General features: G+C 70.4%; 52 protein-coding genes and 2 tRNA genes (1 of these 54 cut by a window edge). 30 read left to right on the plus strand and 24 right to left on the minus strand.

What is annotated here, in order from left to right:
* Positions 1–46: 46 nt before the first annotated feature.
* A complete protein-coding gene (murA, locus tag ACWDR4_RS37365) occupies positions 47–1,393 on the minus strand; it encodes a UDP-N-acetylglucosamine 1-carboxyvinyltransferase (protein WP_450415118.1) in 1,347 nt (448 codons plus the stop codon).
* Between the two features lie 302 nt (positions 1,394–1,695).
* On the opposite strand from murA, the gene ACWDR4_RS37370 reads away from it, so the two are divergent.
* The 11 genes from ACWDR4_RS37370 to ACWDR4_RS37420 all read left to right on the plus strand — a co-directional run bounded on the left by ACWDR4_RS37370 (position 1,696) and on the right by ACWDR4_RS37420 (position 13,964).
* On the plus strand, positions 1,696–2,271 hold the full coding sequence (locus ACWDR4_RS37370) for a YqgE/AlgH family protein (RefSeq protein WP_450415120.1): 576 nt from the start codon (positions 1,696–1,698) through the stop codon (positions 2,269–2,271).
* Between the two features lie 29 nt (positions 2,272–2,300).
* Positions 2,301–2,597, plus strand: a complete 297-nt coding sequence (locus ACWDR4_RS37375) for a DUF3039 domain-containing protein (protein ID WP_053741615.1) — start codon at positions 2,301–2,303, stop codon at positions 2,595–2,597.
* A 236-nt stretch (positions 2,598–2,833) separates the two neighbouring features.
* Positions 2,834–4,159, plus strand: coding sequence for an extracellular solute-binding protein (locus ACWDR4_RS37380; protein ID WP_450415122.1), 1,326 nt, complete (start codon positions 2,834–2,836; stop codon positions 4,157–4,159).
* Positions 4,160–4,197: 38 nt separating this feature from the next.
* Entirely contained in the window at positions 4,198–5,115 is a 918-nt protein-coding gene (locus tag ACWDR4_RS37385; RefSeq protein ID WP_450415202.1) for a carbohydrate ABC transporter permease, read from the plus strand.
* Positions 5,115–5,984, plus strand: a complete 870-nt coding sequence (locus tag ACWDR4_RS37390) for a carbohydrate ABC transporter permease (RefSeq protein ID WP_450415124.1) — start codon at positions 5,115–5,117, stop codon at positions 5,982–5,984. The genes ACWDR4_RS37385 and ACWDR4_RS37390 overlap by 1 nt, the downstream gene beginning before the upstream one ends.
* A gap of 35 nt (positions 5,985–6,019) precedes the next feature.
* Entirely contained in the window at positions 6,020–7,651 is a 1,632-nt protein-coding gene (locus ACWDR4_RS37395) for a beta-N-acetylhexosaminidase (protein WP_450415204.1), read from the plus strand.
* A gap of 281 nt (positions 7,652–7,932) precedes the next feature.
* Positions 7,933–8,826 carry an FAD binding domain-containing protein gene (locus tag ACWDR4_RS37400; protein ID WP_450415125.1) on the plus strand — a complete coding sequence of 298 codons (894 nt, stop codon included), beginning with the start codon at positions 7,933–7,935 and terminating at the stop codon, positions 8,824–8,826.
* Entirely contained in the window at positions 8,823–10,511 is a 1,689-nt protein-coding gene (locus tag ACWDR4_RS37405; protein WP_450415127.1) for a 2Fe-2S iron-sulfur cluster-binding protein, read from the plus strand. The genes ACWDR4_RS37400 and ACWDR4_RS37405 overlap by 4 nt, the downstream gene beginning before the upstream one ends.
* The gene (locus tag ACWDR4_RS37410; protein ID WP_450415129.1) at positions 10,508–12,817 is read left to right on the plus strand and encodes a xanthine dehydrogenase family protein molybdopterin-binding subunit; all 2,310 of its coding nucleotides are present in this window, start codon (positions 10,508–10,510) and stop codon (positions 12,815–12,817) included. Before ACWDR4_RS37405 ends, ACWDR4_RS37410 begins: the two co-directional genes overlap by 4 nt.
* Positions 12,814–12,945 carry a hypothetical protein gene (locus ACWDR4_RS37415; protein ID WP_450415131.1) on the plus strand — a complete coding sequence of 44 codons (132 nt, stop codon included), beginning with the start codon at positions 12,814–12,816 and terminating at the stop codon, positions 12,943–12,945. Before ACWDR4_RS37410 ends, ACWDR4_RS37415 begins: the two co-directional genes overlap by 4 nt.
* 146 nt (positions 12,946–13,091) lie before the next feature.
* Entirely contained in the window at positions 13,092–13,964 is an 873-nt protein-coding gene (locus ACWDR4_RS37420; RefSeq protein ID WP_450415133.1) for an SUKH-4 family immunity protein, read from the plus strand.
* An 85-nt stretch (positions 13,965–14,049) separates the two neighbouring features.
* Here the strand turns inward: ACWDR4_RS37420 and ACWDR4_RS37425 are convergent, their stop codons facing one another.
* Positions 14,050–14,583, minus strand: a complete 534-nt coding sequence (locus ACWDR4_RS37425; RefSeq protein ID WP_450415134.1) for a VOC family protein — start codon at positions 14,581–14,583, stop codon at positions 14,050–14,052.
* 154 nt (positions 14,584–14,737) lie between these two features.
* A tRNA-Cys gene (locus ACWDR4_RS37430) sits at positions 14,738–14,809 on the minus strand.
* A gap of 237 nt (positions 14,810–15,046) precedes the next feature.
* Here ACWDR4_RS37430 and ACWDR4_RS37435 point away from each other — a divergent pair.
* The 6 genes from ACWDR4_RS37435 (at position 15,047) to ACWDR4_RS37460 (ending at position 20,963) form a co-directional block, all read left to right on the plus strand.
* Complete coding sequence (locus ACWDR4_RS37435; protein ID WP_450415136.1) at positions 15,047–16,513, plus strand: MFS transporter; 1,467 nt, start codon at positions 15,047–15,049, stop codon at positions 16,511–16,513.
* 46 nt (positions 16,514–16,559) lie between these two features.
* Complete coding sequence (locus ACWDR4_RS37440) at positions 16,560–16,757, plus strand: Arc family DNA-binding protein (RefSeq protein WP_006375907.1); 198 nt, start codon at positions 16,560–16,562, stop codon at positions 16,755–16,757.
* A 3-nt stretch (positions 16,758–16,760) separates the two neighbouring features.
* Positions 16,761–17,147: a type II toxin-antitoxin system death-on-curing family toxin gene (locus ACWDR4_RS37445; protein ID WP_450415137.1), complete on the plus strand. Its 387-nt coding sequence runs from the start codon at positions 16,761–16,763 to the stop codon at positions 17,145–17,147.
* A 150-nt stretch (positions 17,148–17,297) separates the two neighbouring features.
* Positions 17,298–19,109, plus strand: coding sequence for a DEAD/DEAH box helicase (locus ACWDR4_RS37450; protein ID WP_450415139.1), 1,812 nt, complete (start codon positions 17,298–17,300; stop codon positions 19,107–19,109).
* A 326-nt stretch (positions 19,110–19,435) separates the two neighbouring features.
* Positions 19,436–20,077 carry an IclR family transcriptional regulator gene (locus tag ACWDR4_RS37455; RefSeq protein ID WP_105974336.1) on the plus strand — a complete coding sequence of 214 codons (642 nt, stop codon included), beginning with the start codon at positions 19,436–19,438 and terminating at the stop codon, positions 20,075–20,077.
* A gap of 94 nt (positions 20,078–20,171) precedes the next feature.
* Positions 20,172–20,963: a S16 family serine protease gene (locus ACWDR4_RS37460; RefSeq protein ID WP_450415141.1), complete on the plus strand. Its 792-nt coding sequence runs from the start codon at positions 20,172–20,174 to the stop codon at positions 20,961–20,963.
* Positions 20,964–21,049: 86 nt separating this feature from the next.
* Here the strand turns inward: ACWDR4_RS37460 and ACWDR4_RS37465 are convergent, their stop codons facing one another.
* The gene (locus tag ACWDR4_RS37465; protein WP_450415143.1) at positions 21,050–22,879 is read right to left on the minus strand and encodes an RICIN domain-containing protein; all 1,830 of its coding nucleotides are present in this window, start codon (positions 22,877–22,879) and stop codon (positions 21,050–21,052) included.
* Positions 22,880–23,101: 222 nt separating this feature from the next.
* On the opposite strand from ACWDR4_RS37465, the gene ACWDR4_RS37470 reads away from it, so the two are divergent.
* Entirely contained in the window at positions 23,102–24,163 is a 1,062-nt protein-coding gene (locus ACWDR4_RS37470; protein ID WP_450415145.1) for a LacI family DNA-binding transcriptional regulator, read from the plus strand.
* Between the two features lie 113 nt (positions 24,164–24,276).
* On the opposite strand, the gene ACWDR4_RS37475 is transcribed toward ACWDR4_RS37470, so the two are convergent.
* The 7 genes from ACWDR4_RS37475 to ACWDR4_RS37505 form a co-directional block, all read right to left on the minus strand.
* Positions 24,277–24,465 carry a hypothetical protein gene (locus tag ACWDR4_RS37475; protein WP_450415147.1) on the minus strand — a complete coding sequence of 63 codons (189 nt, stop codon included), beginning with the start codon at positions 24,463–24,465 and terminating at the stop codon, positions 24,277–24,279.
* 13 nt (positions 24,466–24,478) lie between these two features.
* Positions 24,479–25,081: an ArsR/SmtB family transcription factor gene (locus tag ACWDR4_RS37480; RefSeq protein WP_450415148.1), complete on the minus strand. Its 603-nt coding sequence runs from the start codon at positions 25,079–25,081 to the stop codon at positions 24,479–24,481.
* Positions 25,082–25,148: 67 nt separating this feature from the next.
* Positions 25,149–26,123, minus strand: a complete 975-nt coding sequence (locus ACWDR4_RS37485; RefSeq protein WP_450415149.1) for a glycine betaine ABC transporter substrate-binding protein — start codon at positions 26,121–26,123, stop codon at positions 25,149–25,151.
* The gene (locus ACWDR4_RS37490; protein ID WP_450415206.1) at positions 26,120–26,947 is read right to left on the minus strand and encodes an ABC transporter permease; all 828 of its coding nucleotides are present in this window, start codon (positions 26,945–26,947) and stop codon (positions 26,120–26,122) included. The genes ACWDR4_RS37485 and ACWDR4_RS37490 overlap by 4 nt, the downstream gene beginning before the upstream one ends.
* A 23-nt stretch (positions 26,948–26,970) precedes the next feature.
* Positions 26,971–28,209, minus strand: coding sequence for a betaine/proline/choline family ABC transporter ATP-binding protein (locus ACWDR4_RS37495; RefSeq protein WP_450415151.1), 1,239 nt, complete (start codon positions 28,207–28,209; stop codon positions 26,971–26,973).
* Positions 28,202–28,849, minus strand: coding sequence for an ABC transporter permease (locus ACWDR4_RS37500; RefSeq protein ID WP_450415153.1), 648 nt, complete (start codon positions 28,847–28,849; stop codon positions 28,202–28,204). Before ACWDR4_RS37500 ends, ACWDR4_RS37495 begins: the two co-directional genes overlap by 8 nt.
* A gap of 27 nt (positions 28,850–28,876) precedes the next feature.
* A complete protein-coding gene (locus ACWDR4_RS37505; protein ID WP_389358097.1) occupies positions 28,877–29,353 on the minus strand; it encodes an Lrp/AsnC family transcriptional regulator in 477 nt (158 codons plus the stop codon).
* 128 nt (positions 29,354–29,481) lie between these two features.
* Here ACWDR4_RS37505 and hppD point away from each other — a divergent pair, with 128 nt between their 5' ends.
* Complete coding sequence (hppD, locus tag ACWDR4_RS37510) at positions 29,482–30,627, plus strand: 4-hydroxyphenylpyruvate dioxygenase (protein ID WP_450415155.1); 1,146 nt, start codon at positions 29,482–29,484, stop codon at positions 30,625–30,627.
* 35 nt (positions 30,628–30,662) lie between these two features.
* Here the strand turns inward: hppD and ACWDR4_RS37515 are convergent, their stop codons facing one another.
* Entirely contained in the window at positions 30,663–32,060 is a 1,398-nt protein-coding gene (locus ACWDR4_RS37515) for a tetratricopeptide repeat protein (RefSeq protein WP_450415156.1), read from the minus strand.
* 92 nt (positions 32,061–32,152) lie between these two features.
* On the opposite strand from ACWDR4_RS37515, the gene ACWDR4_RS37520 reads away from it, so the two are divergent.
* A complete protein-coding gene (locus ACWDR4_RS37520; RefSeq protein WP_450415158.1) occupies positions 32,153–33,559 on the plus strand; it encodes an FAD-binding oxidoreductase in 1,407 nt (468 codons plus the stop codon).
* Between the two features lie 17 nt (positions 33,560–33,576).
* Here the strand turns inward: ACWDR4_RS37520 and ACWDR4_RS37525 are convergent, their stop codons facing one another.
* Positions 33,577–34,056, minus strand: a complete 480-nt coding sequence (locus ACWDR4_RS37525; protein ID WP_450415208.1) for an SsgA family sporulation/cell division regulator — start codon at positions 34,054–34,056, stop codon at positions 33,577–33,579.
* Positions 34,057–34,334: 278 nt separating this feature from the next.
* Here ACWDR4_RS37525 and ACWDR4_RS37530 point away from each other — a divergent pair, with 278 nt between their 5' ends.
* Both ACWDR4_RS37530 and ACWDR4_RS37535 read left to right on the plus strand, forming a co-directional pair.
* On the plus strand, positions 34,335–35,798 hold the full coding sequence (locus tag ACWDR4_RS37530) for an RDD family protein (RefSeq protein ID WP_450415160.1): 1,464 nt from the start codon (positions 34,335–34,337) through the stop codon (positions 35,796–35,798).
* Positions 35,799–35,930: 132 nt separating this feature from the next.
* Complete coding sequence (locus ACWDR4_RS37535) at positions 35,931–36,599, plus strand: RDD family protein (RefSeq protein ID WP_450415161.1); 669 nt, start codon at positions 35,931–35,933, stop codon at positions 36,597–36,599.
* An 80-nt stretch (positions 36,600–36,679) separates the two neighbouring features.
* Here the strand turns inward: ACWDR4_RS37535 and ACWDR4_RS37540 are convergent, their stop codons facing one another.
* Positions 36,680–36,973 carry a hypothetical protein gene (locus tag ACWDR4_RS37540; RefSeq protein ID WP_450415162.1) on the minus strand — a complete coding sequence of 98 codons (294 nt, stop codon included), beginning with the start codon at positions 36,971–36,973 and terminating at the stop codon, positions 36,680–36,682.
* A 423-nt stretch (positions 36,974–37,396) separates the two neighbouring features.
* Between ACWDR4_RS37540 and ACWDR4_RS37545 the strand changes: the two genes are divergently transcribed.
* The 4 genes from ACWDR4_RS37545 to ACWDR4_RS37560 all read left to right on the plus strand — a co-directional run bounded on the left by ACWDR4_RS37545 (position 37,397) and on the right by ACWDR4_RS37560 (position 42,268).
* Positions 37,397–39,739: an immune inhibitor A domain-containing protein gene (locus ACWDR4_RS37545; RefSeq protein WP_450415163.1), complete on the plus strand. Its 2,343-nt coding sequence runs from the start codon at positions 37,397–37,399 to the stop codon at positions 39,737–39,739.
* Positions 39,740–39,861: 122 nt separating this feature from the next.
* Entirely contained in the window at positions 39,862–40,221 is a 360-nt protein-coding gene (locus ACWDR4_RS37550; protein ID WP_450415165.1) for a hypothetical protein, read from the plus strand.
* A 121-nt stretch (positions 40,222–40,342) separates the two neighbouring features.
* The gene (locus ACWDR4_RS37555) at positions 40,343–40,825 is read left to right on the plus strand and encodes a pyridoxamine 5'-phosphate oxidase family protein (RefSeq protein WP_450415167.1); all 483 of its coding nucleotides are present in this window, start codon (positions 40,343–40,345) and stop codon (positions 40,823–40,825) included.
* Between the two features lie 318 nt (positions 40,826–41,143).
* Entirely contained in the window at positions 41,144–42,268 is a 1,125-nt protein-coding gene (locus ACWDR4_RS37560; protein ID WP_450415169.1) for an LLM class flavin-dependent oxidoreductase, read from the plus strand.
* Between the two features lie 54 nt (positions 42,269–42,322).
* Here the strand turns inward: ACWDR4_RS37560 and ACWDR4_RS37565 are convergent, their stop codons facing one another.
* On the minus strand, positions 42,323–44,206 hold the full coding sequence (locus tag ACWDR4_RS37565) for a putative bifunctional diguanylate cyclase/phosphodiesterase (RefSeq protein WP_450415171.1): 1,884 nt from the start codon (positions 44,204–44,206) through the stop codon (positions 42,323–42,325).
* Positions 44,207–44,633: 427 nt separating this feature from the next.
* On the opposite strand from ACWDR4_RS37565, the gene ACWDR4_RS37570 reads away from it, so the two are divergent.
* Positions 44,634–45,992: a M6 family metalloprotease domain-containing protein gene (locus ACWDR4_RS37570; RefSeq protein ID WP_450415172.1), complete on the plus strand. Its 1,359-nt coding sequence runs from the start codon at positions 44,634–44,636 to the stop codon at positions 45,990–45,992.
* A gap of 232 nt (positions 45,993–46,224) precedes the next feature.
* Here the strand turns inward: ACWDR4_RS37570 and ACWDR4_RS37575 are convergent.
* From ACWDR4_RS37575 to ACWDR4_RS37605, 7 genes are all read right to left on the minus strand, one after another.
* Positions 46,225–46,298: transfer RNA gene (locus tag ACWDR4_RS37575), tRNA-Lys, on the minus strand.
* Positions 46,289–46,942, minus strand: coding sequence for a bifunctional DNA primase/polymerase (locus ACWDR4_RS37580; RefSeq protein ID WP_450415173.1), 654 nt, complete (start codon positions 46,940–46,942; stop codon positions 46,289–46,291). The genes ACWDR4_RS37575 and ACWDR4_RS37580 overlap by 10 nt, the downstream gene beginning before the upstream one ends.
* 130 nt (positions 46,943–47,072) lie before the next feature.
* Positions 47,073–47,477 carry a hypothetical protein gene (locus tag ACWDR4_RS37585; protein ID WP_450415175.1) on the minus strand — a complete coding sequence of 135 codons (405 nt, stop codon included), beginning with the start codon at positions 47,475–47,477 and terminating at the stop codon, positions 47,073–47,075.
* Positions 47,478–47,679: 202 nt separating this feature from the next.
* Entirely contained in the window at positions 47,680–49,032 is a 1,353-nt protein-coding gene (locus ACWDR4_RS37590) for an AAA domain-containing protein (protein WP_450415176.1), read from the minus strand.
* Positions 49,029–50,660 carry a hypothetical protein gene (locus tag ACWDR4_RS37595; RefSeq protein ID WP_450415177.1) on the minus strand — a complete coding sequence of 544 codons (1,632 nt, stop codon included), beginning with the start codon at positions 50,658–50,660 and terminating at the stop codon, positions 49,029–49,031. The genes ACWDR4_RS37590 and ACWDR4_RS37595 overlap by 4 nt, the downstream gene beginning before the upstream one ends.
* Complete coding sequence (locus ACWDR4_RS37600) at positions 50,651–51,850, minus strand: hypothetical protein (protein WP_450415179.1); 1,200 nt, start codon at positions 51,848–51,850, stop codon at positions 50,651–50,653. The genes ACWDR4_RS37595 and ACWDR4_RS37600 overlap by 10 nt, the downstream gene beginning before the upstream one ends.
* Positions 51,801–52,784, minus strand: coding sequence for a phosphatase PAP2 family protein (locus tag ACWDR4_RS37605; RefSeq protein WP_450415181.1), 984 nt, complete (start codon positions 52,782–52,784; stop codon positions 51,801–51,803). Before ACWDR4_RS37605 ends, ACWDR4_RS37600 begins: the two co-directional genes overlap by 50 nt.
* Before the next feature lie 285 nt (positions 52,785–53,069).
* Between ACWDR4_RS37605 and ACWDR4_RS37610 the strand changes: the two genes are divergently transcribed.
* Entirely contained in the window at positions 53,070–53,663 is a 594-nt protein-coding gene (locus ACWDR4_RS37610) for a histidine phosphatase family protein (RefSeq protein ID WP_450415182.1), read from the plus strand.
* 242 nt (positions 53,664–53,905) lie between these two features.
* On the opposite strand, the gene ACWDR4_RS37615 is transcribed toward ACWDR4_RS37610, so the two are convergent.
* A complete protein-coding gene (locus ACWDR4_RS37615; RefSeq protein ID WP_450415184.1) occupies positions 53,906–55,381 on the minus strand; it encodes a hypothetical protein in 1,476 nt (491 codons plus the stop codon).
* A gap of 280 nt (positions 55,382–55,661) precedes the next feature.
* Between ACWDR4_RS37615 and ACWDR4_RS37620 the strand changes: the two genes are divergently transcribed.
* Positions 55,662–56,093, plus strand: a complete 432-nt coding sequence (locus ACWDR4_RS37620; protein WP_450415185.1) for a hypothetical protein — start codon at positions 55,662–55,664, stop codon at positions 56,091–56,093.
* Positions 56,094–56,129: 36 nt separating this feature from the next.
* Positions 56,130–56,999 (plus strand): spermidine synthase, encoded by an 870-nt coding sequence (locus ACWDR4_RS37625; RefSeq protein WP_450415187.1) that lies wholly within the window; start codon positions 56,130–56,132, stop codon positions 56,997–56,999.
* Positions 57,000–57,020: 21 nt separating this feature from the next.
* Here ACWDR4_RS37625 and ACWDR4_RS37630 read toward each other — a convergent pair whose 3' ends face one another.
* Positions 57,021–57,193: the final stretch of a hypothetical protein gene (locus ACWDR4_RS37630; RefSeq protein WP_450415188.1), read on the minus strand. Its footprint extends 361 nt past the window's final position; 173 of the gene's 534 nt are visible here — the last part of the coding sequence; its start codon lies beyond the right edge, outside the window — the gene reads right to left on this strand; the stop codon is at positions 57,021–57,023.

Here is a 57,193-nt window from a genome sequence, read left to right on the forward strand (position 1 = left end):
CGACACCCGAATTCGGGTGACCGCCCCATCGGCGTTCGTACTACTACTAGCCGAGCGCCTTGCCCGGCAGCTCGACCTTTGCGCCCAGCTCCACGAGCTTCTCCATGAAGTTCTCGTAGCCCCGGTTGATCAGGTCGATGCCGTGCACCCTGGAGGTGCCCTGGGCGGCCAAGGCGGCGATCAGGTACGAGAAGCCGCCCCGGAGGTCCGGGATGACCAGGTCGGCGCCCTGGAGGCGCGTGGGGCCCGACACGACCGCCGAGTGGAGGAAGTTGCGCTGCCCGAAGCGGCAGTGGGAGCCGCCGAGGCACTCGCGGTAGAGCTGGATGTGCGCGCCCATCTGGTTCAGCGCAGAGGTGAAGCCGAGCCGGGACTCGTACACCGTCTCGTGGACGATGGACAGGCCCGTGGCCTGCGTCAGGGCGACGACCAGCGGCTGCTGCCAGTCCGTCTGGAAGCCCGGGTGCACGTCCGTTTCGAGGGCGATGGACTTCAACTGGCCGCCCGGGTGCCAGAAGCGGATGCCCTCGTCGTCGATCTCGAAGGCCCCGCCCACCTTCCGGTAGGTGTTGAGGAACGTCATCATCGAGCGCTGCTGGGCGCCGCGGACGTAGATGTTGCCCTCGGTCGCCAGCGCCGCCGACGCCCACGACGCGGCCTCCAGACGGTCCGGGAGGGCCGCGTGGTTGTAGCCGTCGAGCTTGTCGACACCGGTGACACGGATCGTGCGGTCGGTGTCCATGGCGATGATCGCGCCCATCTTCTGCAGTACGCAGATGAGGTCCTCGATCTCGGGCTCCACGGCCGCGTTGGACAACTCCGTGACGCCCTCCGCCAGCACCGCCGTCAGCAGGACCTGTTCGGTCGCGCCCACGGACGGATACGGCAGTGCGATCTTCGTACCGCGCAGCCGCTGCGGAGCCTCCAGGTACTGCCCGTCCGCCCGCTTCTCGATCGTCGCGCCGAACTTCCGCAGCACCTCGAAGTGGAAGTCGATCGGCCGGCCGCCGATGTCACAGCCGCCGAGGCCCGGGATGAACGCGTGCCCGAGGCGGTGCAGGAGGGGGCCGCAGAAGAGGATCGGGATACGGCTCGAACCCGCGTGCGCGTCGATGTCGGCGACGTTGGCGCTCTCCACGTGCGACGGGTCCATGATCAGCTCGCCGGGCTCCTCGCCCGGCCGGACCGTCACCCCGTGCAGTTGGAGCAGCCCGCGCACGACGCGGACGTCACGGATGTCGGGGACATTGCGCAGTCGACTTGGCGCACTGCCCAGCAGGGCGGCCACCATGGCCTTCGGTACGAGGTTCTTCGCACCGCGGACCCGGATCTCGCCCTCCAGCGGGGTGCCGCCGTGGACAATCAGTACGTCGTCTGTGCCGTTGACCGTCATGTATCTCGCGTTCCGATGAGTTGGGCGGGGGTGTTGGGCGGGCCCGTCGTGCAGGACGCGGTCGTACAGGCACGCGCAGGAGCCGAAGAGCAAGGGTAATCGCCGTACACCCCCCTTCTGTAAGCCCAAGCGCCGCCCAGCCGTGTCATAGCTTTGCCACAACACGAACGGTTCGCCGCCGGGCACGTGCGGTCACCGGCGCCTGCGTGCGCCCGCCCCGCTTCCCTGAGCCCTGAGCTGCGTTCACTCGGGTACCCCGATTGGCTCCCCGCACCGGGGGAAGATGCGGGATCATGTCTGGCATGACCGAGGTGTCCTCGCTCACAGGGCGGCTGCTCGTGGCCACGCCCGCCCTGGCGGACCCGAACTTCGACCGCGCGGTGGTGCTCCTTCTCGACCACGACGAGAAGGGCTCCCTCGGTGTCGTCCTCAACCGGCCGACCCCGGTGGACGTGGGCGACATCCTGGAGGGCTGGGCGGACCTCGCGGGCGCCCCCGGGGTCGTGTTCCAGGGCGGCCCGGTCTCCCTCGACTCCGCGCTCGGCATCGCGGTCATCCCCGGCGGCGGGGTGTCGGGGGAGCGCACACCGCTCGGCTGGCGGCGGGTGCACGGCGCGATCGGCCTCGTCGACCTGGAGGCCCCGCCCGAACTGCTCGCCAAGGCGCTCGGATCGCTGCGGATCTTCGCCGGGTACTCGGGCTGGGGACCGGGACAGCTGCAGGACGAGCTGACGGACGGGGCCTGGTACGTCGTGGAGTCGGAACCGGGGGACGTCTCCTCGCCGGCCCCGGAACGCCTGTGGCGCGAGGTGCTCAGACGTCAGCGCAGCGAACTCGCCATGGTCGCCACGTACCCCGATGACCCTTCGCTCAACTGACGGCTGTGACCTTCAGTACCCTTGCCGTTATGAGCACTCTTGAACCTGAGACCCAGCCCCAGCGCGGGACTGGTACGGGGACCCTCGTCGAACCGGCGCCGCAGACCTCGCACGGCGACGGCGACCACGAGCGCTTCGCCCACTACGTCCAGAAGGACAAGATCATGGCGAGCGCCCTCGACGGGACTCCCGTCGTGGCGCTGTGCGGCAAGGTGTGGGTACCGGGCCGCGACCCGAAGAAGTACCCGGTGTGTCCCATGTGCAAGGAGATCTACGAGTCCATGGGCTCCGGCGGCGACGAGGGCAAGGGCGACGGCAAGAAGTAGGGCCGAGCGCTGGTTGGCTGTTCAGTAGAGCGAGGTCCCTAGGGTGCGTTTTGTGTGCCCTGGGGACCTTTGCGCTGTCTGTCGTTGCATGGAGTGCTTCGGCCGGTCACAGAGTGGTGGAGACGTGGTCAAGACCTCTTGTGGCCATGTCCATGTAGTCCATAACCTCCGTGGTGTTGTGCAGAGCGAAACATCCATTGCGCATGTTGCAACGCTTTTACCGGAGGAAACGCCAGATGAAGCTCTCTGTCCGATCTGTTCGATCTGCTCGGCTGGTCGCCTCCGTGGCCGCCCTGGCCCTCGCCGGGCTCACTGCCACCGCCTGTGCCCCCGAAACCTCGGACAACTCCTCCTCCGGCAAGGACGAGCAGACCGGCACCCTGCGCGTGTGGCTCTTCCAGGAGGTCGGCAACGCCCCGAAGGAGAAGGTCGTCACCTCGGTCGTCGACGCCTTCGAGAAGGCTCACAAGGGCGCCGAGGTCAAGGTCGAGTACATCCCCGTCGAGACCCGCGCCCAGCGCATCAAGGCCGCCTTCAACGACCCGAAGAGCGCCCCCGACGTCATCGAGTACGGCAACACGGACACCGCCGGTTACGTCGCCGACGGCGGACTCCTCGACATCAGCAAGGAGTTCGCGGCCTGGGACGAGTCGTCGGACACCGACCCGACCGCCCGCCAGTCCGTCACCGTCGACAGCAAGGTCTACGGCGCCCCCTTCTTCGTGGGCGTCCGCGCCCTCTACTACCGCACCGACGTCTTCGAGGAACTCGGCCTCGAAGTCCCGAAGACCATGGCCGAGTTGACCGAGACCGCCCACGCGATCCGCGCGGCCAAGCCCGACCTGTACGGGCTCGTGGTCGGCGGCGCCTTCACCTACGGCGCGATGCCGTTCGTCTGGGCCAACGGCGGTGAACTCGCCACCGGCCGGGGCGGTTCGTACGCCTCCGCCATCGACAGCACCGCTTCCCAGAAGGGCATCAAGGCCTACACCTCCCTCTTCGGCGACGACAACTGTCCCGCCGCCAAGTGCGCGGGCATGGGCGGCAACGACACCATCACCGCCTTCGCCGCGGGCAAGGCCGGCATGGCGATCGGCGGCGACTTCAACCACGCGGCCGTCGAGGCCGGCAAGGTGAAGGGCGAGTACGCGGTCGTACCGCTGCCGGGTGTCACGGCCGGCTCGGTGGCACCGGCGTTCGCGGGCGGGAACAACCTCGGTGTGCTGAACAGCACTTCGCACCGGACGCTCGCGGTCGACCTCATGGAGGCGCTCGCCTCGAAGCAGACGCAGACCGAACTCTTCGACGCGATGGGCTTCCTGCCGACGTTCGCGGACACGCGGGCGGTGGTCGCCAAGAAGGAGCCGTACGTCGCGCCGTTCGTGAAGACGCTCGCCGCGGGCACGAAGTTCGTGCCGGCGTCGCCCGCGTGGTCGCAGATCGACTCTTCGCTGGTGCTGCCGACGATGTTCCAGGAGATCGTCAGCGGCAAGAAGGATGTTGCGGCTGCCTCTGCTGACGCGGCGAAGAAGATGGATGACGCGTTTGGGTCTGTGGGGTGACGGCGCCTACTCGGGTGGGGGGTGCGGAGGGTTTGCGCGTGCCGGTCCGTCGTGGCTTGTCGCGCAGTTCCCCGCGCCCCTCTGGTAGGTCCAGTGCCCCCTGGCTTTATCTCGCGCCTGCTCTTGTCGTCCTTGGTGGGCTTCTCCTTTACCCCATTTATCAGCTTGGGTTGATCTCGTTCTTTGACTACACCCAGGCGCAGGTGAGTGGTGGCAAACCGACCACCTTTGAAGGGCTTGCCAACTACCGGGAGATATTTTCTGACTCCCAGTTCTGGCGGGTGCTGCTGGCCACCGTCCTCTTTGCCGCTGCCTGTGTGGTGTCCACGCTCTCCGTCGGGTGTGCGCTCGCCGTGCTGCTGACTCGTGTCCGTGCGCTGCCCCGGCTCGCGTTGATGCTGGCGGCGCTCGGGGCGTGGGCGACGCCCGCGGTCACCGGGTCCACCGTCTGGCTGTTGCTGTTCGATCCCGACTTCGGGCCCGTCAACCGGGTGCTGGGTCTCGGCGACCACTCATGGACGTACGGACGACTGAGCGCCTTCTTCCTGGTGCTGCTCGAAGTGGTGTGGTGCTCCTTCCCGTTCGTGATGGTCACGGTGTACGCGGGTATCCGCGCCGTACCGGCCGAGGTGCTGGAGGCGGCGTCCCTGGACGGCGCGTCCCAACTGCGCATCTGGCGCTCGGTGCTGGCGCCGATGCTCCGCCCGATCCTGGTGGTCGTCACCATCCAGTCGGTCATCTGGGACTTCAAGGTCTTCACGCAGATCTATGTGATGACGAACGGCGGCGGTATCGCCGGCCAGAACCTCACCCTCAACGTCTACGCCTACCAACAGGCCTTCGCCTCCTCCCAGTACAGCCTCGGCTCGGCGATCGGGATCGTGATGCTGGTGATCCTGCTCGCCGTGACGCTCGTGTACCTGCGGCTGCTGCGCAGGCAGGGGGAGGAACTGTGATGTCCGGCAACGTTGTCCAAGGTGTGCGCGGTGTGCAGCGGTTCGTACGGCGGCCCTGGCGGCTGGCCGCCGAGGTGTCGGCGTTGCTGATCGCGGCCGTCGTCGCCTTCCCCCTCTACTGGATGGTGCTCAGCGCCTTCAAACCGGCCGGCGAGATCGAGTCGACCGAGCCGAGGCCCTGGACGCTGGACCCGTCCCTGGACTCCTTCCGGCGGGTCTTCGGGCAGCAGGAATTCGGCCGGTACTTTCTCAACAGCCTTGTGGTCGCCTGCTCGGTGGTCGTCGTCTCGGCGCTGATCGCGTTTCTCGCGGCGACCGCGGTGACCCGATTCCGGTTCCGCTTCCGGACCACCCTGCTGATCATGTTCCTGGTGGCCCAGATGGTGCCCGTGGAGGCGCTGACCATCCCGCTGTTCTTCCTCATGCGGGACTTCGGGCAGCTGAACACGCTGGGTGCCCTGATCCTGCCGCACATCGCCTTCTCGCTGCCCTTCGCGATCTGGATGCTGCGGGGCTTTGTGAAGGCCGTTCCCGAGGCGCTGGAGGAGGCCGCGTACATCGACGGGGCCAGCCGGTCACGATTCCTGTGGCAGATCCTTTTCCCGCTGGTCTTCCCGGGGTTGGTGGCCACGAGCGTGTTCTCCTTCATCTCGGCCTGGAACGACTTCCTGTTCGCCAAGTCGTTCATCATCAGTGACACCTCCCAGTCGACGCTGCCGATGGCCCTGCTGGTCTTCTACAAGCCCGACGACCCGGACTGGGGCGGCGTGATGGCCGCCTCCACGGTGATGACGATTCCGGTGCTGGTGTTCTTCGTACTCGTGCAGCGCCGACTGGTGTCGGGGCTCGGTGGAGCGGTAAAGGACTGAGGACTGACGTGAGTTCACTGAGTTCACTGAGTTCACTGACGGATGTGATTCCGGCGCCGCGCGGTGTCGTCGCCGGTTCCGGCGAGGTACGGCTGACGGTGCACTCCCAGCTGTACGCCGGCCACGGGGTGGAGGGCGTCGGCCAGTGGCTGCGCACCGTCCTCTGGCAGGCCACCGGTCTGCCGCTGCGCGAGGGGCGGGAACCCGGCGACACGGACACCGACGGCGACGGCATCGGGCTCCAACTCGACCCCGAACTGGGCCCCGAGGAGTACCGCCTCGTCAGCGACGAGACCGGCGTCCGCATCGAGGGCGGCAGCGCGGCCGGTGTCTTCTGGGGTGCCCAGACACTGCGGCAACTCCTCGGCCCCGACGCGTACCGAAAGGCCCCGCTGGGCCGCGACCGCACCTGGGCCGTGCCGCACGTGACCATCGAGGACAGCCCCCGCTTCCGCTGGCGCGGCCTCATGCTCGACGTGGCCCGGCACTTCATGCCCAAGGAAGGCGTCCTGCGCTACCTGGACCTGATGGCGGCGCACAAACTCAACGTCTTCCACTTCCACCTGACGGACGACCAGGGCTGGCGCGTCGAGATCAAGCGGTACCCGAAGCTGACCGAGGTCGGCTCCTGGCGGGCCCGGACGAAATTCGGCCACCGCGCCTCACCGCTGTGGGAGGAGAAGCCGCACGGGGGCTTCTACACCCAGGACGACATCCGCGAGATCGTCGCGTACGCCGCCGAGCGGCATATCACCGTCGTCCCCGAAATCGACGTACCGGGGCACTCGCAGGCCGCCATCGCCGCGTATCCGGAACTCGGCAACACCGATGTCATCGACACGACCTCCCTCTCCGTCTGGGACACCTGGGGCATCAACAGAAACGTACTCGCCCCCACTGACAACACCCTGCGCTTCTACGAGGGCGTCTTCGAGGAACTCCTCGACCTGTTCCCCGGGGAGTTCGTCCACATCGGCGGCGACGAGTGCGCGAAGGACCAGTGGCAGCAGTCGCCCACCGCGCAGGCCCGCATCAAGGAACTCGGGCTCGGCGACGAGGACGGGCTCCAGTCGTGGTTCATCCGGCACTTCGACACCTGGCTGACCGCGCGCGGACGCCGGCTCATCGGCTGGGACGAGATCCTCGAGGGCGGCCTCGCACCGGGGGCGGCCGTCTCCTCCTGGCGCGGTTACGCGGGCGGCATCACGGCCGCGCGCGCGGGCCACGACGTCGTCATGTGCCCCGAGCAGCAGGTGTACTTGGACCACCGTCAGCACGACGGCGCCGACGAACCCGTCCCCATCGGGTACGTCCGCACCCTTGAGGATGTCTTTCGCTTCGAGCCGGTTCCACCGGAGTTGGGCCCCAAGGAGGCGCGGCACGTCCTCGGCGCGCAGGCCAACCTGTGGACCGAGGTGATGGAGGACGCCGGGCGCGTGGACTACCAGGCCTTCCCGCGCCTGGTCGCCTTCGCCGAGGTCGCCTGGAGTGCCCTGCCCGCGCCCGCCGAACGGGACTTCGCCGACTTCGAACGCCGGATGACCGCCCATTACGGGCGACTTGACGCCCTCGGCGTCGGCTATCGGCCACCCGCGGGGCCGCATCCGTGGCAGCAGCGGCCCGGGGTCCTCGGACGCCCGATCGAGGGGACGCCCCCGAACGTGTGAGGCCCCACGGGCCCGATGCCCCAAGGCCCCACGGCTCCAAGGCCCCACGACTCCACAGGGGAAAAGCCCCCAATGGTCGCCGATCAGTTCCAATCGGAACTGGTCGGCGATGTCGTGTGAAAACGGACCATCTCGCTGGTGAGAGGGGCGAATGCCTCCTAGCGGACCCCTGCGTTCGGGTCTCGCGAGAATGTGCCAGAGTTGCCACGTCCGCCCTGTCAGCACGTACCGTACGGCAACACAGGTGGGACCAGGTGGGGCAGCGGGAAGGGGCAGCCGGTTTGACCACGCACGCACCGCAGGCGGCGCAGGCCGTGACGCTGCCCGCCTCGCTGGACGAGGCCGTCGCGGCGCTCGCCGCCATGCCGGCCGCCGTCCCCGTGGCGGGCGGCACCGACCTCATGGCCACCGTCAACTCCGGGCAGCTCAGGCCCGCCGCGCTCGTCGGCCTCGGCCGGATCAGCGAGATCCGCGGCTGGCAGTACCAGGACGGCCACGCCCTGCTCGGCGCCGGTCTCACCCACGCACGGATGGGCCGCCCCGACTTCGCCGCCCTCATCCCGGCCCTGGCCGCCTCCGCGCGCGCCGCGGGCCCGCCGCAGATCCGCAACGCCGGCACCCTGGGCGGCAACATCGCCACGGCCGCCCCCACGGGGGACGCGCTTCCCGTGCTGGCCGCCCTGGAGGCGACGCTCATCATCGCGAGCCCCGGCGGCGCTCGCCGGGAGATCCCGGTGTCGCACCTGCTGGCAGGCGTCGAATTGTTGCGCGCCGGTGAACTTATCGGCTTCGTGCGCGTGCCCCTGCTGCACGCCCCCCAGGTCTTCCTGAAGGCCACCGGACGGACCGGCCCCGGGCGCGCCCTCGCGTCCGTCGCGCTCGTCCTCGACCCCGCCCGGCGTGGCGTCAGGTGCGCCGTCGGTGCCATAGCGCCGATGCCGCTGCGCCCCCTGGACGCCGAGCAGTGGGTCGCCCGGCTGATCGACTGGGACAACAACCGCACGATCGTCCCGGAGGCGCTGGGTGCCTTCGGGGAGTACGTCGCCGCGGCCTGCATCCCCGACCCCGTTCCGGACGCGGACGGTTCCGTACCGCCGCTTCCGCCCGCCGTACTGCATCTGCGGCGCACCGTCGCCGCGCTGGCCCGACGAGCACTGGGGAGGGCACTTTCGTGACCGACGACCAGTACAGCGACGACCAGTACGGGGACGGGCGCGGGAATCAACAGGGGGCGCAGGAAGAGGGCGCGCCCCGTGGTGGAGGCCGCTGGGACCCGCTGCCCCAGGGTGACTACGACGACGGTGCCACCGCCTTCGTGAAGCTCCCCGAAGGCGGCATCGAGGCGTTCCTGGCCTCCGTGGACAGCCCGCTGGCCGCGCCCGGCCACGGATACGTGCCCCCGCAGATAGCGGCAGCACCGGGCACCGGGGCCGAGGACGGTTCCTGGGGTGCGCCGCCCGCGCCCCCCGGGGGTGTCCAGTGGCCCGACCCGAACGCCGTGCCCCAGGAGTCCCCGCAGACCCAGCACGACGGGTTCACGTACGACCAGAGTTCGACGGGGCAGTGGGCTTTCGAGCAGCGGACCGCCGCGCCCGAGGGTGCGGCTCCCGGCACGCCCGGCCGCGAGGTGACCGGGGAGTGGCGGATCCCCGTCGCGGGTGGTGATCTTCCGGACGAATCGGGCGAGTTCAGTACATCGGCGCTCGTCGAGCAGTGGGGCGGCACGCCGCCGGCCACGCTCCCCGGCGGCGCGCCCGCACCCTGGGCGACGGAGGGCGCGGGACAGGCCTGGGCGCCCGGACCCGAGTCGACACGGGAGCGGGAGTCCGGTCCGGCGCTCGGCGCGGAGCCGACGTACGCGCCCGAAACCGGGCACGAAACGGGCGGCGCCGGTCGCCCGGGCGCCGGGATCGGTCACCCGGCCGACGTCTCCGGTCGCACCCCGGCCGAAGCCGGTCACCCGGTCGCCGACGAGGATCGCGTCCCCGTCGAGATCACCCACGACCCCGACGAGGGCCCTGAAGGCCCCGCAGAGGCCGTCACGGAGCCCGACACGACCTCCGGGCCGGAAAGCCCGCCGGAGGCCGCTGAGGAGCCCGTGGAGGGCGAGCCGGACGCGGACACCGAGGCATCCGGTGCCGCCGCGACCGACGTCGACCCGGACACGGCCGACCGGACCGACGACGCCCCCGGAATGCCCGGCGAGGAACACCCCCTCGCCTCCTACGTGCTGCGCGTCAACGGCTCCGACCGGCCCGTCACCGACGCCTGGATCGGCGAGTCGCTGCTCTACGTGCTGCGCGAGCGCCTCGGCCTCGCCGGTGCCAAGGACGGCTGCTCCCAGGGCGAGTGCGGGGCCTGCAACGTCCAGGTGGACGGGCGGCTCGTCGCCTCCTGCCTGGTGCCCGCGGTCACCGCCGCCGGCAGCGAGGTGCGCACAGTGGAGGGTCTCGCCACCGACGGACAGCCCTCGGACGTCCAGCGCGCGCTCGCCAAGTGCGGTGCCGTGCAGTGCGGTTTCTGCGTCCCCGGGATGGCGATGACCGTGCACGACCTCCTGGAGGGCAACCCCGCCCCGACCGACCTGGAGACACGCCAGGCACTGTGCGGCAACCTGTGCCGCTGCTCCGGCTACCGGGGCGTCCTGGAGGCGGTCCGCGAGGTCGTCGCCGAACGCGAGGCGCACGCCGCCGACGCCGAGGCGGAGGACGGCGAGGCCCGCATCCCGCACCAGGCCGGACCGGGCGCGGGCGGGGTCAACCCCTCCGCGTTCGATGCCCCGGGCTTCGAGCCCGCCCGCAACCACGACTCGCACGCCCCGCACGACCAGACGTACGGCCAGGACGGAGGCCAGACGTGAGCAACGAAGCCGCCACCGCGACCACGGCCGCGGAGGCCGCCCCCGACACGGAGGCGCTCCCGCACGGCCTCGGCGTGTCGCTGCCGGCCGCCGACGCGCGCGCGAAGACCGAGGGCACGTTCCCCTACGCGGCCGACCTGTGGGCCGAGGGCCTGCTGTGGGCCGCCGTACTGCGCTCTCCGCACCCGCACGCGCGCATCCTCTCCATCGACACCACCCACGCGCGCGAGATGCCCGGCGTACGGGCCGTCGTCACGCACGAGGACGTGCCGGGCGTGGAACTGCACGGCCGGGGCAGGGCCGACCGCCCGATGTTCGCCTCCGAGGTCGTACGCCACCACGGGGAGCCCATCGCCGCCGTCGCCGCCGACCACCCGGACACCGCGCGCATGGCTGCGGCGGCCGTCATCGTCGAGTACGAAGTACTCGACCCGGTGACCGACCCCGAGCAGGCCTTCGAGGCCGAGCCGCTGCACCCCGACGGCAATCTGATCCGGCACATCCCGCTGCGCCACGGCGACCCGGACGCGGCCGGCGAGATCGTCGTAGAGGGCCTCTACCGGATCGGCCGCCAGGACCCGGCCCCCATCGGTGCGGAGGCGGGCCTCGCGGTGCCGCGTCCCGACGGCGGCGTGGAGCTGTACCTGGCCTCGACGGACCCGCACGGGGACCGCGACGCCGCTGCCGCCTGCTACGGCCTGGAACCCGAGCGCGTGAAGGTGGTCGTCACGGGAGTTCCCGGCGCCACCGCCGACCGCGAGGACCAGGGCTTCCAACTCCCGCTGGGCCTGCTGGCGCTGAAAACGGGCTGCCCGGTGAAGCTCACGGCAACGCGCGAAGAGTCCTTCCTGGGCCACGTCCACAGACACCCCACCCTCCTGCGCTACCGCCACCACGCGGACACCGACGGCAAGCTGGTCAAGGTCGAGGCGCAGATCCTGCTCGACGCGGGCGCGTACGCGGACACCTCCGCGGAGGCCCTCGCGGCGGCCGTCTCCTTCGCCTGCGGCCCGTACGTCGTCCCCAACGCCTTCATCGAGGGCTGGGCGGTCCGCACCAACAACCCCCCCTCCGGCCATGTCCGCGGCGAGGGCGCGATGCAGGTCTGCGCGGCCTACGAGGCCCAGATGGACAAGCTCGCGAAGAAGCTCGGCGTCGACCCGGCGGAACTGCGCCTGCGCAACGCGATGGCCACGGGAGACGTCCTCCCGACGGGCCAATCGGTCACCTGCCCGGCCCCGGTGGCAGAACTCCTCCAAGCGGTACGGGACTTCCCGCTCCCGGCGCTCCCCAAGGACACGCCCGAGGACGAGTGGCTGCTCCCGGGCGGCCCCGAGGGCGCGGGCGAGCCGGGCGCTGTCCGCCGTGGCGTCGGCTACGGCCTGGGCATGGTCCACATGCTCGGCGCCGAGGGCGCGGACGAGGTCTCGACGGCCACCGTCAAGGTCCACGACGGCATCGCCACGGTCCTGTGCGCGGCGGTGGAAACCGGCCAGGGCTTCACCACCCTGGCCCGCCAGATCGTCCAGGAGACGCTAGGCATCGACGAGGTTCACGTAGCCCCCGTCGACACCGACCAGCCCCCGGCAGGACCGGGCGCGCGAGGCCGCCACACCTGGGTGTCGGGCGGTGCGGTGGAACGGGCGGCGAAAATGGTCCGCACGCAACTCCTCCAGCCCCTGGCCCACAAGTTCGGCATGTCCACAGAGCTGTTGCAGATCACCGACGGCAAGATCACCTCGTACGACGGTGTCCTGTCGACCACGGTGATGGAGGCGATGGACGGCAAGGAGCTCTGGGCCACGGCCCAGTGCCGCCCGCACCCCACGGAACCCCTGGACGAGACAGGCCAGGGCGACGCCTTCGTCGGGTTGGCGTTCTGCGCGATCCGCGCGGTGGTGGACGTCGACATCGAGCTGGGCTCGGTACGCGTGGTGGAGCTGGCGCTCGCCCAGGACGTGGGCCGCGTCCTGAACCCGGCCCAACTGGTCGCCCGTATCGAGGCGGGCGTCACCCAGGGCGTAGGCATCGCCCTGACCGAAAACCTGCGCTCCGCGCGCGGGCTGATCCGCCACCCTGACCTCACGGGCTACGCCCTCCCGACGGCCCTGGACGCCCCGGACATCCGCATCGTGAAACTGGTCGAGGAACGGGACGTGGTCGCCCCCTTCGGCGCGAAGGCGGCGAGCGCGGTACCGGTGGTGACGTCCCCGGCGGCCATCGCCTCGGCGGTACGGGCGGCGACGGGCCGCCCGGTGAACCGCCTGCCGATCCGCCCCCAGGCGGCGGTGGTGACGGCGACATGACGAATTCGAATCCAGAGGAACAGCGGCGCTACGAGCCCGGGCCGACGCCGGGCAAGGTGCTGGTGTGGGTGCTGCTGTTCGTGGTGGCGGCGGTCGTGGTTGTCGCGGGTGGCGTGTACTTCGGCTGAGAACAGTCGGGTTGGGCTCCGCCGCAGGTCAGGGCCCGTTGTCAGTGGTGCCGCGTAGTGTTCTGGTCAGTGGGAGGGCCCGCCGGGCGACGGACGTTTTGGTCGTCGCGCCGGGGGACTGCGAACAACCATGCGCGGGGGAAACCATGAGCACGACGATCACTCTGACCAGGGGCGAACTGCTGACGCGCGTTGGACTGCCGGTCGGTAAGGGCCAGATGAGGTTCGGCGCCCTGCGCACTGATGCCCTGCGGGCGGTGGCGAACGCGACGGGAGAGACGCCTGCGGCGCACCTCCCGCCCAACCGCCGCGCCCCGCTGGACCGGCGCGCTCCGGCTTCCTCACTGGAGGGGCTGCTGCGGTTCGCGGCGGCGACGGAGGAACTGGCAGCAGCGCGAGGCCGATTCGCTTCCTGCGCAGGCCGGTTGGGCGCACAGACGGTGGCGGAGACGTCCAGGCACCTGCTGACGGTGTTCGCACAGAGCACCAGCGCCGACGTGCTGCCGTACTGGAAGATGGCCGCCCTGATCCGCCCGCTGGCCAGGTTCGCCGCCCCCGGCGCGGAGTCGGGCCTCGCCCTGGACCTGTCCGCCCGGCTCCTTGAGCAGGAGTTCGGCCACGCCAGGGTGGTGCGCTTCGAGGACGTCGACTTCCCGGCCCCGCTCACCCACGAGCCGACACGCCGCTTCCTGACCGCCACGGGCCTCCCCGAGGACGACGGCCACTTCCAACTGGACACGGAGATACCGCTGCCGACGCTGGCGGAGTACTGCGCGGACGAGGACACGGCGGCGACCGAACTCCCGCAGGGATCAGCCGACTTGATCCGCCTGGGCCACCTGGCGGAGGGCAACAGCCTGGTACTGGACGGCAGAACGGGCACGGTCCTGGTCTGGAACGAGCCCGAGGCAACCCTGCACCGCGTACACACGGACGTCTCGACCTTCGCGTACACGCTGTGGCTGCTGCGGCGGGCGAGGACGATCGACTTCGAGGCGGAGGCGGGCAAGGTGCTCTGAGCAAAGGGTGCGCTGAGCGCGGGGGTTAGTTCGCACTGATCGCCGCCTGACACTCACGCAACTCACGTGACTCCGGTCAGTCGGGTCAGTCGGGTTTCCGGACGGGAGCGCTGCCGCGCCCGTGCTCCCGACCGCTCAGCTCGGCGTCGAGTGTCTCCTGAGCCACGCGCATGGCCTCGGCGTACACGGGCTCCTGCAGCCGCTTCCACATCTCGTCCTCAGGGACGTCCTCGACGCGGCTCACCACCCACCAGATATTGCCGAAGGGATCCTTGATACGCCCTCCGCGCTGTCCGAAGGCATCGTTCGCCACAGCGGTGACGACCTGGCCGCCGGCTGCGACGGCTTGCGAGAACACGTGATCCGCGTCGGCGACGTACACACGCAGCAGACTCGGCATGACGGGCCAGTCCGCGTGCCGGTCGAAGGCCAGCACGACGGTGTCACCGACGCGGATCTCCCCGTGACCGACCAGGCCGTCCTCCGTCAGCACCCGCCCGAGTTCCTCGCCGCCGAACACCTGGGCGACGAAGTCGAGGAAGGCGCCGGTGTCGTCGGTGACGACCCAGGGTGCGACGGTGGTGTAGCCCTCAGGGGCGGCGTTGCCCTGCTTGGACATCGTGGTCCTTTCGCCGATGCCGGATACCGACAACGACGCTAGGCGGGATGTAGGTCTGTTTCTGGCCTAGGCAGAGGGCGAGCCGAGACGAATGGCAGATGGGGTGGCCCTCAAGGAGGGCCACCCCATCTGTCTGCCATGGTCGGACTGTCTGAGGCCGTGGCGGGAATCGAACCCACGTAACTCGCTTTGCAGGCGAGTCCCTAAACCACTCGGGCACACGGCCGGGCAGGGACGGAGTGGGGGCGCGGTGTGGCTGCGGCCCGGTCCGTTCCGGACTTCGTTACTTGACCGTAGGGGTGGGGGGTGGGGAGGGGCAAGGGAGTCGGGCGGGCTGCAATGGGACTGCCATATGCCGTTCATGAATGGCGGTCGGTGGCCCGTGGGCGTACGACCAAGGTCTCGGGTCGGGTCCTACCTCCGACAGGGGTCAAGGTGGGGGATGGCCCTTACGCTGGCCTGCATGACCTCCCTGGAACCGGGCGACACCGGCGTCGCCGCCGACATCTCCGACGCGGGCGTCCCTTTGGCTGCCGTACCCGGTGGGGAGGGGGTGCTGGGGCGTTCCTATCGGGCGCTCAGTGTCGGGATCGTGTCCGTCGTGCTGCTCATTGCCTTTGAGGCGACTGCCGTGGGGACGGCTATGCCTGTTGCCGCGCGGGAGCTGGACGGGGTGTCGCTGTACGCGTTCGCCTTCTCCGGGTACTTCACGACCAGTCTGTTCGGGATGGTGCTTGCGGGGCAGTGGTCGGATCGCAGGGGGCCGCTGGGGCCGCTGACCACCGGGATCGCCGCTTTTGCCGCCGGGTTGCTGTTGTCCGGGACCGCCGGGGTCATGTGGCTGTTCATCGCCGGGCGGGCCGTGCAGGGGCTCGGGGGTGGGCTGGTGATTGTTTCCCTGTATGTGGTTGTCGGGCGGGCTTATCCCGAGCGGTTGCGGGCCTCCATCATGGCTGCCTTTGCTGCCAGTTGGGTTGTGCCGTCTGTTGTTGGGCCTCTTGCCGCCGGTGCCGTCACCGAGCAGCTTGGGTGGCGGTGGGTGTTCGTCGGGATACCTGTGCTTGTTGTTTTTCCGCTTGCGCTCGCCCTGCCTCAAATACGGCGGCTCGCCGGTGGGGCTGTGAAGGATGGGCCTGGTCAGGGTGAGCAGGTAGGGCGGCGGCGTATTCGGCTTGCCTTCGGGATCTCCCTCGGGGCCGGGCTGCTTCAGTACGCCGCTCAGGATCTGCGGTGGTTCTCCGTCGTTCCGGGGTTGTTGGGTGTCTCGTTGCTCGTGCCTGCCGTCCTTGGGCTGCTTCCCCGCGGGACCTATCGGGCCGCGCGCGGGTTGCCGTCCGTTGTGTTGTTGCGTGGAGTGGCTGCGGGGTCCTTCATCGCTGCCGAGTCCTTTGTGCCCTTGATGCTCGTCACACAGCGGGGGCTGTCGCCGACGTTGGCCGGATTCTCGCTCGCCGCGGGGGGCGTTACGTGGGCGTTGGGGTCGTCCGTGCAGGCGCGGGCGAGGATGGAGCCGTATCGGGATCGGCTGATGACGTTCGGGATGGTCGTCGTCGCCGCGTCCATCGCCGGGGCGCCCGCCGTGCTGATCGACTCCGTGCCCGTGTGGACCCTTGCGGTGGTGTGGGCGTTCGGGTGCTTCGGGATGGGGCTCGTCATCTCCAGTACCAGCGTGTTGCTGCTTCACCTCTCCGCCCCCGAGGAGGCCGGCGCCAACTCTGCCTCCCTACAGATCTCCGACGGGCTGTCCAACGTGGTGCTGTTGGCGGGTGGGGGTGCGGCCTTCGCCGCGCTGGGTGGCGGGACGGTGGCTCATGCCTCCGGCGCGGCGGCCGGCGGCTCTCATCCGGCCGCCTTCGCTGTCGTGTTTCTGCCGATGGCGGGGGTGGCGTTGGTGGGGGCCTGGGTGACTACGCGGTTGCGGGTCAAGTGAAGTGGTACCACGGTGGCCCCATTCTTGGTACCGTGGTGGTATGGCTATGAACCTTCGTCTGCGCGACGACCAGCAGGAGGCCCTGAAGCTGCGTGCCGAGGAGGAGGGGCGCAGCATGCACGCCATAGTGCTTCAGGCGATCGACCGGTATCTGGAGCAGGAGGCGGACCGGAACACGGTCCGTCGTCTGGGGGCGAAGTACGCGGCGGGCCATGCTGACCTGCTGCGCAGGCTGGGGGAGTAGTAAGTGAAGTACCTCACGGTCCAGGAGGTCCTGGAGCTGGCGGAGCTGGCGTGTGGGGAGCAGACACAGGTCGCCGTGCGCGACCTGGGGCTGCTCAGCTCGGCCGTCCACCGTCCCCGGTCACAGATGTTCGGCGTCGAGGCGTACACGGACCTCTTCGAGAAGGCCGCCGCGCTGCTTCAGTCGCTCGCCGTGAACCATCCTCTGGTGGACGGCAACAAGCGCATGGCGTGGATGTCCACGGTCGTCTTCCTCGACTTCAACGGCACCGAGATGCTGGATGTCGATCAGGACGAGGCGTACAAGCTCGTCATCGAGGTGGCGGCGGGCACTCTGGAGGATGTCGGGCTGATCGCCCGGCGTTTGAGGGCTCTGCATGAGGCGATGTGAGCTGAGTCCCATCCCGGGGTGACCCCGCGTCGTACGCACGTTGACAGCGCCGGGCCGCCGGTAGGGTGGCCCGGTTGTCATACGTAGCCCCCAGCCTCAGCAGTAACCGCAACCGCCGCAGAGCCGCCCGACCCACCACCCCCGGAGATCGTGACTACCACCGCCGCCAGCGCCGCCCCCGGTACCGCCTCGAACCATCACCTCTCGCCCGCCTTCCCCGGCCGTGCCCCCTGGGGTACCGCCAGCAAGCTGCGTGCCTGGCAGCAGGGGGCGATGGAGAGGTATCTCAAGGAGCAGCCGCGTGACTTTCTCGCCGTCGCCACTCCCGGCGCCGGCAAGACGACGTTCGCGCTGACGCTCGCCTCCTGGCTGCTGCACCACCATGTCGTGCAGCAGGTGACCGTGGTCGCGCCCACCGAGCATCTGAAGAAGCAGTGGGCCGAGGCGGCGGCGCGGATAGGGATCAAGCTCGATCCCGAGTACAGCGCCGGGCCGCTCAGCAAGGAGTACCAGGGCGTCGCCGTGACCTATGCCGGGGTTGGCGTGCGGCCCATGCTGCATCGCAATCGCGTCGAGCAGCGGAAGACTCTCGTCATTCTTGACGAGATCCACCACGCCGGGGATTCCAAGTCCTGGGGTGAGGCCTGTCTTGAGGCCTTCGAGCCCGCCACCCGGCGGCTCGCGCTCACCGGTACGCCCTTCCGGTCCGACACCAATCCCATTCCCTTCGTCACGTACGAGGAGGGGAATGACGGGATTCGGCGGTCCTCCGCCGACTACACCTACGGGTACGGGAACGCGCTCGCCGACCATGTCGTCCGGCCCGTCATCTTCCTCTCCTACAGCGGGCAGATGCGGTGGCGGACCAAGGCGGGGGATGAGATCGCCGCTCGGCTCGGCGAGCCGATGACCAAGGACGCCATCTCGCAGGCCTGGCGTACCGCCCTCGATCCTCGTGGCGAGTGGATGCCCAGCGTGCTGCGAGCCGCCGACAAACGGCTGACCGAGGTGCGGAAGGGGATCCCGGACGCCGGGGCCCTCGTCATCGCCACCGATCAGGAGTCGGCTCGTGCCTACGCCAAGTTGATTCGCGACATCACCGGGACCAAGGCCACCGTCGTCCTCTCCGACGACACCGGCGCTTCCGACCGTATCGACGAGTTCGCCAACAACGACTCCCGTTGGATGGTCGCCGTACGGATGGTGTCCGAGGGGGTGGATGTGCCTCGGCTCGCTGTTGGGGTGTACGCCACGACCATTTCCACGCCCCTCTTCTTCGCCCAGGCCGTCGGACGCTTCGTACGGTCCCGGCGACGTGGCGAGACCGCCTCCGTTTTCCTGCCGACCGTCCCCGACCTCCTCACCTTCGCCAACGAGATGGAGGTCGAGCGCGACCACGCCCTCGACAAGCCCAAGAAGGAGGGCGAGGAGGACCCGTACGCCGAATCCGAGAAGGAGATGGAGGAGGCGAACCGGGAGGAGGACGAGGACACCGGGGAGCAGGAGCAGTTCTCCTTCGAGGCGCTGGAGTCCGACGCCGTCTTCGACCGGGTGCTGTACGACGGCGCCGAGTTCGGGATGCAGGCGCACCCGGGGAGCGAGGAGGAGCAGGACTACCTCGGGATTCCGGGGCTCCTCGAACCCGACCAGGTGCAGCTGCTCCTCCAGAAGCGGCAGGCGCGGCAGATCGCGCACAGCCGTAAGAAGCCCGACGACGAGGCCGACCTCCTTGAACTGCCCGCCGAGCGGCGGCCCGTCGTCTCCCACAAGGAGATGCTGGAGCTGCGCAAGCAGCTCAACACCATGGTCTCGGCCTATACGCATCAGAGCGGCAAGCCGCACGGAGTGATCCACACCGAGCTGCGGCGCGTCTGCGGTGGGCCGCCGAGTGCCGAGGCCACCGCGGGACAGTTGCGACAGCGCATCGCCAAAGTGCAGGAGTGGGCCACCCGGATGCGGTGATGGTCGACGGCGTCGGCCGCGCCGTCCGGTGAGGGGCGTGTGCGGTCGTGCACACGCCGTGCATATCGGGAGGAAGCGCAGTAGTCCGTACCGGGGAGTGACCGGATTCTGGACGTAGCCTTCCGCTGAGCGAACTGCCTTCGCTAATGTCCCCGACACGCACACGCCCCGTGGCAGCGCCGCCGCGGAGCGCAGTCGTGAAGCGACCTGTCCGGGAGAGCCCGGGCCGCGCCGATCGGCCGCCTCTGACACGCGTCGCCCACGGGACCGGCGACGCACCCGTCGTCAGGGGGCTGCCGACCTCACCATTTGAAGGAGTGGGCGTCGTGACCGCGGAGACCTCCCAGACGCTCGACCGGGGACTGCGCGTCCTCAAGCTGCTCGCCGACACCGACCACGGCCTGACCGTCACCGAGCTGTCGACCCGGCTTGGGGTCAATCGGACCGTCGTGTACCGGCTCCTCGCCACCCTGGAACAGCACGCGCTCGTACGCCGTGACCTGGGCGGCCGGGCGAGGGTGGGGCTGGGGGTGCTGCGGCTGGGGCGTCAGGTGCATCCCCTTGTACGGGAGGCAGCGCTGCCTGCGCTCAGGTCGCTGGCCGAGGACATCGGCGCCACCGCCCACCTGACCCTCGTCGACGGCACGGAGGCGCTCGCCGTCGCCGTCGTCGAGCCGACCTGGACCGACTACCACGTGGCGTACCGGGCCGGTTTCCGGCACCCCCTGGAGCGCGGCGCGGCCGGCAAGGCCATCCTCTCCGCCCGGCAGCAGCCCGCCACCGACCCCGGATACACCCTCACGCACGGCGAGCTGGAGGCCGGCGCGAGCGGGGCCGCGGCTCCGCTGATCGGCGTGACGGGGGTCGAGGGGAGCGTGGGGGTCGTCATGCTCGCCGATGCGGTGCCCGAGCGGGTGGGGCCTCGGGTCATGGACGCGGCGCGGGAAGTGTCCGAGGCGTTGCGTTGAGCGGCCTGTGGTTGACCCGCCTACGCTGACCGGCCTGCGGGAGGGGAGGGCAGCCGCCCCTGGCCCGAAAGCGACCCCACGTTAGATTGACCCCGTGCTCTCTCGCCTCACGCGCCCCCGGGCCGTCGCCGTCTGTGCCCTGCCCGTCGTGGCCCTGCTCGCCACGGCCGCGTTCGCGCCGCTGCCGTTCGCCTTGGCGCAGCCCGGGATGACGGCGAACGTCCTCGGCGACAACGCCGGCGACCCGGTCATCACCATCACCGGCGCGACGGTCCGTGAGACGCGCGGCGAGCTGCGGATGACGACCATCGAGGCGACCGGGCCGGACACCCACGTGAGCCTGGGCGACGTACTCGATGGCTGGTTCCGTACCGACCAGGCCGTGATGCCGCGTGACTCCGTCTATCCGAGCGGTGACAGCACCAAGGAGATCGAGGAGCACAACGCGGCCGAGATGAAGGAGTCGCAGGACGCGGCGGCCGAGGCGGCGTTGAAGTATCTGGGCGAGGACTCCGGCAAGGTCAAGGTCAGTCTCAAGCTTTCCGATGTTGGCGGGCCCAGTGCGGGGTTGCTGTTTTCGCTGGGGATCGTGGACAAGCTGGATGGTGATGGTGACGGGGGTGACCTGACAGGGGGTCGCTCTATCGCGGGTACGGGGACTATCGACGCGGATGGGACGGTCGGGGCGGTGGGGGGTGTCGCGTTGAAGACGCAGGCCGCTCGGCGGGATGGGGCGACTGTGTTTCTGGTGCCTGAGGCGGAGTGTTCGGATGCGGAGTCTGAGCTTCCTAAGGGGTTGCGGTTGATTCCGGTTACTTCGCTCAAGGGGGCGGTTGGGGCGTTGGTGGCGTTGTCGTCGGGGCAGGGGACTGTGCCTGGTTGTTGAGCACGGTCGGTTCCTTGGCTGCGGGCCGGTGGGGGCTTGTCGCGCAGTTCCCCGCGCCCCTAAAGGCGGCACCGCCCCCGGGGCCTTTACCTCACCAGCTCCCAGTCCTGCGAGCCGTCCGTTGTCGCGTTCTGTAGGGTCAACGGGGCTCCGGCGCTCGCTCCCGTCAGGTACAGGTTCGTGTTCTTCACCGACTGCAACTTGTAGAAGCCGTCGTCCGTCTTGATCAGGTTCCAGCTGCCTGTCGCGCTGTTGTCGACCCACTGGCCGATCCGCTGGCCGGCCGTCGCGTTGCCGGTCCAGATGGCTGCCGCGCGACCGCCGGACTTGTTCAGGAGTGTCGTACCGCCGTTCGGTTCGGTCACCACGTGCCAGTACTGGGTGTCGGGGTTCGCCGCCGAACCCGGCGCCTCCAGCGCCACGTCGGGCACATCACCGTTGCCGAGGTTCGCGTCGTTCGTGTGGTTGCCGGTGCCGATGACCTGGTCCGTCCTGCGGTTGACCAACTGGTAGTAGGCGCCCGCCGACTGACCCAGGTCGACCTCCGCGAACGCCAGTGTCGAGGTGCCCTGGTTGTTGAGGATCGCGACACGGCCGGTGCCCTCGACGTACTGCAGATTGCGGCTGTACGCACCCGGCGACGTCGTCTGGTACTCCTTCCAGCGGCCGTCGCTGCGCCCGGTCTCGTTGACCCAGACGCTGCCGCTGCCGGCCGCGTTGTAGACCAGCCGTCCACCAGGAAGCTGGATGACGACCGGGCTGCCGTTTCTCGTGAGCGGACGGGATCCGGTGTCGACCGGCAGAGAGGCGACGTCCGTGCCGGTGGCGGAGCCCTTGTAGAACTCCAGCGGGTTGTCGGCGATCACGTACCTGGTGTTGGCTCCGCCGCCCCAGTACTCGAACGGGAGCATCCACTTGCCGTCCGTCGTCCGCACGACGTTCGCCATGCCCGGCCGCCCGCCGCCGATCTCCGTCTTGCCGCCGCCCATGTTGTCGGTCAGTCCCGCGACGTCGACGACGGGGGCGCTCCACGGCGTCGCAGCGCGGCCGTTCCACGTCCTGTGGGCGAGGATCTGGCCGTGCGAGTCCGTGGCGGTGTCGTTGGCGGGGTCCAGCGTCGGGACGCCGGTGGTCGCGTTGAAGCCGGTGTAGTCGTTCTCGTCCGAGTAGTAGCAGACGAGCTTGCCCTTGTAGACCATCAGGTACGGCTCCCAGAGGGGGTCCACCTGCCGGTTCGTGTTCGCGGCGGCGATGTTCGTCCCGACCGCGCCCGCGCTGCCGCCCTGCCAGCCGCCCGTCGCGACGACGTTCTCGACCTTCCACGTCACGCCGTCGTCCACGCTGGAGTACAGGGCGATCGCGATGTCGCTGCGGTCCCCGTCGTTGGACGGCGTCCAGTTCGGGTCGGCCGCCTTGTGCTCCTTGTAGTAGGCGTCGTCGCCCGACACGACACTCGCGAGGAGCAGCGTGCCCGCCTTGAGGTCGCCCACGTCCTGGGGGAGTGCGTACAGGTAGGGGTTCGTCCAGTTGCTCTTGTACTTCGCGTACTGGGGGTCGCTGGAGAGGTACGCCGGTGCCTTGACCTCCGACAGGGGCTGCCACGACGTGCCGTTGTCGTCGCTCTTGTAGACCGGGAGGGTCTCGCGGTCCGCGCTGCCGGTCGCCGTCACGACGGTGGCCTTCTCGAACGCCGCGACCAGCCGACCGCTCGGCAGCTGCGCCGACTTCGGGTAGATCGCGCAGTTGCCCCGGCCCTTCAGACACGGCTCGTTTCCGAGCTGGTAGAGGATCCCGCCCGTCGGGTTGTAGGCCTGCGCACTGGCCATGGGCACCGCCAGCAGCGCGGCTGCCGCGACGAGACTCCCCAGCGCCTTGGTCGACTTTCGTCTACTCTGCCTTCTCTGCCTGCTCCGCATTGCCCCTCCGGTCGCTCTGTACCGAGTCCATTTGTGACTGCGTAGTCAGGCCGGAGTCTGTGGCTCCGATCCGGCTGGCGTCAATACTCGTGACGACGCTGTTTCCTCGGGATTACGGGGAATTACTGGGGGTCGCGGTCACCGATTGACGATCTGCACGGCTGGCCCGCACACTGATCCCGACGGTTTTCTGACAGCGCAGTCTGGTGAGGGAGGGCTTCGGTGGCCGGTACGAGTGCCCAGGGTCGTGACGCTCGGGACGGCGGCGTCTCGCGGCCGGCGGCGACGAGTTCCGACGTCGCGCGGCTCGCCGGTGTCTCCCAGAAGACGGTCTCGCGCGTGATGAACAACGAGCCGTACGTCCGTGAGGAGCTGCGCACGCGCGTCCTGCGGGCGGCCCAGCAGCTCGGGTACCGGCCCAACGGCGCGGCGCGCAGCCTCACTTCGGGGCGGAGCCGGCGGCTGGGGGTCATCTCGCTGGGCGCCCGGCTGTACGGCCCCATGACCATGCTGGTCGCCATAGAGCGCTCGGCGCGCCGGCTCGGCTACTCGGTCAGCGTCGCCCACACCACCGAGGACGACGAACACAGCACTGCCGAGGCCATCGACAGCCTCCTGGAGCAGGGTGTCGACGGGATCGTGCTGTCGGAGGCGATCGATGAGGGGAGTCCGGTCAAGGTCTGGCTGGACGTGCCCATCCTCACCATTGGGCGTTTTCCTGGGCTGGTCGCGGCACGGCGTATCCGCTCGGCGGAGAAGTCGGACCGCAGTGGGTACGTGGCGACCCGGCACCTCATCGACCTGGGGCACACCGAGATCCGGCATGTCTCGGGGCCGGGTCAGTGGTGGGCGTCCCGTGACCGCGCGGACGGCTGGCGCTCGGCGCTGACCGAGGCCGGCCTTCCCGTGGCCGAGCCCGTCGCGGGGGACTGGTCCTGCGCGAGCGGGTACGAGGCGGGGCTGCGGCTGGCGGACGACGAGGCGATGACCGCGGTGTTCGTGGCGAACGACGACATGGCGATCGGCCTGGTCAGGGCGTTGCACGAGCGGGGGCGGCGGGTTCCGGACGAGGTGAGCGTCGTGGGGATGGACGACATCCCGGCCGCCCGCTTCCAGCAGCCCGCGTTGACGACGGTGGCGCAGGACTTCGACGCGGTGGCGACGGAGGGGGTTGGGTTGCTGGTGGAGGAGATCGCGAACCCGGGGTCTGCGGAGCGGGTTCTGCGTGAGGTGGATCCGCCGTTGGTGGTGCGGGAGTCTTGCCGACGGCTTGGCGGGGGTTGAGGGTGCCGCGAAGGGTTGTGGGTTTGGTGCGGCGCCGTTGTGGCTGGTCGCGCAGTTCCCCGCGCCTCTGAAGGGGCCTGCGGCCCCATCGAGGGCGATGCCGAACCGTCGCGTTACGCGAGTTGCGGCTTCGGCGGTGCCGACGCCAGGCGCAGGCCGACCTCTACGAGGGTCCAGCCGACCCTCGTGCGCAGGTCCCGCTGAGGGCGCTTGGCCGCGAGGGCGAGTCGGTGGGCGTCCGCCTCGGCGCGGAGGTCGGCGGCGTGGAGGTGGTGGTGGGCGAGGTAGGGCTCGGGGTTCATCGGCGGTGGCCTCTCAGCCCGTCTTGACGGGGAACAGGTGGGTGTGGACGCGCACTTGCTCTGCCTCGGGGGTGTTCTCGTCGGTGACGAGGCCGCGGTAGTCGTCGATCAGGGCGTGCATCTTGCGGACGAGTTCCTCGGCGAGGTCGGGCGTCAGCCGCAGCGTGTGGTCGCTCATGTCGGAGCCGCGTGACCAGGGTTGGGGCCAGTCGTTCCGGGTGCCGAGCCAGGCGGACAGCTCGCGGGTGTGGGTGTTCGCAACTTCGTGCAGGAGTAGTTCCATCGCCCCACGTACGTCAGGGTCGGCGTCCTTGAACTTGCCGGTGTCGAAGGCCACTCCCTCGTCCACCGCCTTCCACCACCGCTCCCGCCCCTTGCCGCGCTCCGGCGCGTCCTCGACGAAGCCGTGCGCGGCGAGCTGGCGCAGGTGGTAGCTGGTCGCCCCGCTGGACTCGCCCAGCTTCTCGGCCAGTTGGGACGCCGTCGCCGGACCGCTCCGGCGCAGGGAGTCCAGCAACTGCATCCGCATCGGGTGAGCGAGGCCGCGCAGTGAGCGGGCGTCGAGGTGACGCACCTTGCGCTCTTCGGTCCCCGGGCGTTCTTCGTGCTCCGTCATGAGTACAAAGATAGCCTTGCAAAGAAACCCTTGCAAGTACTTCTTTGCAACACTCTCTTTGGACTGCCTACTTCACGAACCCCTCCGCCCGCATCCAGTCCAACGCCACCTGATGCGGATCCTCCCCCTCCACATCCACCTTGGCGTTCAGCTCCTGCGCCACCGCGTTCGTCAGCTTCGCCGTCACCGGGTCGAGGATCTTCGTGATCGCCGGCCACTTCTTCAGGGTCTTCGAGTTGATCTCGGGGGCCGCGTTGTAGTTGGGGAAGAACTTCCGGTCGTCCGCCATCACCGCGAGGTTCATCGACTTGATGCGGCCGTCCGTCGTGAAGACCTCCCCGTACACACAACTCCCCTTCGCCGCCTGGGTGTAGATGATCCCGGTGTCCATCTGCGTGATGTTCCCGGCGGGCAGGCTCATGCCGTACGCCTTCTCCATACCCGGCAGACCGTCCGCGCGGTTGGCGAACTCGCCCTCCACGCACAGCGTCACCGCCTTCGGCCGGGTCGCCGCCAGCTCGGCCACCGCCGACAGCGTCTTCGTGCCGTACTTCTTGAGATTCGACTGGTTCATCGCCAGGGCGTAGGTGTTGTTCAGCGCCGACGGGGACAGCCACGTCAGTCCGCTCTTCAGGTCCGCGTCCCGGACCGCCTTCCACTGTTCGTGCGGGTCGGCGATCGGTTCGCTGTTGCCCTGGTACGTGATCCACGCGGTGCCCGTGTACTCGTACATGCCGTCCGCGTCGCCCTTCTTCACCGCCTCGCGCGCGCCGAACGACCCCTGGATGCCCGTACGGTCGAGCACGTCCGCGCCCGCCGCCTCGAAGGCGATGCCCATCATCGCGCCGAGGATCAGGTTCTCCGTGAACGACTTGGACGTCACCGTCAGGTCGGCGCCCTCCAGGGGCTTCCCCTTGCCGATCGAGCCCGGTTCGACGTCGTCGACCATCGGGGAGCCACTGGTCAGGCCGCAGCCGGGCGCCAGAGCCGCGAGAAGCACGCACCCGGCACCGGCCAGTACGGCCTGCCTGCTGAGCCTCATGTCCCCGCCTCCAACCCCCGGGGCCGCAGCAGCAGTTCGGCCAGCGAGGCCAGCCAGTCCACCAGCAGCGCCAGGACGACGGTCAGGATCGAGCCCAGCATCAGCACCGGCATCCGCTGGTTGGTGATCCCGGTCGTGATCAGCACCCCCAGTCCACCGCCCCCGCCGAACGTGGCCAGCGTCGCCGTGCCCACGTTCAGGACGAGCGCCGTCCGCACGCCCGCGAGGATCAGCGGTACCGCCAGCGGGAGTTCGACCCTGGCCAGCACCCACAGCGACGACATGCCGATGCCCCGAGCCGCCTCCAGGAGGGTGGGGTCGTTGGCCTTCAGGCCGGCGATGGTGTTCGACAGGACGGGCAGGATCGCGTACGCCACGATGCCGATCAGCGCCGTCTTCCGGCCGATGCCCAGCCAGATCACCAGCAGCGCCAACAGGCCGATCGCCGGGGTCGCCTGACCCATGTTGGCGACCGCCATCACCACCGGGGTCGCCCGACGGAACGCCCGCCGAGTCAGCAGGATGCCCAGCGGAATCGCGATGACCAGCACGAAGAACGTCGAGATCGCCGTCAGCTCCACATGCTGCCAAAGGGCCTTCGACACCTGCCCGTTGGACAGCGCGTTCTCGGAGATCGCGTCCAGGTCGGCCTGCCGGAACCACAGCCAGGTCGCGAGCAGCACGAGGACCAGGACCCCGGGCAGGATCGTCAGCTTCTGCCAACTCAGCCTGGCAGTAGGGGACTTGAGGGCGGATGGAGAGGCCGCTGCCGGAGTCTCGCCCAGTCCCGGTCCCGCCGCCGCCTCTTCTTCCCCCTCCTCCATCTCTGGGTCGACCGTAGGAGTGGTCACGCCCGCACCTCCCCTCCTTCTCCGTCCCCTTCCTGCTCGGCGTGCGTCAGGTCCGTCCGTGCCGTCTCCAGGTCGTGCTGCGCCTCCACCGCCTCTAGCCGGTCGGCCTCCAGGAGTTCGTGCACGGAGTTCATCAGCGTCTCCATGTCGACGACACCCTCGTACTCGCCCCGCCGCCCGGTCACCGCGACCCGCCCCGCGTTGTCCGTCAGCACCGCCTCCAGCGCGTCCCGCAGGGTGGCGTCCCGGGTCACCGTGTCGGAGACCAGCGTCCCGGCGCGCGCCAGTGAACCCCTGGCCCGCATCAGGTCGCCCCGCCGCAGCCATTTGTACGGGCGGCGCCGTTTGTCGAGCAGCAGGATCTCGTTCGTACCGCTGGACCGGAGCTTGTTGAAGATGTCCTGGAGCGGGTCGTCGACGGCCACCGTCGGGTAGTCGGTGATCTCCACATTTCGTACGCGGGTGAGGTTCAGCCGCTTCAGTGCCGCCCCCGCGCCCACGAACCCGGACACGAAGTCGTCGGCCGGGTTGGTGAGGATCGCCTCCGGGGTGTCGAACTGGGCGATGTGCGAGCGCTCGCGCAGGACCGCGATCCGGTCGCCCAGCTTGATCGCCTCGTCGAAGTCGTGCGTCACGAAGACGATCGTCTTGTGCAGCTCGTGCTGGAGCCGGATCAGCTCGTCCTGGAGGTGGTCCCGGGTGATCGGGTCGACGGCACCGAACGGCTCGTCCATCAGCAGGACCGGCGGATCGGCCGCCAACGCCCTTGCCACGCCCACCCGTTGCTGCTGACCGCCGGACAGCTGGCGCGGATAGCGGTCGTGGAACTCGCCGGGGTCGAGGCCGACCAGGTCGAGCATCTCCTCCACCCGCGCCTTGATCCGTCCCGCCGGCCAGCCCGTCATCCTCGGGACGAGGGCGATGTTCTGGGCGACCGTCATGTGCGGGAAGAGACCGGACGACTGGATGGCGTACCCGATCCTGCGGCGCAGCTTCACCGGGTCCATGTCGGTGACGTCCTCGCCGCCGATGCGGATCCGGCCGCCGGTCGGCTCGATCAGCCGGTTGATCATCTTCAGCGTCGTCGACTTACCGCACCCCGACGGGCCCACGAAGATGACGGTCTCGCCTGCCTTGATCTCCATCGAGACGTTGTCCACGGCGGGCCGGTCACTGCCCGGGTAGCGCTTGGTCAGGCCCTCCAGCTCGATGGTGGCGCCGGTGGAGTCAGACACGGATCCCCCTCGGAATCGTCAGCCGCCCGACGAGCACGTACCCCGCGTCGAACAGCAGCGCGAGCACGATGATCCCCAGCGTGCCGGCGAGGACCTGGTTCAGGGCGTTCTTGCTGCCCAGCGAGGCGATGCCCCGGAAGATCTCATTGCCGAGACCCGGGCCGGACGCGTACGCGGCGATGGCGGCGATGCCCATCAGCATCTGTGTCGAGACCCGGATGCCGGTCAGGATCGGCGGCCAGGCCAGCGGCAGCTCCACCCGTGCCAGCTGCGCCGCCCGGGACATCCCGATGCCCCTCGCCGCGTCGACGAGCGCCGGGTCGACCCCGCGCAGGCCCACGATCGCGTTGCGCACGATCGGGAGGAGGCCGTAGAGGGTGAGGGCGATGACCGTCGGGGGCACACCCAGGCCGACGATCGGGATCAGCAGACCGATCATCGCGAGCGACGGGATCGTCAGGATCGTCGATGTCGCCGTGGTCGCCAGGTTGCCCGCCCACTCGCTGCGGTAGGTGACGACCCCGAGCGTGACCCCGATGAGCGTCGCCACGACCATGCACTGGAAGACGGCGCTGGCGTGCTGGAACGCGTCCGTGAGCAGCTGCTGATGGCGGTTTCCGAGGTACTCCCAGAAGTTCACCGCCATCACCCTCCGACTAGTCCTGGTTCAGTCGCTGTCCTCCAGGGCCGCCTGCTCCACCAGCGGGATGATCCGCAGCGGAACGGGGTTCTCCATGACGATCGCCGTGGCGGCCCGGTCGATGCCATCAAAACCGACGACCCGGTCGATCACCCGCTGGAGATCGGCGTTCGAGCGCGCCACGAGCCGGCACAGCATGTCCCCGCTGCCGGTGGTCGTGTGCAGCTCCAGCACCTCCGGCACGGACGCCAAGTGGGCCCGTACGTCCCGCCCTTGCCCCTGCCGGATCTGGAGCGTCGCGAACGCGGTGACCGGGTAGCCGAGGGCCGCCGGGTCCACCTGCGGCCCGAACCCCCGGATGACGCCATTCGACTGAAGCCGGTCGAGCCGCGCCTGCGCCGTCCCCCGCGCCACTCCCAGCCGCCGGGACATCTCCAGCACACCGATCCGCGGCTCCCGCGCGAGCAGCACGATGATCCGCCCGTCGAGTTCGTCGATCGTCACAGGAACCCCTCAGATGGGATGGTCATCGTGTACAGAAAGCCCGGACGTACGGGCCTACAGCTGAGCAGAATGTCCAGCCACAGCGCAAACTGTTGCGCATCTTGCCGTCACCGGACCAGGCTGCGGTCATGACGCAGACCACAGACCACACTCCCGACACCGCCCGGCAGGCAGATCCCTTCCCGGTCAAGGGAATGGACGCGGTCGTCTTCGCCGTGGGCAACGCCAAGCAGGCCGCGCACTACTACTCCACGGCCTTCGGCATGCGGCTCGTCGCCTACTCCGGACCGGAGACGGGCAGCCGCGAGACGGCGTCGTACGTCCTGGAGAACGGCTCCGCCCGGTTCGTCCTCACCTCGGTCGTCAGGCCCGCCACCACCTGGGGCCACTTCCTGGCCGGCCATGTGGCCGAGCACGGCGACGGCGTCGTCGACCTCGCCATCGAGGTCCCGGACGCCCGCGCCGCGTACGAGTACGCCGTCGCACACGGCGCCCGCTCGCTGGCCGAGCCGTACGAGCTGAAGGACGAGCACGGCACCGTCGTCCTCGCCGCCATCGCCACGTACGGCCAGACCCGCCACACCCTCGTCGAGCGCACGGGGTACGACGGCCCGTACCTCCCGGGGTACGCCGCCGCGGCCCCGCTCGTCGAACCGCCTGCCCGGCGCACCTTCCAGGCGATCGACCACTGCGTGGGCAACGTCGAACTCGGCCATATGAACGAATGGGTCGGCTTCTACAACAAGGTCATGGGCTTCACGAACATGAAGGAGTTCGTGGGCGACGACATCGCCACCGAGTACAGCGCCCTGATGTCGAAGGTCGTCGCCGACGGGACGCTGAAGGTCAAGTTCCCGATCAACGAACCCGCCATCGCCAAGAAGAAGTCCCAGATCGACGAGTACCTGGAGTTCTACGGCGGCGCGGGCGTCCAGCACATCGCCCTCAACTCCAGCGACATCGTCGAGACCGTACGGACCATGCGGGCCGCGGGGGTCCACTTCCTCGACACGCCCGACTCGTACTACGACACCCTGGGGGAGTGGGTCGGCGACACCCGCGTCCCCGTCGAGACTCTCCGCGAGCTGAAGATCCTCGCCGACCGCGACGAGGACGGCTATCTGCTCCAGATCTTCACCAAGCCGGTCCAGGACCGGCCGACCGTCTTCTTCGAGATCATCGAACGGCACGGCTCGATGGGCTTCGGCAAGGGCAACTTCAAGGCCCTCTTCGAGGCGATCGAGCGGGAGCAGGACAAGCGCGGCAACCTGTAAGCGGCAACCAACCTCTAACCGGCCGGTATCGGCGGTCAGTTGGGTGAGTCGGACGCCACCGGCTCGCCCAACGCCGCCAGTGCCTCCTTCGCCGCCACCGCCCCCGCAGGCGAGAAGTACGGATTGATCCGCAACGCCTCCTCCAGATGCCGGCGCGCGGGCCCCGCCAGCCCCAACTCCCACTCGATCATGCCCCGGTGGAACACGTACAGCGCGCTGCGCACCTCGCCGCCGTGCTCCTTGTCGGTCGCTCGCCGCGCCCAGCCGAGCGCCAACTCGGCCTTCCCCGCCCGGTGCAGCGCCCGGCCCAGCGCGTCCGCGACATCGAGGCCCGGCTGCCGCGCCCACTCCGCCCGCAGCCGTCGTACGGCCGACTCCGCGTCCCCGTGGTCCGCTTCGAACCGCCCGAGCAGCAACTCGCCGTCGACACCGGCGGCTTGCTCCTTCGCGACCCGGGCCCGCAGTACGGCGTACTGCGTACCCGCCTCCTCCGGGCGGCCCAGGGACTCGTACAACTCGCCCAGTTCCAGCGCGTATTGAGGGGACGGCTGCTTGGCGAGGGCCGTCCGGTAGGCGGTCACCGCCTCCGTCGACCGGCCCAGAGCCGCCAGCGCCCGTCCCTCGCCCGCCCGCGCGGAACCCAGCCCGGGGTCGAGTCGCAGGGCGGCCTCGAAGTGGTGCAGTGCCTCGGCCGGTTCGCCGCGTTCCCAGGCCAACTCGCCCGCCCGGTACTGCCATTCGGCCTCCTCGGCCGGGGTCGCCGTCCGTGCCGCCGCGTCCGCGAGCGCCGCCTGCGCGTCCTCGCGCCGGCCCTGGTCCCGGTACACGCCCGCCGCCTCCGCCATCACCGCCGGCACGGCCGCCCCGGAACGCAGCCCCTGCAACCGCTCCAGCGTCCGGCGCACCGCCTTGTAGTCGCCGAGGCCGGTGTAGGCGTCCAGCAGCGCCGGGTACGACGTCCAGCGCCTCGGTGCCTCGCGCAGTGCCGCCTCGCCCCACTCCCGGGCGGCCGGGAAGTCCCGGCGGGTGTTCGCCAGCGCGGCCAGCCCGCCGAGCGCCTCCGCGTTCCCGCCCGGGCGCACCTTGACCGACGTACGCAGCGCGCGTTCCGCCCTCGGGAAGTCGGCGGCGTCGGACGTCCGCCGGCCGCGCTCCACATACGCCGAGCCGAGCTGCGCCCAGGCCTGTCCGTCACGCGGATGGGTGCGTACGAACGCCTCGCGGTCGCCGATGAGAGCCGCCAGGTCGGGCAGCGCGGCGGGCGCTCCGGCGGTCACCGCCCGTTCCGCCCGGGCCGCCGGGCCCGGCGCCGGTGGTGCGGCGGGCCGGTCCGGGGGCAGCAGCATCAGGGCGCCGCCGAGTGCCGCACACCCCGCGAGTGCGGCGAACAGCGGGCGCGGGAGGACACGAACGCGGGCTCTCTCCATCTCCATGGCGCTCACTCTGCGTCAGTACGACGACCGGATTCCCGTACCGAAAGCGCCTCGCAGACGGGGTTCACACCGATGGCCCCGGGTGCGACGCTGTGATCATGAGCCGTATCCAAGCCGCACCCGACGAAGCCCAGGGCAACCTCACGGACCGGCTGCTCGCGGAGCTGCCGGCCGAGGCGGTGCTCACCGATCCGGATGTCACGGCCGCCTACGCCAACGACATGGCGAGCTTCTGCGAGGCCGGGACCCCGGCCGTGGTCGTCCTGCCGCGCACGGTCGAACAGGTCCAGCACGTCATGCGCGTGGCCACCGAGCTGCGCGTCCCGGTCGTCCCGCAGGGCGCTCGCACGGGCCTGTCGGGCGCGGCCAACGCCTCCGAGGGCTGCATCGTGCTGTCGCTCGTGAAGATGGACCGCATCCTGGAGATCAGCCCGGTCGACCGCATCGCCGTCGTCGAGCCCGGCGTCATCAACGCCACCCTCTCCCGCGCCGTCAACGAACACGGCCTGTACTACCCCCCGGACCCCTCCAGCTGGGAGATGTGCACGATCGGCGGCAACATCGGCACCGCGTCGGGCGGGCTGTGCTGCGTGAAGTACGGGGTCACGGCCGAGTACGTCCTCGGGCTGGACGTCGTCCTCGCCGACGGGCGGCTCATGTCCACCGGACGGCGGACCGCGAAGGGCGTCGCCGGGTACGACCTCACCCGCCTCTTCGTCGGCTCGGAGGGCTCGCTCGGCATCGTCGTACGGGCGGTCCTGGCCCTGAAGCCGCAGCCGCCCCAACAGCTCGTGCTGGCCGCCGAGTTCGCGTCGGCCGCCGCCGCGTGCGACGCCGTGTGCCGGATCATGGAGGGCGGTCACGTCCCGTCCCTCCTCGAACTGATGGACCGTACGACCGTCAAGGCGGTCAACGACCTGGCGAACATGGGACTGCCGGAGACCACCGAGGCCCTCCTCCTCTGCGCCTTCGACACCCTCGACCCCGCGGCCGACCTGGCAGCCGTCGGCGCGCTGTGCGAGGCGGCCGGAGCCACCCAGGTCGTCCCCGCCGACGACGCCGCCGAGTCCGAACTCCTGCTCCAGGCACGGCGGTTGTGCCTGGTCGCGCTCGAAGCGGTCAAGGGCACGACGATGATCGACGACGTGTGCGTACCCCGGTCGCGGCTCGCCGAGCTGCTGGAAGGGGTCGAGCGCATCGCCGAGAAGTACCAGCTCACCATCGGGGTCTGCGCCCACGCGGGCGACGGCAACACCCACCCCACGGTCTGCTTCGACGCCCAGGACCCCGACGAGTCCCGGCGGGCCCGCGAGTCCTTCGACGAGATCATGGCCCTCGGCCTGGAACTCGGCGGCACGATCACCGGCGAGCACGGCGTCGGCATCCTCAAGAAGGAGTGGCTGGCGCGGGAGCTGGGGCCGGTGGGCATGGAGATGCAGCGGGCGGTCAAGGCGACCTTCGACCCGCTGGGCATCCTCAACCCCGGCAAGCTCTTCTGACCGACCGGCGGTCCGTGTCATTCGCCGTCCTGGGACTCGTCCGAGGGCCACGGGTCGCGCAGCCACAGTTCGTCGTGACAGCCCGGGGTGGGTGCGAGCAGCTCGGCGAGGCCGTCGTCGATTCCGAGCTGCTCGGCCTCAGAGCCCGGGGGGACCGCCCGCAGGGTGCGCTCCAGCCATGCGGACACCTGAGCGGCGGGCGCCTCGAGCAGGGCGTCTCCGTCGGGTGAACTCAGCGCCATCAGGACGACGCTGCGCCCGTCGACCTTTGTCGGCCACACCCGCACGTCGCCGTGACCGCACGGCCGGAACACCCCCTCGACCAGCAGTTCGCGGGCGAACGTCCAGTTCACGGGGTTCTCGGAGCTGATGTGGAAGGCGATGTGGACGGCGAACGGATCGTTGGTGCGGTAGCTGAGCCGCGCCGGGACGGGGATGCTCCGCTCCGGCGACAGGATGAGTTTCAGCTCCAGTTCCCGTTCCACCACGGTGTTCATGGCGTGCGTCATGGCGGTACTTCCTCTCTCGTTGCAGGGGGCCGTGTCGGGCCCGCAAGAGGAGAGAGGGCGGAGAGGCGTCAGCATTACGCGGGTTCCGGGAAGTTTTTCGGAGATGTTTCTTGCGAACGGCGTCGAACGGTGTCGGACCCGTCGCGACAGATGGCAGAAGCTGTCACGAAGGGAGTAGGTACAGCAGGAGGGGCGGTGGTACATGCGCCGGTCTGATAGATGTGGGGCACCCCAAATGACCCCCGAGCAGATACGGGACGACGGACATGAGTGCCCCAACCCCGGCCCCCGGTGACGACAGGCCCCGCGAAGGGTTTTACCCGGACCCGTCCATTCCTGGATATGTCCGGTTCTGGAACGGCACCGCCTGGGTGCCGGGCACCAGCCGACCGGCGCCGTCCGACGGTGCGTCGGCCGTGGCGCGGGTCGAGGAGACCGGGCCGCACTTCTTCGACGAGGAACCCCGATCGTCGGCCGCCGAGCCGCGCCGGGCGACCCCGGCGGAGGCCCAGCACGGCAGCCGGCCCGAACCGGCGTCCGCCTGGAGCGCCGACCGCTCCCACCAGGCCGGCTTCGGCGGCGACCGGGACCGCCAGGTCTCCTGGGGCTCCCCGGCCCAGGCGGCCGACCCCCGGGTGGCGAACGAGCCCCCGGTCCAGCCGGACGGACGGTCGGCCCGTACGGACGGCACGGCGACGATCCCGCCCGCCGAGCCGGACGCCGGTGACATGCCCGAGTCGGGCACGTTCGTGTTCCGTCGGCCCACCCCCGGACCGGCCGCCGTCGGAGGAGGTGGCGCGGAGGGAGGCGTTCCCGGCACCCGTGGCCCCGTCCCCTCCGAGAGCACCATGACCTTCCGCGCGCTCTCCCCGCGCACGGAGCGCGAGGGCGGGGCGGGCGGCGCGCAGCCGGGGAGCACGGGCTCGCCGGGGGGCGCGCAGGGCCCGGTCACGGCACCCGCGCCCACATCCGGCGGCGGTGGCTTCGGCGCCGGAAAGGCCGCGGCGGCCCGCGCGGCGGCGGCCCAGGGCGCCAACCCCGCCCTGCTGCCCGCGACCCCGGCCGTCCCCCAGCAGAACAATCCCGGCGCCGGTGCGCCCATGGCCCCCGGCGTCGGCGGCGGCCAGCCCTCCTGGGCCCAGCAGGTGGGCCGCCTGGCCGGGCCCGAGGAGGGCGGAGAACAGCGCCTCGCGCCCTGGAAGCCGCCCGTCGAGGACGTGTTCCAGGCCGCCGCCCGCAGACAGGCGTCGGCCCGTCCGGCGGGCCTCGGCAAGCGGCTCGCCGCACGGCTCGTGGACACCCTGGTCCTCGGCGCCCTCACCGCCACGGCCGCCGTACCGCTGGGCACCATGGCCGTCGACCACATCACCGGGAAGATCGACGCGGCCAAGCTGTCCGGCGAGACCGTGACCGTATGGCTGCTGGACGGCACGACCGGGCTGTACCTGGGCATCGTGATCGCCGTACTGCTGCTCGCCGGGATCCTCTCCGAGGCGTGGCCCACCGCCAAGTGGGGCCGCACCCTCGGCAAGAAGCTGGTCGGCCTGGAGGTCCGCGACATCGAGGGCCACGAGCCCCCGTCGTTCGGCCTGGCCCTGCGCCGCTGGCTCGTCTACGGCGTCCCCGGACTCCTCGGCATCGGCGTCGTGGGTGTTCTGTGGTGCCTGTTCGACCGCCCGTGGCGCCAGTGCTGGCACGACAAGGCGGCGCACACCTTCGTCGCGGGCTGAGTCCACACAGACGTACAGGGTTCATACGTTCGACGCGGGCCCACCCGATACGGCGTACGAATCAGCCGATTCGGTACCCCGGACGGCCGCTCGCCGGATGCGGAGCCGGGCGGTTCGCGGTCGACTCGGGCCATGAGCAGCGAACCGCCCCCCGGCGCCGGTCAGCAGCCACCGGAAGACGACGACCCGTTCAGGAAGCAGCCACCGCCTCCGTCGCACGGCTCAGGCGATCCGTACGGCGGCTCAGGCCAGGCCGGCGGCGGCTCGCCGTACGGAGGCGGCGGTGCCGGTTCGCCCTACGGAGGAGCCGGCGGCGGTGATCCGTACGGCGGGGCCGCCGACCCCCTCGCGGGCATGCCCCCGCTCGCCGAGAGCGGCCGGCGCGTGCTCGCGAGGATCATCGACATGATCCTCGTCGGGATCGTCGTCTGGCTGCTCACCTGGGGCTTCAACGTCAACGAGTACGAGGTCGACAGCGACAAGATCGAGTACGGCCGCTCGCTCGGCCAGTCGCTCATCGCCGCCGTGCTCTACATCGCGTACGACACGATCCTGATGTCCCGGACCGGGCAGACCCTCGGCAAGAAGTGGCTCGGGCTCCGGGTGGCCAACCTTGACAACGGCGCCACGCCCTCCGTGCAGACCATGCTCGTGCGGTCGCTCGTGCTGTGGATCCCGTTCGCCTTCTGCTGCGCCTGCATCTGGACGGCGATCGCGGGCGGTTGGAGCTTCTTCGACAAGCCGTACAAGCAGGGGCTGCACGACAAGGCGGCCAAGACGGTGGTGGTCAGCACCGGTTGACCAATTCCGGGGACGACAACGGCGGTTGGGCGGGTCCGCAGCACGCGGGCCCGCCCAACCGCCGCTTCCGTACGGGCGGTTCAGTCCTGGCGCACCGAGGAGGCCTGTACCGGGACGCGCTCGCGCGGCGCCGGAGCGGCGGCCGACGAGGCGACGACCTGTGAGGTCGCCCGGGACGGCTTGGGGCGGGGCACGGTCATGGCGACGAGCAGCCCCAGGACGAGTCCCACGAGGGCGATCAGCACGACCCCCGGGCCCGAACTCGTCTGAGACAGCAGCAGCATGGCGAGCGTCGAGAGAATCACGGTGCACGAACCGTAGGCGAGCTGTGCGGCGGTCGGACGAGGCGCGGTCGGACGAGTCAGACGAGGCATGGCAATCGAGTCCTCGTGGAATCGGGGGTGAGGGGAGCGTGTCGGCCTGGCTTTCCACCGGACATCCGGCGTACCGCCGACCGACTCTAATCGCGTGCATGCCCGAGTGGAACGCGCAGTAAGCGTGACCTAACCCACGGCTCCGGAGCACAGGGGGCGCACGGAGTCATGGCGTCCATCAATTGGACGCGCCCGCGCGCCGGTTGGGCGACACGTCGGACGTGCCCCTGATGTCCGTATAGCGAACACAAGGTGTAGGTCAACTCCGCATAATGCAATTGACCTGTGCAAGTCAAGGTCTGTCTTTTCTTCTGAACCTCTAGTCAAATTGCGTCACTTGACTACACGCGTATATCGCCCGCGGACAGCTTCCGAACCAGGAACCCCCATTCCGCGCGGACGGACGCGGGGGAGGACCCTCAAGTGACCAGCAGACCCTGGACGTTCAGAACGGCTGCCGTCGGCGTAGCACTCGCCACAGCCGCCGCCACCTTCTCCACCTTTGCCATCGCGGAGGCCGACGCGGGCGCCGCGGCGGCGCTCAACCGGCACGACCCGGCGGAGCGGCAGCACGCCGAGCAGGAGCACGACCTCGACGGCCCGCTCAGCAAGACCCAGGAGGCCCAGCGCGAGGAAGCCCTCAACCAGGTCATCTCCGGCGAGGCCACGGCCAAGAACCGTGACGGCTCGCAGGTCGTTCAGCTCAAGAGCGGCAAGGGCAAGGGCAAGTACGTCGAACTGGGCCGGGAGAAGACCGACAAGATCTTCACCATCCTGGTCGAGTTCGGCGACCAGATAGACAGCCGCTACGGCGGCACGGTCGGCCCGCTGCACAACGAGATAGCCGAGCCGGACCGCACCCAGGACAACAGCACGGCCTGGCAGGCGGACTACAACACCGAGCACTTCCAGGAGCTGTACTTCGGCACCGGCAAGAACGTCGAGTCGATGAAGAAGTACTACGAGAAGCAGTCCTCGGGCCGCTACTCGGTCGAGGGCACGGTCTCGGACTGGGTCAAGGTCCCCTACAACGAGGCCCGTTACGGCTCCAACCTGGCCAACGACGGTGCCTGGTACGCCGTTCAGGATGGCGTCACCGCATGGGTCGCGGCGCAGGAGGCAGCAGGCGCGACCGACGCGGAGATCAAGGCGCAGCTGGCCGAGTACGACCAGTGGGACCGCTACGACTTCGACGGCGACGGCGACTTCAACGAACCCGACGGCTACATCGACCACTTCCAGATCGTGCACGCCGGTGAGGACGAGTCCGCGGGCGGCGGCGCGCAGGGCGAGGACGCCATCTGGGCGCACCGCTGGTACGCGTTCGGCACCGACGCCGGTTCGACCGGCCCCTCGGACAACCTGCTCGGCGGCGCGCAGATCGGCGACACCGGCATCTGGGTCGGCGACTACACCATCCAGCCCGAGAACGGCGGACTGGGCGTCTTCGCCCACGAGTTCGGCCACGACCTCGGTCTGCCGGACCACTACGACACCAGCGGCGGCGAGAACTCCACGGGCTTCTGGACGCTGATGTCGTCCGGTTCCTGGCTCGGCACCGGCGGTGACAACATCGGCAACCTGCCCGGTGACATGACCGCCTGGGACAAGCTCCAGCTGGGCTGGCTCGACTACGACACGGCGAAGGCCGCGACGGAGTCCAGCCACAAGCTGGGCGTCGCCGAGTACAACACCAAGAACGCGCAGGCGCTCATCGTCGAACTGCCCGAGAAGACGGTCACCACCGAGGTCGTCACCCCGGCGCAGGGCGCGACCCAGTGGTGGAGCGGCAGCGACAACAACCTCTCCAACACGCTGACCCGTTCGGTCGACCTCACCGGCAAGTCCTCGGCCACCCTGACCCTGGACGGCTGGTACGACATCGAGGCCGACTACGACTACCTCTACACCGAGGTCTCCACCGATGGCGGCGCCACCTACACGCCCCTCGACGGCACGGTCGACGGCGCGGCCATCCCGCGCGACGGCAGCGGCAAGCCGGCGCTCACCGGCACGGTGGACGCGTACAAGAAGCTGTCCTACCCGCTGGACGCCTACGCGGGCCAGGAGTTCACCCTGCGCTTCCGCTACACCTCGGACGGCGGTGTCTCCCAGATGGGCTTCGCGGCCGACGAGATCACGCTCACCGCGGACGGCGCGACGGTCTTCTCCGACGACGCGGAGAGCGCGGACGCGGCCTGGACGACGAAGGGCTTCTCGCGCATCGGCGCGGGCATCACGGACGACTACCCGCAGTACTACATCGCCGAGAACCGCCAGTACGTGTCGTACGACAAGACCCTCAAGGTCGGCCCGTACAACTTCGGCTTCTCGACGACCCGTCCGGCGTGGGTCGAGCACTTCCCGTACCAGAACGGCCTGTTGATCTGGAAGTGGGACACCTCCCAGAACGACAACAACACCAGCCAGCACCCGGGTGTCGGCCTGGTCCTCCCGGTGGACGCGCACCCGACCCCGCTGAAGTGGGCGGACGGCACGCTGATGCGCAGCCGCATCCAGTCCTACGACTCGCCGTTCAGCCTGTCCCGCACGGACGCCCTCAAGCTCCACAAGGCGGACGTGCTCACGAAGGTCGCCTCCCAGAAGGGCGTCCCGACCTTCAACGACCACACCTCCACGTACTACGACGCGGCGACCCCGCTCGCGGGTGTGAACGTCACTGACACCAACACCAAGATCAAGATCGTCAAGGAGGCCTCCGACGGCTCCACGATCTCGGTCCAGGTGGGCCCCGCGGTGAAGTAATCCGCATAACAGCAGGTCAAACCATGATCGGCCGTGACCCCCTGGCGGGTCGCGGCCGATCGTGTTTAGGTGCCTCCTGTGGCTTTCTTATTGACACCGAGTCCCACGGGGGGTGTGACCGCATGGCCGCAGGAGGTTTCTGCAAGCTGCCCAGTGGCAGCGTGGTGGTGGCGCTGAACCTGCCCAGCCCCACCGCCCCGACCACGGCGGTGGGCCCGTCCGACGTACGCGTCCTGGTCCTGGCCCAGAACCGTGCCAGGGCCCTGACGCGGCTGCGCAACCTGGGCCTGCGAGCGGTCTACCTCCGGGGCAACGCGGCACCGCCCACCCCGGACGAGATCACGGCGGTCCTGCACCACCCCGACGGCCTGATATGGCGCACGGCCCCGGACAACAGCGTCCCGTCACCGTCGGCCCTGGAGCGGACGGAACTGTGGCACCCGATCAGGTCGCTGCTGCGGAGGCCGGCGGCGCGTGCGTGATGGGTGCGTGGGTGCATGGCTGCCGGGGTGCCTGAGGGCCTGGGAGCCTGGGGGCCTCCGTCCCGGGACCTAGTCCCATCGCCGGATGCGACCGCCCTGCGTACGCCCATACCCTCGCCGTATGACGGCAGAAGCTGACGCTCCCCCCACCGGCCCCCGCAGCATCGAGCAGCGCGGACGCGAGGCGTTGGAGCGCCTCGACCGGGACATCGACGTCTGGGTCGCCACGGCCGACGCCACCGGTGAGCCGACCCTCGTTCCGCTGGCCTTCTGGTGGGACGGCGAGGCGGTGTGGCTGGCCACCCGCGACTCCAACCCGACCGGCCGCAACCTGATCGCCTCGGGCCGGGTCCGCCTCTGCTTCGGCCACACCCGGGACGTGGTGCTGATGCACGGCACGGTCCGCACGCTGACCCGCGAGGAGCTGCCGCCCGGCGTGGGCGACGCCTTCACCGCGAAGGACGGCTGGGACCCGCGCAAGGACCACGCCTCGTACGTCTGGTTCCAGGTCACGCCTGAGGTGATCCAGGCGTGGGGGACGGCCGCGGAGATGCGCGACCGGAATGTGATGCGCGACGGGGAGTGGCTGGTCCGGGGCGAGTGAATCCCCGGGGCTTTGGTTTTCTCGCCCCCGCCGCCCCTACCCGTACCCATCCCCGGGGGCTCCGCCCCCAGACCCCCGCTTCGGCCTGAACGGCCTCGTCCTCAAACGCCGGACGGGCTGGGTAGTCAGCCCGTCCGGCGTTTGAGGACGAGCGCGTTCTAGCGCGAAAGGGGGGGTCTGGGGGCGCAGCCCCCAGGGATGGGACGGGTAGGGGCGGCGGGGGCGAGAAACATCCCCGGGAATAAAACGGAGCCTCCCTCCTGTTCCCGTCCGGAGGACAGTGCACGGCACTAAAGACAGCAGCAGGAGGCCCCCACCGTGACCGCAGAAGCGACGGCAGACGCGACCACCGACGCGACGGCAGACGACATCCGAGGCACCACACAGGGCACCGCCCCCACCCCCCTCTCCGTCCTGGACCTGGTCACAGTCGGCTCCGGCCACACCGCCACCCAAGCCCTCCAGACCAGCGTCGCCCTCTCCCGCCTCACAGAATCCCGCGGCTTCCACCGCTACTGGGTAGCCGAACACCACTCCATGCCCGGCGTAGCCTCCTCCTCACCCGCCGTGATCCTCGCCCACCTGGCCGCCCACACCCACCGCATCCGCCTGGGCTCCGGCGGAGTCATGCTCCCCAACCACGCCCCCCTGGTCATCGCGGAACAGTTCGGCACCCTGGAGGCCATGGCCCCGGGCCGCATCGACCTGGGCCTCGGCCGCGCCCCGGGCACGGACGGCGCGACCGCAGCAGCCCTGCGCCGCACCGAACGCCTCAACGAAGGCGCCGACGACTTCCCCCAGCAACTGGCGGAGCTGACCCGCTTCCTGGACGACGACTTCCCGACCGGCCACCCCTACCACCGCATCCACGCGATCCCGGGCCCGATCCAGTCGACGACCCCGGGCGGAGTCCAGTCGACCCACCGCCCGCCCATCTGGCTGCTCGGCTCCTCAGGCTTCAGCGCCCGCCTGGCCGGCGTCCTGGGCCTCCCCTTCGCCTTCGCGCACCACTTCTCCGCGCAGAACACCGTCCCGGCCCTGGACCTCTACCGCGAGTCCTTCCAGCCCTCCGAGGTCCTCGACGCCCCGTACGCCCTCATCGGCGTCTCCACCCTCGCGACGGACGACGAGAACGAGGCCCGCCGCCAGGTCCTGGCGATGGGCCTCAACATGGCGCGCCTGCGCTCCGGCCGGCCGGGCCTGTTCCCGACCCCGGAGGAGGCGGAGGCCTACGAATTCAGCCCGATGGAACGGGAGTTCATCGGCTCCTGGATGACGAACATCATCCACGGCACGGCCGACGAGGTCCGCACAGGACTGGACGACCTCCAGAAGCGCACAGGGGCGGACGAGTTGATGCTTGTCTCCCACGCCCACCACGGCGACCTGCGCCTGCGCTCGTACGAACTGATCGCGGACGCGTACGGCCTACCCGCAGCCTGACGAAACCGTGTGTGTGAGGGGGAGGGGGGAATGCAGTCGCCGAAAGGGGCCAACTCACCCCTGCCGACAAGCACTTCCCCCCATCAGCACCGAAATCCGATCCGCCCCCACCGGCCGCGAATAAAGCCACCCCTGCCCCGTATCGCACCCGATACGCCGCAACCGAGCCGCCTGCGCAGCCGTCTCCACGCACTCGGCGGTGACCGTCAGCCCCAGCCGGTGCGCGAGCTGGATCATCGCCTCGACGACGATCTCGTCGGCCGGGTTCGGCGCGACGCCCTCACCCTCGTACTGGAACCCGCGGACGAAGGATCCGTCCAGTTTCAGTACTGACACGGGCAGCCGGCTGAGGTAGGCCAGGTTCGAATACCCCGTGCCGAAGTCGTCGATCGCGATGCCCACACCCATGTCACTGAGTGCCTGGAGTGCCTGGAGGGGCCGCCCAGCGGACCCCATGACGGCCGACTCCGTCAGCTCCAACTGCAACAGCCGCGCCGGCAGACCCGTCTCCGCGAGGATCTCCGCGACGTCCGCGACCAGATCCGAGTCCCAGACCTGACGTACGGCCACGTTCACGCTCACGAAGATCGGCGGCTCGTCCGGGCGTTCGAGCTGCCAGCGGCGGGCCTGACGGCAGGCCGTGGCGAGGACCCAGCGCCCCAGCTGCACGATCGAACCGTCCTCCTCGGCCAGTCCGATGAAGCGATTCGGCGTCAACGTGCCGAACTGGGGGTGGTGCCAGCGCACCAGCGCCTCGACACCGTGCACCCGGCCGTCCTCCATGCCCACCAACGGCTGGTAGTCCAGGGCGAATTCACCCCGCTCGATGGCCGGCCGGAGCGTGGAGGACAGGGCCTGGCGGGTCATACGGTGGGCGTTGCGTTCGGGGTCGAAGAGCGTCCAGCGGGACTTGCCGTCGGCCTTCGCCCAGTACAGCGTGGTGTCCGCGGCCTGCATCAGGCCCGTGGGGGTCGTGCCCGCCGCGTGCCGTTCCACGACACCGATCGAGGCGGAGACGGACACCCGCTGACCGGCGATGTCGAAGGGCAGCTGGAGCGCCTTCAGCACCGACTCGGCCAGGTCGGCGAGTTGGTCGGTGCCTGTCGAGTCCTCGACCAGCAGCGCGAACTCGTCGCCGCCCAGTCTCGCCACCAGCGGCGCGACGGCACCCGGGTTCCCCCGGGCCAGCCCCGCCTCCTCCGCGCAGCGCGTGAGGCGTTCCGCCACGGCGGCGAGCAGCCGGTCGCCGACACGGTGGCCGAGGGTGTCGTTGACGGCCTTGAACCCGTCGAGGTCCAGGTAGCACAGGCCGATCCGGCCCGTCCCGCTCTGCTCGTACGACTCCGCCTCCAGCGCCGCCGACATCCGCTCGAAGAACAGCGCGCGGTTGGGCAGCCGGGTCACCGGATCGTGCATCTGCAAGTGCCGCAGCCGCGCCTGGAGTTCACGACGCGCGCTGATGTCGGCTACGGACAGCAGCACACCCTGGCCCCCGTACGCCTGGGCTCCCGATCCCGACTCCGCGCCCTCCGGCGGCAGCGGCGTGACCGTGACCTGGGCCCAGAGGGAGTGTCCGTCGGGGTGTTTGAGGCGGCGCGTGCAGCGCAGCCGTGCCTGCCGGCCGCGCAGGACCTCGCGGTACGCGTGCCACGCGCGCGTGTCGGACGCCAGGTCCACCAGATCGGCGGCCACCCGCCCGGCCAGCGCTTCCGGGGCGATGCCCAGCAGCGTGCCCAGCGACTGGTTCGCCCCCACGACCAGGCCCTCGCGGTCCACCACGGCCATCGCCAACGGCGCCGCCGCGAACGCCGCACCCAGCAGGTTCGTACCCCCGGCAGCGCGGGAGGATGACGTAGAGGACGTGGTGAAGTTACTCAGTGTGACGGCCGGCCGGACGAGTTCTACCGCGGGCGCCGGCCCTTCGGACGTTCCGCTCACCGCTCGCTCCCGCAGTGCACTCGGTCTTCATATGGATCCCGTCGGGCGGCCGACCGGGCGGCAAACCGCCGCCCTGGCCAGGTCCGTGCAGGAAAGTGTCAGGGAAGTGCCAGGAAAGTGTGCCGATCATAGAGGCTGGCCCCAAGCCCTTCCAGCCACTGTCCAGTGTCCATGAACGACCGCCGGTTCTGACAGATCGTTTCTGCCCGCGCCTGGACGGGTTCCTTCGCCCTCGATCGGTTGTGACGTTCCGTGAGTGTTTCGGGGTGTCGTTCCACAAGGGGTGAGCCCTTGCGTGCTTGATAGCTTGCCCGGTCGACCCCTGTTCGACGCCCAATCACCCTTCTGGTGCAGACAAACTGGGCATATAAACACAAGATCACACAGGCTGGGTTGCGGTGTCCCCGAACCGCATCCGGAGGTCTGCGTGCCGCGTCAGCTCCCCCTCAAGGGGCTCACCCGTGATGCCCTGACAGGACTCAAGGGGCTCGCGTGCGACGGACCGCGCCCCCGACTGCGCAGCACCGCCGCCGTACTCACCACCATGACGGCCCTCGTCGCCACCTCCCTCATCGCGGGCCCCTCGGTCGCCGAACCCTTCTCGGCGCAGCCCTGCGCCCTGCAACGCACCGACGCCCACCACTCGGAGGGCCTGGACACCTGGAACGCGGCCTATCCGCGCCCGTCCCGCGCCCTCGACGCCGTGATGGTGTTCCTCTCCTTCCCGGACGCACCCCCGCGCACCACCCCCGCCGAACTGGCCGCCGACCACTTCCCCGCCACCAGCGACTTCTTCGACCGTGCCTCGTACGGCAGATTCACGCTGCGCCCGCACCCGCTCCGGCGCTGGCTCCGCATGCCGAAGCCGTCCACCGCGTACGCCATACAGCGGGACTGGAGCGCCGCCCACCGCGCCGCCTATCTGCGCGACGCGCTCGCCGCCGCCGACCGCGAGGTCGACTTCTCGCGCTACGACATCGTCTACTTCGTGGCCGACCCGGACGCGCCCGGCGTCGACTCCGACGCGACGAAGGTCGTCAACCTGGACGTCCCGCTGCGGGCCGACGGCACGGACATCCGCCGCGTCGTCACCGTCTTCGAGAACCACCCGCCCGACCGGCTCGTCCTCGCCCACGAGACGGGCCATGTCTTCGACCTGCCCGACCTCTACCACCGGCCCATGGACGGAAAGGGCGACTGGGACACGTACGTCGGCGACTGGGACCTGATGGGCAGCCAGTTCGGACTGGCACCGGACCTGTTCGCCTGGCACAAGTGGAAACTCGGGTGGCTGGAACCGCGCCAAGTGGTGTGCGTACGCGGGGGAGGCTCGACCCGGCTGACCCTGGAATCGCTGGGAGCACATCCGGAGACGACCGCGTACGTGCGCGCGGACGCGGGCGAAAACGGCAGCGGGGTTACGGGGGCGGGCGCGCCGGTCTTCGGGCAGGGGGACGGGGTGAAGCTGGCCGTCGTGCGGACCGGGGCCGACCGGGCGCTCGCCTTCGAGGCCCGGGGGACGACGGGCAACGACAGCGCGACCTGTACACAGGGCGTGCTCGTCTACCGGGTGCAGAGCGGGGCCGAGTCGGGCGGCGGCCCGGTCGAGGTGGTCGACGCCCATCCGCGTACCGAGGCCTGCTGGGAGGACTCGGTCTATCCGCCCCTCGCGGACGCGCCCGTCGCCCTCGGCGAGAGCTTCACGGTGCCCGGCGAGAACGTCCGGGTCGAGGTGGAGGGCCGTACGCCTTCGGGGGCGTGGACGGTGGAGATCACGTCCGGCTGAGAGGGGTGTGGAAACGACGTTGGCGGGGCTGTTCGTGAACAGCCCCGCCAATCGACCAACAGAGTGCGCCGCCAGGGACTCGAACCCCGGACCCGCTGATGCTGCGTCATCCGGGGGACAACCCCCGGACCCCCAGCCGCCCCTGCCGAACTCCCGGCCATCCCCGTGCGCCGGAGTGGCTCGCCTCAACACCGAAGGCCCCCCGCTTCCGCAGGGGGCCTTCGATCGTCTGTGCGCCGCCAGGGACTCGAACCCCGGACCCGCTGATTAAGAGTCAGCTGCTCTAACCAACTGAGCTAGCGGCGCCTGCTGACGTCGTAGACCTTAGCACCCTGATCGGCGGGAGGAAAAATCGATATCCGCAGGCCACCGGAGACGGCGGCACGGGCCGCTCGTACGGCCGCCCAGAGCAGGATCTCCGGGCCGGGAAGCCAGGGACGGCAGGTGTCGGGGGCGACGACCCAGCGGGATTCGGGGCGGGGCCCGCCCTCGGCGACCTGCTCATGCTCGGTGTCGTCGTTCACCAGTGCGGGGACTGTCACCGCGTCGCCGCGGCCGTGGCAGAGGAGCGGCGGAACCGAGTGACGACGCCCGGTGCCACCACCCTCGCTGCCCTCGCCGCGTTCGCCGGCCGAGCCCCACTCCTCCCACCTCAGAAGCGAGGGCAGCCGCTGGGCGGTCCCCAGTGCCGCGAACAGGAGGATCCGGCCCCGGTAGGCGGCCACCGGGCCCGAGCCGGGTCCCTCGTCCCAGAGGCGGTCGAGCATCCTCCGGCCGAAGACGGCAGGCACGTTGACCACGTCGAACGCGGTGCCGCAGGGCAGGACGAGCGGGGCGGCGGGCCGCTCGGCCCAGAGTGAGAGCGTGCTGCGCGGATACGTTCCTGCGGAGGCGAGCCAGGCGGCGCCCTCCGAGGTGACTCCCGAAACGTCAGAGTAAGTGCTGCTCATGTCGTCTAGATCTACCGGCAGTGAGCGCGCGATCTCCGAGGGTTGCCGGAAACCGGGACAGGAGGGGGCGAGCTGGAGTACCTTGCCCCACCTGAATATGCCGCCGGACTTTCGAGACGGCGAAGCCTGATCAGACCGGGTCGACGTGACCGTGACCGTGGTCGTGGCCACCGCCCGTACCGCCGCTCGCGTTCTCCCCGTCGCCGCGCAGCAGCTCACGGCCGTACTCGACCATCTTCTTCGCGTAGTCCTCGGTCCACTCGGCGCGCTCCGCGATGTCGGCGGTCGTCAGCCGGTCGAAGCGGCGCGGGTCGGCGAGCTGGGCCGCCGCCATCGCCTGGTACTCGACCGCGCGGTCGGTCGCGGCGCGGAACGCCTGGGTCAGCTCCGTGGCGCGGGTCAGCAGCGCGCGGGGGTCGTCGATCGACTCCAGGGCGAAGAAGTGCTCGGGGTCGTCGGCCACCTGCGTGGGCTCGAAGAGCAGGGGCGCGGGGCGTAGCCGCGGTTCGTTGCGACGCGGCGTGGGCTCCGCCATGTCTTCTCCTCCTCGTACGGTTCCGCACCGTTCGTACGTACCGCTCACGCACCAGGGCATGTACGGCACACGGTCGACAGGCCCCGCCGGTCGAGCCGGGCCACCGTCCATTGTCCCCCGCCCGCGCAAGTACGCCCCGGACCCACTCCAGAGGGCACCTGACCTGCGACTACGGCCGCCAGGCGGCACGATGCTCGGCGAGTCACGGTCGCCAGGCCACCCGGTGCTCGGCCAGATGCGACAGCACCGCGTGGTTGGCCTCCCAGCCGTCCGGGAACTTCACCGTCACCCCCAGCTGTACCGGCTCCGTCGACGGATGGTCGTCCAGGAGGTCCGTCACGCCCGCCCGGCACACCACCACGCACGCGTGCCGGTGTCTGGAGGCCAGCACGCAGAGGCGGCCCGTCTCCAGGTGGAAGGCGGTGGCGTCGGGGCGGCCCGAGAGGGGGTGCAGGACCACCGTCACGTCGAACTCCCGCCCCTGGAGCCGGTTCGCCGTGTCGACGGTGACATCCGCGACGCCCAGCTCGGCGAGCGCCGCCCGTACCGCCGCCGCCTGGTCCCGGTGTGCGGTGCCGACCGCGATCCGGTCGGCCGTGAGCGGCGTCGGCTCGGGTCCGCGCTCCGAGGTGGCCGCGCCGCCCCGGTCCAGCATGCGGCGTACGACCATGGCGACCGCGCGCACCGCCTCCGGGTCCGTACGAGGGGTGTGCCGGGCGGGGAGTTCCAGCAGGCCCCAGCCCGATTCGGCGGCCTCGTCGAGGACGCGGTCCGGGCCCGAGCCGTCCGACGGGACCGCGAAGGCGAGCCGCCGGTCGCCGTGGCCGGTGCCGCTGCGGAACGGGGTGTACGGGTAGAACGCGGCCGAGACGAGCGGCGCCGCCGAGGCCGGCAGCCGCCAGGACACCGGCAGGCGGTGCTGGGGCAGCTCGGGGTTGTGGGCCAGGAGGGTCGTGACGGCCGAGGCCGACGGGTCGTACGACAGGCCCGCCCACTGCTCGCTGCCGACGATCGCGAACGGGTCCAACTGCCCCGGGTCACCCACGAACAGCGCCCGCTCGAACAGCCCGGCGACGGCGAGCAGCGCGTCCGAGCGCATCTGGTACGCCTCGTCCACGATCGCGTGCCGCCACGGTTCGTCGACCTTGACGTGGGCCCACTTGGCTGCCGTGGAGATGACCACGTCCAGCCCCGCCAACTCGGCCGCCTTCGCGGACTTCCGTACGTTCGGCAGGTCGTCCAGCGCCTCGTCGTACGGGTCGGCGTCACTGCTGTGCAGCCGGCCCACCGGCAGCTCGGGGTTCTTCTCGGCGAGCCGGACGACGAGATCGTCGACCTGGGCGTTCGTCTGCGCGATGACCATCAACGGGCGCCCGGCATCGGCCAGTTCGAGCGCCGCCCGGACGACGAGCGTCGACTTCCCGGCCCCGGGCGGCGAGTCGACGACGACGCCGCGGTGGGTGCCGTGCAGCGTGTCGTGGAGGATCGCGTCGGTGGCCCGGCCGGCGGCTGCCCCGGGATCGAAGACGGCCTGCGGGGTGCGGGCGGCGGTCACAGCACATCCTCTTCTGTCACCGGGTCGGCCTCCGGCACCGTGGCCGTCGTCGTCGCCTGCTCGCCCGGAGGTCCGCCATGTGTCCACGGGGTCTGGTCCGCGTCCGGGAGCTTCGCGCCGCCCCGCTGTTCGTGCTCGAAGAGCGTGAAGCAGACCAGGTCCCCCTTCTCCGGCACCGACCCGGCCTCCGGCTCCTTGCCCCGGCCCATCTTGTCGACCACCCGTAGGACGATCACCGAACCCTCTGCTCCGGGACCGTCCTCAGGGCTGTTCTCGTGGCCCACGAACTCCGCCGCCTGCGGCTTGCCGCCCAGGGAGCGGTACACCTTCGCCCGCTCCCCGAGCTGCGGGCGGTCGTCCGTGCGGACGGTGACCAGTGGGCGTGGGCTCGGGCGCTTGCCCTCGCTGTACGTCATGACGACATCGATGACCTCGCCCGCGAACGCCTCCCCGGACAGCCGCCGCCCCGCCATCACCAGCGGGTCGTCCAGGGCCTCCTGGGCCTCCAGACGGGCCTGTTCGCGCTCGCGCGTGGCGAGTTTGTTCGCCGCCGTCACCGCGTCGTCGCGGCGCGGCTGCGGAGGCTCGCCCGCGGTGACCCGGTCGCGGTGGCCGGTGAACGACCAGCGGTCGCGCGTCCACCGGTCGACCGCGTGGGCGCCCTCCGGCAGCGTCCGCAGCAGGTCGAGGCCGTGCCACACCGCGTCCCAGGTGGGCCGCGTACGGCTCTCGACAAGGGCGTGCAACTCCCGCTCAGCGGCGGTGAGTTCACCCAGCCGGTCGTCCGCCGACTCGCCGTCCTCGGCGGCGGCATGGGCCGTCCGCGCGCGGTGGTAGCGCTCGATCGCGGGGGCCAGCAGCTTGTTGTCGAACGCGGGGTCGGTCGCCGGACCGGCCGGCGGGCACAGCAACTGCCCCTTCGCGTCCCGCGCCAACTCGGCCCGCAGCGCGGCCTCGGCGCCCGACGCGCCGTCCGGCGGGTCGATCCAGGCGAGCAGCGCGCCCAGATGCTGGTCCTCCAGCGTGGACTGCCCGGTGGCCCAGTGCCGCGACAGCACGTCCGTCAGCGCCAGCAGGAGCGCGGAGCCGGGGACCCGGGCCCGCTCCCCGTAGTGCGTGAACCAACGGCCGAGCAACGGCACCCGGGGCGGGGCGGGATGCGGCGTCTCCGGGTCCTGTTCCGCCGTACGCCGAAAACGCATCGAGCGCCCCAGCAGGCGGACGAACTCGATGCCCGCGCGGCTCGGGACGATCAACTGGGGCGCGTCCGCGCACAGTTCGACCTCGACCTTGACGCGCTTGCCGGTCTCCGGGTCGGTCTCGTTGCGCTCGGCGGCCTCCACGGCGTCGGCGTAGGAGTCGATGAACGGCAGGACGACGTCCGCGAGTTCGGCGAGGAACGCGAACCTGAGGTCGCGGTCGCGCGGCTGCGGTACGACGAGCAGGCGCGGCGCGTCCCGGTCGTCGCCGACCAGCGCGCCCAGCGGGGCCCCGGCCTCACCGGCGGTGGTGAGCGGTACGAGGACCAGGGGCCGCTCGGAGAGATGGCGGTGCCGGACGGTGGCGGCGGGCTGGGCGCGGCCCGAGCTGACGGCTTCCAGGCGGGCGAGGGTGGCGATCAGCGACATACGGCTCCCTCCGGGAAGGGCAGCTCCGGAGCGGGCAGGGACACTCCCGTGGTGTTCAGCGCCTCCGCGCGCAGGGCCGCCGCTCTGCGCAGCGCGGCCACCGTCGGGTCCGCCGGGTCGCCGGACCGGCCGTGGGCCGCCGCCAGGACGTCGTCGACCGTGGTCAGGGCGCCCAGTTCGGCCCGTACGGAACGGCCCAGGGACGTGACAGCGCCCCGCGCGCGGGAGCCGTCGCGGCAGTGGAAGGCGAGTTCGCACGCGGACAGGCACTCCGGCGCGTAAGCCGCGGGGACCGACTCGACCGCCGCCGTCAGTTCGGCGGTGGGCAGGTCCGGGGCGAAGCAGGTGCCCTCGGGGAGGGTGTCGGCGATGTCCTCGATCCGGGTCAGCCGGGACAGCTGGCGGCCGGTCACAGCGCGCTGTTTGCGGACGTCGACCGCGGACGCCGCCGGGAGGTTGGAGAAGTCCTTGGGGCAGACCAGCAGGACACGGTGGTTCACGGTCGGCTCCGGGACGGTGCCGCCTTCGGTGAGCCGGGCGGCGACCTCCTCCAGCGCCAGCACGTACACCGCGGCCTGGCGGGCAGCCGCGCCCACCTTCGCGGGGTCCGCCGAACCGTCCAGCATCGGGAAGGACTTGATCTCCACGACCGTCCAGCTGCCGTCCGGGTGCACGACCACCGCGTCCGGCTCCAGGAAGGCGGGTGAGCCCGCGACATCAAGGGCGAGCATCGGGTGGTCGAGAAGCGTCCAGCCGCCCGCACCGCTCTCGCTCCTCGCCAGGTGGGCGTCCCGCAGGGCCAGTGCCGTCCGTGCGGTGCGGCCCTCAGGGCCGGTCGCCGTCAGGTCGGGGACCTCGGCCTCCGCCGGTGGTACGGCACCCGGGTCCAGCTTCTCGTGCACCAGCCGGAGCAGTTCCGCGCCGCCGTCGGCCTTGACCCGGGCCTCGAAGGTGTTGCCCCGCGCCAGCGCGAACTGGGACTGCCCGAAGCCGGACGGTGAGCCCAGCGCGCTCGCCAGCGTCGCCTTGTTCACCCCCGCGCCGTCCAGAATCGCGCGCCGCTTGCACCCGGGGTTGGCGGCGAGGGCCGCGAGGGCACGCGCGTCCAGCGCCTTCGGCGGGACCTCGGGACCGCGCAGCTCAGCGAGCCGCTGCCGCAGCGCCGTCCCCGGCGTCCGCGGAAGCGGCACCGGGCTCGGGCCCTGGGCCCGACCCGGCCCCTGGCCCGAAGACGGACTCGCGCTGCCTTGGAATTCGCTCACGCGGGGCAGTCTGGCATCCACCACTGACAATTGAGGTCCCTGTGCCACGAGAGCGCGTTGAGCCGGACGCGACACGGGCCGTGATCCACACCTTGGTCCACACCTTCGCCCGGTCCGCGTTCCGCATGATGTGCGGGGCGAGAAGCAGCCCGAGACCCATCACGGCGGCGCCCGCGACCGCGTCGAGGAAGTAGTGGTTCGCGGTGCCCATCACCACGATCGTGGTGATCAACGGGTACGCGACGCCCAGGACCTTGGTGGTGCGCGTACCGCCGTACCGCCACAGCATCACCCCGCACCACAGCGACCAGCCGACGTGCAGGCTCGGCATCGCCGCGTACTGGTTCGTCATGCTGCCGAGCCCCCGCGGGGCGCTGGCCTGGCCGCCCCACCAGCCGTACGAGCTGTACTGGGCCATCGTGTCCACGAAGCCGTGACCGGGGTCGAGGAGCCGGGGCGGGCAGGTGGGCAGCAGGGTGAAGCCGATGAGGCCGATGAAGGTCGAGGTCATCAGCCAGGTGCGGGCCGCCCGGTAGCGGACGGCGCGGGACCGGAAGAGCCAGATCAGGATGGCGGGGGTGACGAGGTAGTGCAGCGACGCGTACCAGAAGTCGGCGGGTATGCCGATCCAGGGTTCGCGGGTGAACAGGCGGTTGAGCGGGTGCTCGGCGTTCAGCCAGAGGTCCTTCTCGAACCTGAGGATCGCCAGGCCGTGGTCGACCGCGGTCGACTCGTTGCCCTTCACCAGCAGGCGTCCGGCGGAGTAGCACGCGTAGACCAGCAGGATCAGTGGCAGCTCGGTCCACCAGCGGAGGCGGGCGGGAACGACGGTCCCCGTCGGTGCAGTATCGGTCCGCGGCATCCGATCGTCTCTCCCACTCTCTGTCCCCGTCGAGCTGCGCCTCCGGTCGTCGGTGGCCTGCGGTTCGTCCGATTTTACGGTGTACGTGAACGCCCCATGCGTCGCCCCTGTCACTCAGGACGCAAAGATCGACCCCCGGGTTGCCCCCGGACAGCGTGCGCGATGATGGAGGGGTTCCGCCTGGCTTTTCCGCCATTCGGTACCTCTGATTCGCCTCGTTGCCCCCTTTCGTTCGCCTCTCGCCTTGTCCGTCACGCTCACCGTCTCCCCCCGGAAGGGTCTCTCATGGCACCGCGCATCCTGCTGGCCCGGCACGGACAGACGGAGTGGTCGCTGGCCGGCAAGCACACCGGCAGGACCGACGTCCCCCTCCTGGAGGAGGGCCGACGCGGCGCCAAACTGCTCGGCGAACGTCTCCACCGGCCGCCCTTCGACGGCCTTCCCGGGGTCGAGGTGCGCACGAGTCCGCTGGCACGCGCGCGGGAGACGTGCGAGACAGCCGGTTTCGGCGAGCGGGCGGATACGTGGGACACGCTCATGGAGTGGGACTACGGAACGTACGAGGGCATGACCCCGGCGGAGATCCAGGCCGTCCGGCCGGGGTGGCTGATCTGGCGGGACGGTGTCCCAGGGGGCGAGACCCTGGAGGCGGTGTCCGCGCGCGCGGACGAGGTGGTGGAGTGGGCGCGATCAGCGGACCGAGACGTACTGGTCTTCGCACACGGCCACATACTCCGCGCGATCGGCGCCCGCTGGCTGGACCTCCCGCTCGACTTCGCATCCCGCATCAGACTCAACCCGACGTCGTTGTCGATCCTCGGCTGGGCCTACGGCACCCCAGCAATCGAAACCTGGAACGACCTGGGCCACCTGAGCTGACGCTGGGGGTGGGTCGCGCAGCCCGGCGCTATACGGGGTGCCGCTCTCGGTGGGACGGAAGCCGCCCCAGGCGGCACGCATGCCCGCAGCGAGGCGGGCCTGCTTTTAGCTTTTAGGGGCGCGGGGAACTGCGCGACCAGCCACAGCGAACCCGCAGCCAAACGAATCGGGACGGACGGGGTTTTCAGGGGCGCGAGGAACTGCGCGACCAGCCCCCACCGCCCCGCAGACGCACACCCCACCTACGCCGTGCGAGGCAAGCTCGCATGCCGCTCCAGAAACGTAGACACCCCCGCAGCCCGCCGGTGAGGCAACAGCACACGAGCCGTCGCCGCCAACATCGTCTGAATCCGCGACGACTGAACCTCGTCCAACAGATCAAGCACCCGCATCCCCGCCGCCGCAGCCTCGTCCGGATGACCGCCACGCGCCAAGTCATCCGTCAGCTCAGCCGTGTACAACGCGATGTTCCGCGTGAAGTGCGGGTTCTGCAGATGCGCCGCACGCCGCGCGTGCCGAGCCGCCCGCGGCCAGTCGCCCAGCGTCGACCAGCACTGCGCCTCCAGCCCCTCCAACTCGGCCTCGCCGTAGAAGCTCATCCACTCGGGGTCGGCCTCCGAAGGCCCCCGTTCGTACAGCGCCTGGGCCCGCGCCAGTGCCTGCTCGCACCCCGCGCGGTCGGCGAGCCCCGCCCAGCCGCCCGCCTCGCGCAGCGCCAGCAGCGACATCAGCCGGGGCGAGCCCAGGGGCCGCGCCACGCGCTGCGCGGCCTGCGCCGCTCTGACCGCCTCGCGCGGACGCCCCGCATCGCGCGCGAGGAACGCGGTGTTGCAGAAGGCGTGCGCCTCCAGGGCCGCGTCCCCGGCCACCCGGGCGGTCGCCAGCGCCTCCGCGTAGTGCGAGCGCGCGTCGTCGAAACGGCCCGAGTCGTGGGCCAGCCAGCCGACGGAGATGGCGAGTTCACCGGCGCCCGAGTGCAGCCGGTCGGCGGTGGTCTGCCGTACCGCGCCCGCGTCGAGCAGTTCGTAGGCCGCCCGCAGCGGGGCCGCCGCGCGCCGGTAGAGCCCGTCGGCGCCGTGCCGGTCGTCGAGCAGCCTGATACGGCGTACGGCCTCTTCCAGGGCCCCCGCCTCGCCGGCGCCGACGCGGCGCATGGGACGGCCCGCGGCCGAAGCCTCGTACGTGAGCCCGAAGGGGCTCAGGGAGGCGGCTGCCACAGTGGCACCGCCCGCCATGAATGCGCGACGCAGCACGTCGCTCTCCTCGTAGTTGTCGTGCGTTTCGTACGGGTACTGCGTGTCGTGCGTGTCGGGTGTTTCTTGTGCTTCCTGCGTGTCATACGGCTCGTGCACCCCCGCCGTCTCACTGGTGCCGGACGGCGGGATCGCGAGGTGCGTAGGGGGCGTGTCCCCCGTTTCGCGCGCCCCACGCCCGCGTACCGACGCGCGGGACGCGAACCCCAGGTCGGCCAGGGTCCGGCCGGGGAACATGTGCAGGAACACCCGCTCGTACGCGTAGTTGGGACAGCGGATCTCGCCCGCCTCGACCCGACCGATGTAACGCGCGTCACAGCTGACCCGCTCCTCGATCTCGCGGGCGGCCCGCCGTACCGCCGCGGCGAACTCGCCCGGAGAGCGCTGCCCGCGCAACTGCCGAAAGGCGAGGTTCGGCCGCGGCGGCCGGGGGGACTCCGACGAGGTCACCGTTGACGACGTCATGGCCGGGCCCTCTCTGCGAACCGTCGAACCGTGCCGGATTCCTGGCGAGTTGGAACAGTTATCCATCGGACGCCCTGTTTCCGGCGGGCAAGAACGTACCCGCTGTGCACGACCCACCACGCGGGGTTTGGCTACAAACCGGATATCTCATCCACGATCTGCCATGAACTGCCATCCTTTGCGGCGGTCTTGTGCCGTAGCCGTTGACGTTCTGGCGCGTTGAACCCGATGGACCGGGAGCCGCCCGAACTCCCGACCCACTCGCACTAGGAGGGGTTCCGTGGTGGAGGCCGGGATGGAGATCAGCCAGAGCACCGATCCTTGTACGCCGTTCAGAACGCGTACAGCACCAGCGTTGCCCGACTGCGATCTGGTGACGGTCCCGGCCCGGCAGGGGCTGGAAGCGGTCGACATCCTGCGCCGGGGTGCCGGCGACGCGGTCGGCCCCGTACTGCACGACGACGGCTGCGACACCCTGGGCTTCCTGGTGCCACCCGGCACCGCCGCCGCCTGGGACGTCCCCGGAAGCACCTGCACGGAGACCAATGGGCGTGGCCTGAGCCTCGCGGTCCCCGATCCCGAACCTCCCGTCGAGGGCTCGGACTGGCTGCTCCCGCCCGGCGAGGCGGACCTGGCCACCGACCCGGCAGTGCTCCGCGCGGCCCTCGGCGAGGCGGCCCGGCTCATCGAGGCCGCCGACAACCGCCACTGACCACCTACCCCGGTAGCCCACCCCGATAATGGGGGAATGGGAAAGTCCAGAAACGCGCGGCGCGGACAGCCGGCCGCCGAGGCCGTCGTCGAGACGGTCGACGGCGGGCTCGCCGAGCTGATCCCCGACCGGGACCGGGCGCGCGCCTGGACACTGCTCCTCGACGGCGCCCCGCAGTCCCATGTCGACCTCGACGACCCGGCGTACCTCTCCTTCGAGTACCAGCGCCGCCTCGGTCATGTGATCGACCTCGTCGCGCCGCCCGGCAAGCCCGTGCAGGTCGTGCACCTCGGCGGCGGCGCCCTGACCCTCGCCCGGTACGTCGCCGCGACCCGCCCCCGGTCCACCCAGCAGGCCGTCGAACGGGACGCGGCCCTCGTCCAACTGGTCCGCCGCGAGCTGCCGTTGGATCCGGGCGTCCGGATCCGGGTGCGTTCCACCGACGCCCGCGAAGGGCTCGCCAAGATCCCCGACGGCTGGGCCGACCTCGTCATCGCGGACGTGTTCAGCGCGGCCCGCACCCCGGCCCATCTGACATCGGTCGAGTTCCTGACGGACGTACGCAGGGTCGTGAACGACGCCGGCTGCTACGCCGCGAACCTCGCCGACGGGCCGCCGCTCGCCCACCTGCGCGGCCAGATCGCCACCGCGGGGGTCGTCTTCCCGGAGCTCGCGCTGATCGCCGACCCGACCGTGCTGCGGGGGAAACGGTTCGGCAACGCGGTCCTCGTCGGCTCCGCGCACCCGCTGCCCATCGCCGAGCTGACCCGCCGTGCCGCCTCCGACCCGCACCCCGCCCGCCTCGAACACGGGCGCGCCCTCACCGACTTCACGGGCGGCGCCGTACCGGTCACGGACGCGGCGGCCGTCGCCTCACCGGCACCGCCGCCGTCGGTGTTCCGCTGAGCCGGCCAGTCAACCAGCCGGTCAGTAGGTGAGGATCTGGACGTGCGGTGGGCCGTCGTGCCAGGTGCAGAACACCGACACCCGGTCCGCGCCCGCGCTGAACTCCACCCGGATCCACGTCTCCGTCTTGAACACCTGCATCGACCAGCCCGCTCCCGGCGTCGCCGACACGAGCGTCGCGTAGTCCGTCCCGA

Source organism: Streptomyces sp. NPDC000878, assembly GCF_053599695.1.

Bases quoted from the DNA above. Each gene is read 5' to 3' on its own strand.
- ACWDR4_RS37550 (WP_450415165.1), top strand. From the start codon at position 39,862: ATGGCCGCAGGAGGTTTCTGCAAGCTGCCCAGTGGCAGCGTGGTGGTG.
- ACWDR4_RS37440 (WP_006375907.1), top strand. From the start codon at position 16,560: ATGAACCTTCGTCTGCGCGACGACCAGCAGGAGGCCCTGAAGCTGCGT.
- ACWDR4_RS37375 (WP_053741615.1), top strand. From the start codon at position 2,301: ATGAGCACTCTTGAACCTGAGACCCAGCCCCAGCGCGGGACTGGTACG.
- ACWDR4_RS37540 (WP_450415162.1), bottom strand. From the start codon at position 36,973: ATGCCTCGTCTGACTCGTCCGACCGCGCCTCGTCCGACCGCCGCACAG.
- ACWDR4_RS37525 (WP_450415208.1), bottom strand. From the start codon at position 34,056: ATGAACACCGTGGTGGAACGGGAACTGGAGCTGAAACTCATCCTGTCG.
- ACWDR4_RS37390 (WP_450415124.1), top strand. From the start codon at position 5,115: ATGTCCGGCAACGTTGTCCAAGGTGTGCGCGGTGTGCAGCGGTTCGTA.
- murA (WP_450415118.1), bottom strand. From the start codon at position 1,393: ATGACGGTCAACGGCACAGACGACGTACTGATTGTCCACGGCGGCACC.
- hppD (WP_450415155.1), top strand. From the start codon at position 29,482: ATGACGCAGACCACAGACCACACTCCCGACACCGCCCGGCAGGCAGAT.
- ACWDR4_RS37610 (WP_450415182.1), top strand. From the start codon at position 53,070: ATGGCACCGCGCATCCTGCTGGCCCGGCACGGACAGACGGAGTGGTCG.
- ACWDR4_RS37605 (WP_450415181.1), bottom strand. From the start codon at position 52,784: ATGCCGCGGACCGATACTGCACCGACGGGGACCGTCGTTCCCGCCCGC.
- ACWDR4_RS37435 (WP_450415136.1), top strand. From the start codon at position 15,047: ATGACCTCCCTGGAACCGGGCGACACCGGCGTCGCCGCCGACATCTCC.
- ACWDR4_RS37490 (WP_450415206.1), bottom strand. From the start codon at position 26,947: ATGGAGGAGGGGGAAGAAGAGGCGGCGGCGGGACCGGGACTGGGCGAG.
- ACWDR4_RS37585 (WP_450415175.1), bottom strand. From the start codon at position 47,477: ATGGCGGAGCCCACGCCGCGTCGCAACGAACCGCGGCTACGCCCCGCG.
- ACWDR4_RS37415 (WP_450415131.1), top strand. From the start codon at position 12,814: ATGACGAATTCGAATCCAGAGGAACAGCGGCGCTACGAGCCCGGGCCG.
- ACWDR4_RS37615 (WP_450415184.1), bottom strand. From the start codon at position 55,381: ATGACGTCGTCAACGGTGACCTCGTCGGAGTCCCCCCGGCCGCCGCGG.
- ACWDR4_RS37370 (WP_450415120.1), top strand. From the start codon at position 1,696: ATGACCGAGGTGTCCTCGCTCACAGGGCGGCTGCTCGTGGCCACGCCC.
- ACWDR4_RS37535 (WP_450415161.1), top strand. From the start codon at position 35,931: ATGAGCAGCGAACCGCCCCCCGGCGCCGGTCAGCAGCCACCGGAAGAC.
- ACWDR4_RS37420 (WP_450415133.1), top strand. From the start codon at position 13,092: ATGAGCACGACGATCACTCTGACCAGGGGCGAACTGCTGACGCGCGTT.
- ACWDR4_RS37625 (WP_450415187.1), top strand. From the start codon at position 56,130: ATGGGAAAGTCCAGAAACGCGCGGCGCGGACAGCCGGCCGCCGAGGCC.
- ACWDR4_RS37475 (WP_450415147.1), bottom strand. From the start codon at position 24,465: ATGAACCCCGAGCCCTACCTCGCCCACCACCACCTCCACGCCGCCGAC.
- ACWDR4_RS37595 (WP_450415177.1), bottom strand. From the start codon at position 50,660: ATGTCGCTGATCGCCACCCTCGCCCGCCTGGAAGCCGTCAGCTCGGGC.
- ACWDR4_RS37425 (WP_450415134.1), bottom strand. From the start codon at position 14,583: ATGTCCAAGCAGGGCAACGCCGCCCCTGAGGGCTACACCACCGTCGCA.
- ACWDR4_RS37530 (WP_450415160.1), top strand. From the start codon at position 34,335: ATGAGTGCCCCAACCCCGGCCCCCGGTGACGACAGGCCCCGCGAAGGG.
- ACWDR4_RS37555 (WP_450415167.1), top strand. From the start codon at position 40,343: ATGACGGCAGAAGCTGACGCTCCCCCCACCGGCCCCCGCAGCATCGAG.
- ACWDR4_RS37485 (WP_450415149.1), bottom strand. From the start codon at position 26,123: ATGAGGCTCAGCAGGCAGGCCGTACTGGCCGGTGCCGGGTGCGTGCTT.
- ACWDR4_RS37465 (WP_450415143.1), bottom strand. From the start codon at position 22,879: ATGCGGAGCAGGCAGAGAAGGCAGAGTAGACGAAAGTCGACCAAGGCG.
- ACWDR4_RS37580 (WP_450415173.1), bottom strand. From the start codon at position 46,942: ATGAGCAGCACTTACTCTGACGTTTCGGGAGTCACCTCGGAGGGCGCC.
- ACWDR4_RS37480 (WP_450415148.1), bottom strand. From the start codon at position 25,081: ATGACGGAGCACGAAGAACGCCCGGGGACCGAAGAGCGCAAGGTGCGT.
- ACWDR4_RS37515 (WP_450415156.1), bottom strand. From the start codon at position 32,060: ATGGAGATGGAGAGAGCCCGCGTTCGTGTCCTCCCGCGCCCGCTGTTC.
- ACWDR4_RS37380 (WP_450415122.1), top strand. From the start codon at position 2,834: ATGAAGCTCTCTGTCCGATCTGTTCGATCTGCTCGGCTGGTCGCCTCC.